62 protein-coding genes (2 of these 62 cut by a window edge) are annotated in these 57,495 nt (G+C 34.7%); 43 read left to right on the plus strand and 19 right to left on the minus strand.

The features are described from left to right. The 5 genes from ABD745_RS11780 to ABD745_RS11800 all read left to right on the plus strand — a co-directional run. Positions 1-162, plus strand: the 3' end of a protein-coding gene (locus tag ABD745_RS11780) for a DUF349 domain-containing protein (RefSeq protein WP_344829871.1). The gene continues 1,647 nt to the left of window position 1, outside the view; 162 of the gene's 1,809 nt are visible here — the last part of the coding sequence; its start codon lies off the left edge, out of view; its stop codon occupies positions 160-162. Between the two features lie 149 nt (positions 163-311). Beyond that, positions 312-692 (plus strand): hypothetical protein, encoded by a 381-nt coding sequence (locus ABD745_RS11785; protein ID WP_344829874.1) that lies wholly within the window; start codon positions 312-314, stop codon positions 690-692. A 126-nt stretch (positions 693-818) separates the two neighbouring features. After that, positions 819-1,838 carry a bifunctional diaminohydroxyphosphoribosylaminopyrimidine deaminase/5-amino-6-(5-phosphoribosylamino)uracil reductase RibD gene (gene ribD / locus ABD745_RS11790; RefSeq protein WP_344829877.1) on the plus strand — a complete coding sequence of 340 codons (1,020 nt, stop codon included), beginning with the start codon at positions 819-821 and terminating at the stop codon, positions 1,836-1,838. An 84-nt stretch (positions 1,839-1,922) separates the two neighbouring features. Beyond that, on the plus strand, positions 1,923-2,144 hold the full coding sequence (locus ABD745_RS11795) for a hypothetical protein (RefSeq protein ID WP_344829879.1): 222 nt from the start codon (positions 1,923-1,925) through the stop codon (positions 2,142-2,144). A 160-nt stretch (positions 2,145-2,304) separates the two neighbouring features. Further along, the gene (locus ABD745_RS11800) at positions 2,305-2,910 is read left to right on the plus strand and encodes an IMPACT family protein (protein ID WP_344829881.1); all 606 of its coding nucleotides are present in this window, start codon (positions 2,305-2,307) and stop codon (positions 2,908-2,910) included. Here the strand turns inward: ABD745_RS11800 and ABD745_RS11805 are convergent. Further along, the gene (locus tag ABD745_RS11805; protein WP_344829883.1) at positions 2,907-3,617 is read right to left on the minus strand and encodes a zinc metallopeptidase; all 711 of its coding nucleotides are present in this window, start codon (positions 3,615-3,617) and stop codon (positions 2,907-2,909) included. The two genes, ABD745_RS11800 and ABD745_RS11805, sit on opposite strands and share 4 nt — an antisense overlap. 95 nt (positions 3,618-3,712) lie before the next feature. Here ABD745_RS11805 and ABD745_RS11810 point away from each other — a divergent pair, with 95 nt between their 5' ends. From ABD745_RS11810 to ABD745_RS11895, 18 genes are all read left to right on the plus strand, one after another. After that, a complete protein-coding gene (locus tag ABD745_RS11810; RefSeq protein WP_344829886.1) occupies positions 3,713-4,840 on the plus strand; it encodes a GNAT family N-acetyltransferase in 1,128 nt (375 codons plus the stop codon). Positions 4,841-4,881: 41 nt separating this feature from the next. After that, a complete protein-coding gene (locus ABD745_RS11815; RefSeq protein WP_344829889.1) occupies positions 4,882-5,058 on the plus strand; it encodes a hypothetical protein in 177 nt (58 codons plus the stop codon). Positions 5,059-5,179: 121 nt separating this feature from the next. Then, a complete protein-coding gene (locus ABD745_RS11820; RefSeq protein ID WP_326319703.1) occupies positions 5,180-5,551 on the plus strand; it encodes an NADH-quinone oxidoreductase subunit A in 372 nt (123 codons plus the stop codon). Between the two features lie 101 nt (positions 5,552-5,652). Next, positions 5,653-6,213, plus strand: coding sequence for an NADH-quinone oxidoreductase subunit B (locus ABD745_RS11825; protein ID WP_047397471.1), 561 nt, complete (start codon positions 5,653-5,655; stop codon positions 6,211-6,213). A gap of 7 nt (positions 6,214-6,220) precedes the next feature. Next, the gene (locus ABD745_RS11830) at positions 6,221-6,715 is read left to right on the plus strand and encodes an NADH-quinone oxidoreductase subunit C (protein WP_344829895.1); all 495 of its coding nucleotides are present in this window, start codon (positions 6,221-6,223) and stop codon (positions 6,713-6,715) included. Positions 6,716-6,790: 75 nt separating this feature from the next. Next, entirely contained in the window at positions 6,791-8,014 is a 1,224-nt protein-coding gene (gene nuoD / locus ABD745_RS11835) for an NADH dehydrogenase (quinone) subunit D (protein ID WP_047397469.1), read from the plus strand. A gap of 103 nt (positions 8,015-8,117) precedes the next feature. Beyond that, complete coding sequence (locus ABD745_RS11840) at positions 8,118-8,627, plus strand: NADH-quinone oxidoreductase subunit NuoE family protein (RefSeq protein ID WP_344829898.1); 510 nt, start codon at positions 8,118-8,120, stop codon at positions 8,625-8,627. A gap of 11 nt (positions 8,628-8,638) precedes the next feature. Continuing rightward, complete coding sequence (nuoF, locus tag ABD745_RS11845; protein WP_344829900.1) at positions 8,639-9,991, plus strand: NADH-quinone oxidoreductase subunit NuoF; 1,353 nt, start codon at positions 8,639-8,641, stop codon at positions 9,989-9,991. Between the two features lie 26 nt (positions 9,992-10,017). Then, the gene (locus ABD745_RS11850) at positions 10,018-10,839 is read left to right on the plus strand and encodes a hypothetical protein (RefSeq protein WP_344829902.1); all 822 of its coding nucleotides are present in this window, start codon (positions 10,018-10,020) and stop codon (positions 10,837-10,839) included. A 33-nt stretch (positions 10,840-10,872) separates the two neighbouring features. Further along, complete coding sequence (locus ABD745_RS11855) at positions 10,873-11,871, plus strand: NADH-quinone oxidoreductase subunit G (protein ID WP_344829905.1); 999 nt, start codon at positions 10,873-10,875, stop codon at positions 11,869-11,871. Positions 11,872-11,963: 92 nt separating this feature from the next. Beyond that, entirely contained in the window at positions 11,964-13,028 is a 1,065-nt protein-coding gene (gene nuoH / locus ABD745_RS11860) for an NADH-quinone oxidoreductase subunit NuoH (protein WP_344829907.1), read from the plus strand. Between the two features lie 151 nt (positions 13,029-13,179). Then, on the plus strand, positions 13,180-13,737 hold the full coding sequence (locus ABD745_RS11865; RefSeq protein WP_047397460.1) for a 4Fe-4S binding protein: 558 nt from the start codon (positions 13,180-13,182) through the stop codon (positions 13,735-13,737). Beyond that, positions 13,737-14,234, plus strand: a complete 498-nt coding sequence (locus ABD745_RS11870) for an NADH-quinone oxidoreductase subunit J family protein (RefSeq protein ID WP_344829909.1) — start codon at positions 13,737-13,739, stop codon at positions 14,232-14,234. The genes ABD745_RS11865 and ABD745_RS11870 overlap by 1 nt, the downstream gene beginning before the upstream one ends. A 4-nt stretch (positions 14,235-14,238) precedes the next feature. After that, on the plus strand, positions 14,239-14,568 hold the full coding sequence (gene nuoK, locus ABD745_RS11875; RefSeq protein ID WP_034703571.1) for an NADH-quinone oxidoreductase subunit NuoK: 330 nt from the start codon (positions 14,239-14,241) through the stop codon (positions 14,566-14,568). A gap of 2 nt (positions 14,569-14,570) precedes the next feature. Continuing rightward, complete coding sequence (gene nuoL, locus ABD745_RS11880; protein WP_344829911.1) at positions 14,571-16,484, plus strand: NADH-quinone oxidoreductase subunit L; 1,914 nt, start codon at positions 14,571-14,573, stop codon at positions 16,482-16,484. Continuing rightward, entirely contained in the window at positions 16,484-17,977 is a 1,494-nt protein-coding gene (locus ABD745_RS11885) for a complex I subunit 4 family protein (RefSeq protein WP_344829913.1), read from the plus strand. Before nuoL ends, ABD745_RS11885 begins: the two co-directional genes overlap by 1 nt. A gap of 16 nt (positions 17,978-17,993) precedes the next feature. Next, on the plus strand, positions 17,994-19,379 hold the full coding sequence (locus tag ABD745_RS11890; RefSeq protein ID WP_344829915.1) for an NADH-quinone oxidoreductase subunit N: 1,386 nt from the start codon (positions 17,994-17,996) through the stop codon (positions 19,377-19,379). A 76-nt stretch (positions 19,380-19,455) separates the two neighbouring features. Continuing rightward, positions 19,456-21,768, plus strand: coding sequence for a GAF domain-containing protein (locus tag ABD745_RS11895; RefSeq protein WP_344829918.1), 2,313 nt, complete (start codon positions 19,456-19,458; stop codon positions 21,766-21,768). Positions 21,769-22,019: 251 nt separating this feature from the next. On the opposite strand, the gene ABD745_RS11900 is transcribed toward ABD745_RS11895, so the two are convergent. Then, complete coding sequence (locus ABD745_RS11900; RefSeq protein ID WP_344829920.1) at positions 22,020-23,204, minus strand: Pycsar system effector family protein; 1,185 nt, start codon at positions 23,202-23,204, stop codon at positions 22,020-22,022. Positions 23,205-23,231: 27 nt separating this feature from the next. On the opposite strand from ABD745_RS11900, the gene ABD745_RS11905 reads away from it, so the two are divergent. Beyond that, the gene (locus tag ABD745_RS11905; protein ID WP_344829922.1) at positions 23,232-26,948 is read left to right on the plus strand and encodes a metallophosphoesterase; all 3,717 of its coding nucleotides are present in this window, start codon (positions 23,232-23,234) and stop codon (positions 26,946-26,948) included. Positions 26,949-27,013: 65 nt separating this feature from the next. Here the strand turns inward: ABD745_RS11905 and ABD745_RS11910 are convergent, their stop codons facing one another. From ABD745_RS11910 to ruvX, 5 genes are all read right to left on the minus strand, one after another. Next, complete coding sequence (locus ABD745_RS11910) at positions 27,014-27,895, minus strand: hypothetical protein (protein WP_344829925.1); 882 nt, start codon at positions 27,893-27,895, stop codon at positions 27,014-27,016. Continuing rightward, on the minus strand, positions 27,895-28,668 hold the full coding sequence (mazG, locus tag ABD745_RS11915) for a nucleoside triphosphate pyrophosphohydrolase (RefSeq protein ID WP_344829928.1): 774 nt from the start codon (positions 28,666-28,668) through the stop codon (positions 27,895-27,897). Before mazG ends, ABD745_RS11910 begins: the two co-directional genes overlap by 1 nt. Before the next feature lie 361 nt (positions 28,669-29,029). Continuing rightward, positions 29,030-29,596 carry a DUF5606 family protein gene (locus tag ABD745_RS11920; RefSeq protein WP_344829931.1) on the minus strand — a complete coding sequence of 189 codons (567 nt, stop codon included), beginning with the start codon at positions 29,594-29,596 and terminating at the stop codon, positions 29,030-29,032. Between the two features lie 78 nt (positions 29,597-29,674). After that, a complete protein-coding gene (def, locus tag ABD745_RS11925) occupies positions 29,675-30,247 on the minus strand; it encodes a peptide deformylase (RefSeq protein WP_344829933.1) in 573 nt (190 codons plus the stop codon). After that, positions 30,244-30,660 carry a Holliday junction resolvase RuvX gene (gene ruvX, locus ABD745_RS11930; RefSeq protein WP_344829935.1) on the minus strand — a complete coding sequence of 139 codons (417 nt, stop codon included), beginning with the start codon at positions 30,658-30,660 and terminating at the stop codon, positions 30,244-30,246. The genes def and ruvX overlap by 4 nt, the downstream gene beginning before the upstream one ends. A 114-nt stretch (positions 30,661-30,774) precedes the next feature. Here ruvX and ABD745_RS11935 point away from each other — a divergent pair, with 114 nt between their 5' ends. Then, positions 30,775-31,251 carry a SixA phosphatase family protein gene (locus ABD745_RS11935; protein ID WP_344829937.1) on the plus strand — a complete coding sequence of 159 codons (477 nt, stop codon included), beginning with the start codon at positions 30,775-30,777 and terminating at the stop codon, positions 31,249-31,251. A gap of 60 nt (positions 31,252-31,311) precedes the next feature. On the opposite strand, the gene ABD745_RS11940 is transcribed toward ABD745_RS11935, so the two are convergent. Then, positions 31,312-32,856 carry a serine hydrolase gene (locus ABD745_RS11940; RefSeq protein WP_344829939.1) on the minus strand — a complete coding sequence of 515 codons (1,545 nt, stop codon included), beginning with the start codon at positions 32,854-32,856 and terminating at the stop codon, positions 31,312-31,314. Between the two features lie 79 nt (positions 32,857-32,935). On the opposite strand from ABD745_RS11940, the gene ABD745_RS11945 reads away from it, so the two are divergent. From ABD745_RS11945 to ABD745_RS11960, 4 genes are all read left to right on the plus strand, one after another. Continuing rightward, positions 32,936-33,433 (plus strand): metallophosphoesterase family protein, encoded by a 498-nt coding sequence (locus ABD745_RS11945; protein ID WP_344829941.1) that lies wholly within the window; start codon positions 32,936-32,938, stop codon positions 33,431-33,433. Between the two features lie 11 nt (positions 33,434-33,444). Beyond that, positions 33,445-33,939, plus strand: coding sequence for a Smr/MutS family protein (locus ABD745_RS11950; RefSeq protein WP_344829943.1), 495 nt, complete (start codon positions 33,445-33,447; stop codon positions 33,937-33,939). 18 nt (positions 33,940-33,957) lie between these two features. Next, on the plus strand, positions 33,958-34,674 hold the full coding sequence (locus tag ABD745_RS11955) for a DUF3822 family protein (RefSeq protein WP_344829945.1): 717 nt from the start codon (positions 33,958-33,960) through the stop codon (positions 34,672-34,674). 68 nt (positions 34,675-34,742) lie between these two features. Next, positions 34,743-35,330, plus strand: a complete 588-nt coding sequence (locus ABD745_RS11960; protein ID WP_344829947.1) for an RsmD family RNA methyltransferase — start codon at positions 34,743-34,745, stop codon at positions 35,328-35,330. Positions 35,331-35,357: 27 nt separating this feature from the next. On the opposite strand, the gene ABD745_RS11965 is transcribed toward ABD745_RS11960, so the two are convergent. Continuing rightward, a complete protein-coding gene (locus tag ABD745_RS11965; RefSeq protein ID WP_344829949.1) occupies positions 35,358-35,705 on the minus strand; it encodes a winged helix-turn-helix transcriptional regulator in 348 nt (115 codons plus the stop codon). Positions 35,706-35,792: 87 nt separating this feature from the next. Here ABD745_RS11965 and ABD745_RS11970 point away from each other — a divergent pair, with 87 nt between their 5' ends. Further along, entirely contained in the window at positions 35,793-36,392 is a 600-nt protein-coding gene (locus tag ABD745_RS11970; protein ID WP_344829952.1) for a nitroreductase family protein, read from the plus strand. Positions 36,393-36,440: 48 nt separating this feature from the next. On the opposite strand, the gene murI is transcribed toward ABD745_RS11970, so the two are convergent. The 5 genes from murI to ABD745_RS11995 form a co-directional block, all read right to left on the minus strand. After that, the gene (gene murI, locus ABD745_RS11975; RefSeq protein WP_344829955.1) at positions 36,441-37,271 is read right to left on the minus strand and encodes a glutamate racemase; all 831 of its coding nucleotides are present in this window, start codon (positions 37,269-37,271) and stop codon (positions 36,441-36,443) included. A 175-nt stretch (positions 37,272-37,446) separates the two neighbouring features. Continuing rightward, a complete protein-coding gene (gene hemW / locus ABD745_RS11980) occupies positions 37,447-38,571 on the minus strand; it encodes a radical SAM family heme chaperone HemW (protein ID WP_344829957.1) in 1,125 nt (374 codons plus the stop codon). Positions 38,572-38,622: 51 nt separating this feature from the next. Continuing rightward, a complete protein-coding gene (locus tag ABD745_RS11985) occupies positions 38,623-39,573 on the minus strand; it encodes a PorP/SprF family type IX secretion system membrane protein (protein ID WP_259128773.1) in 951 nt (316 codons plus the stop codon). Between the two features lie 51 nt (positions 39,574-39,624). Then, positions 39,625-40,698, minus strand: coding sequence for an RluA family pseudouridine synthase (locus tag ABD745_RS11990; protein ID WP_047397433.1), 1,074 nt, complete (start codon positions 40,696-40,698; stop codon positions 39,625-39,627). Positions 40,699-40,771: 73 nt separating this feature from the next. After that, entirely contained in the window at positions 40,772-41,887 is a 1,116-nt protein-coding gene (locus ABD745_RS11995) for a PASTA domain-containing protein (RefSeq protein WP_344829965.1), read from the minus strand. A gap of 155 nt (positions 41,888-42,042) precedes the next feature. Here ABD745_RS11995 and ABD745_RS12000 point away from each other — a divergent pair, with 155 nt between their 5' ends. From ABD745_RS12000 to ABD745_RS12010, 3 genes are all read left to right on the plus strand, one after another. Continuing rightward, positions 42,043-43,035: a D-alanine--D-alanine ligase gene (locus tag ABD745_RS12000; RefSeq protein WP_344829968.1), complete on the plus strand. Its 993-nt coding sequence runs from the start codon at positions 42,043-42,045 to the stop codon at positions 43,033-43,035. A 1-nt stretch (position 43,036) separates the two neighbouring features. Continuing rightward, positions 43,037-43,510 carry a pantetheine-phosphate adenylyltransferase gene (gene coaD / locus ABD745_RS12005; protein ID WP_344829973.1) on the plus strand — a complete coding sequence of 158 codons (474 nt, stop codon included), beginning with the start codon at positions 43,037-43,039 and terminating at the stop codon, positions 43,508-43,510. Positions 43,511-43,583: 73 nt separating this feature from the next. Next, positions 43,584-44,216, plus strand: a complete 633-nt coding sequence (locus ABD745_RS12010) for a trimeric intracellular cation channel family protein (RefSeq protein WP_344829975.1) — start codon at positions 43,584-43,586, stop codon at positions 44,214-44,216. A 62-nt stretch (positions 44,217-44,278) separates the two neighbouring features. On the opposite strand, the gene ABD745_RS12015 is transcribed toward ABD745_RS12010, so the two are convergent. Further along, complete coding sequence (locus ABD745_RS12015) at positions 44,279-44,845, minus strand: DUF2892 domain-containing protein (protein ID WP_344829977.1); 567 nt, start codon at positions 44,843-44,845, stop codon at positions 44,279-44,281. 109 nt (positions 44,846-44,954) lie between these two features. Then, a complete protein-coding gene (locus tag ABD745_RS12020; RefSeq protein WP_344829980.1) occupies positions 44,955-45,449 on the minus strand; it encodes a dihydrofolate reductase in 495 nt (164 codons plus the stop codon). Positions 45,450-45,525: 76 nt separating this feature from the next. Here ABD745_RS12020 and ABD745_RS12025 point away from each other — a divergent pair, with 76 nt between their 5' ends. The 5 genes from ABD745_RS12025 to ABD745_RS12045 all read left to right on the plus strand — a co-directional run bounded on the left by ABD745_RS12025 (position 45,526) and on the right by ABD745_RS12045 (position 49,998). Further along, positions 45,526-46,134, plus strand: coding sequence for a LemA family protein (locus ABD745_RS12025; protein WP_047397426.1), 609 nt, complete (start codon positions 45,526-45,528; stop codon positions 46,132-46,134). Further along, positions 46,134-46,565, plus strand: a complete 432-nt coding sequence (locus tag ABD745_RS12030) for a TPM domain-containing protein (RefSeq protein WP_344829984.1) — start codon at positions 46,134-46,136, stop codon at positions 46,563-46,565. Before ABD745_RS12025 ends, ABD745_RS12030 begins: the two co-directional genes overlap by 1 nt. After that, complete coding sequence (locus tag ABD745_RS12035; protein ID WP_344829987.1) at positions 46,546-47,364, plus strand: TPM domain-containing protein; 819 nt, start codon at positions 46,546-46,548, stop codon at positions 47,362-47,364. The genes ABD745_RS12030 and ABD745_RS12035 overlap by 20 nt, the downstream gene beginning before the upstream one ends. A 228-nt stretch (positions 47,365-47,592) precedes the next feature. Beyond that, positions 47,593-48,114, plus strand: coding sequence for an NAD(P)H-dependent oxidoreductase (locus tag ABD745_RS12040; protein WP_344829990.1), 522 nt, complete (start codon positions 47,593-47,595; stop codon positions 48,112-48,114). A 3-nt stretch (positions 48,115-48,117) separates the two neighbouring features. Further along, positions 48,118-49,998, plus strand: coding sequence for a monovalent cation:proton antiporter-2 (CPA2) family protein (locus ABD745_RS12045; protein WP_344829993.1), 1,881 nt, complete (start codon positions 48,118-48,120; stop codon positions 49,996-49,998). A gap of 4 nt (positions 49,999-50,002) precedes the next feature. On the opposite strand, the gene ABD745_RS12050 is transcribed toward ABD745_RS12045, so the two are convergent. Then, positions 50,003-50,824 (minus strand): head GIN domain-containing protein, encoded by an 822-nt coding sequence (locus tag ABD745_RS12050; protein WP_344829996.1) that lies wholly within the window; start codon positions 50,822-50,824, stop codon positions 50,003-50,005. A 60-nt stretch (positions 50,825-50,884) separates the two neighbouring features. Here ABD745_RS12050 and ABD745_RS12055 point away from each other — a divergent pair, with 60 nt between their 5' ends. Further along, positions 50,885-53,026, plus strand: coding sequence for a M3 family metallopeptidase (locus ABD745_RS12055; RefSeq protein WP_344829999.1), 2,142 nt, complete (start codon positions 50,885-50,887; stop codon positions 53,024-53,026). Positions 53,027-53,127: 101 nt separating this feature from the next. Then, entirely contained in the window at positions 53,128-53,505 is a 378-nt protein-coding gene (locus tag ABD745_RS12060) for a YchJ family protein (RefSeq protein WP_344830002.1), read from the plus strand. Positions 53,506-53,576: 71 nt separating this feature from the next. Here the strand turns inward: ABD745_RS12060 and ABD745_RS12065 are convergent, their stop codons facing one another. Together ABD745_RS12065 and ABD745_RS12070 are read right to left on the minus strand one after the other, a co-directional pair. Further along, complete coding sequence (locus ABD745_RS12065; protein WP_344830005.1) at positions 53,577-54,077, minus strand: FKBP-type peptidyl-prolyl cis-trans isomerase; 501 nt, start codon at positions 54,075-54,077, stop codon at positions 53,577-53,579. Between the two features lie 114 nt (positions 54,078-54,191). After that, on the minus strand, positions 54,192-54,443 hold the full coding sequence (locus ABD745_RS12070) for a VF530 family protein (protein WP_344830007.1): 252 nt from the start codon (positions 54,441-54,443) through the stop codon (positions 54,192-54,194). A 75-nt stretch (positions 54,444-54,518) separates the two neighbouring features. On the opposite strand from ABD745_RS12070, the gene ABD745_RS12075 reads away from it, so the two are divergent. The 3 genes in view from ABD745_RS12075 to ABD745_RS12085 are tightly spaced (at most 3 nt apart) and all read left to right on the plus strand, a layout consistent with a single transcriptional unit that may run on beyond the window. Next, positions 54,519-54,716 carry a hypothetical protein gene (locus tag ABD745_RS12075; RefSeq protein WP_344830010.1) on the plus strand — a complete coding sequence of 66 codons (198 nt, stop codon included), beginning with the start codon at positions 54,519-54,521 and terminating at the stop codon, positions 54,714-54,716. Further along, complete coding sequence (locus tag ABD745_RS12080; RefSeq protein WP_344830013.1) at positions 54,713-55,918, plus strand: metallophosphoesterase family protein; 1,206 nt, start codon at positions 54,713-54,715, stop codon at positions 55,916-55,918. The genes ABD745_RS12075 and ABD745_RS12080 overlap by 4 nt, the downstream gene beginning before the upstream one ends. Positions 55,919-55,921: 3 nt before the next feature. Continuing rightward, on the plus strand, positions 55,922-57,495 hold the 5' portion of the coding sequence (locus ABD745_RS12085; RefSeq protein WP_344830015.1) for an AAA family ATPase. It continues 1,456 nt past the right edge of the window; only the first 1,574 of its 3,030 coding nucleotides appear in the window; its start codon is at positions 55,922-55,924; its stop codon lies off the right edge, out of view.

The following is a 57,495-nucleotide window of genomic DNA, read 5'->3' on the forward strand; positions in this document are numbered from 1 at the left end:
GAAGGTGAAATCGTTAAATTGGAAAATAATTTAGCATTCTTCAAAAACCCTTCAAGAGAAAATCTTCTATTGAAAGACACTTTCAATACGATTGATGAGAAAAAAGCTCATTTGGAAACTTTAAAACAAAATCTTCACACCATTATTGCTGGAGATAATTGATTGTCTAAAATTAAAGTATAATTATTATAAAATTATTTAAAGCTTGTTTAATTTGTAAATTAAACAAGCTTTTGTAAAAACGCTTATAATTTATAACAATTCAATAGTAAATAAAAATGTATATGTAGAGAAATAAAACTAAACCATTTATGAAGCTAAAATATTTTTTCTTTGGATTAATATTGTTTTGCATAAGTTGTTCAGGACAAGACCAAACAAAACAACAGGTACAAACTGAACCACCTAAAACAACCACTACTACTATAATTAATACTGATTATAATGATGGTTCTTATTTATCATTCTCTATTTTAAATGACAATATTGTTCAGGTAAGTTTTTTAAGTGAAAAACACTTATTTAAAACTAGTTCTGAAATAGAAACTTTTATTATTAATAATAAAAAGCTAATTGATCCTGGTAAAATTTTAGTTATAGAACCGTCGAAAGAACGTTATGATAAATTGAAAACAATTTTGAAGATTCTCAGTAAATATAAATATAATAAATTTCTATTATTGCCAAAATAAAGAGCATTAAAATACTGCAAAAATTACCACTAATAGATCTAGTAAATTTTCACATACTTAAATTTTATAATAATTATAAACAATAAATAGCGATCAAAGTAATTTGTCTTCGCTTTTTTCATTAATATGCAAGACGAATTTTACATAAAAAGATGTATCGAACTGGCCCAAAAAGCTATTGGAAAAACGTATCCGAATCCTTTGGTAGGAAGCGTGATCGTTCATAACGGAGAAATTATTGGAGAAGGCTATCATCACAAAGCCGGAGAAAATCATGCAGAAATCAACGCGATTAATTCCGTTAAAGACAAAAGCCTGATTCCTGAATCTACAATCTACGTTTCTTTGGAACCTTGCGCCCATTACGGAAAAACTCCGCCGTGTGCTTTAAAAATTAAAGAATTAGGATTCAAAAAAGTGGTGATCGGTGCGATGGATTCTCACGATAAAGTAAATGGAAGAGGTAAAAAAATCATTCAGGATGCAGGAATTGAAGCTGTTTCAGGAGTTCTGGAAAATGAATGTATTGAATTAAACAAAAGATTCTTTACCTACCACGAAAAGAAAAGACCTTATATCATTTTGAAATGGGCAGAGTCCGAAGATGGTTTTTTGGATAAAAATTTTAAACCCTACTCCATTTCAAATTCTTTGGTTAATCAATTTGTTCATCAATTAAGAGCCGATGAACATGCCATTTTAGTAGGAACACAAACTGCTTTGAATGACAACCCAAGTTTAAATGTCAGAAACGTCGAAGGAGTAAACCCAATAAGAATTTTAATTGATTTTGATCTGAAAGTTCCGAAAGATTTCAAGATTTATAATCAGGAAGCGAAAACAATTGTTTTTAATTCAGTTAAAGAAGAAAGTCAGGATAATATTCACTTTATTAAAATAGAAAAAGAAAATTTCTTACCAAATTTAATGGACGCTTTATATAAGGAACAAATTCAATCCGTAATTATTGAAGGCGGAAGATTTACTTTGCAGGAATTCATTAATGCTAATCTTTGGGATGAAGCAATAATTATTAAAAATGAAAATCTGAAACTTGAAAATGGCACCAAAGCTCCTGAATTTAATTTTGATCCTGAAAAGTCTTTAAACTTCAGAGATAACGTAATTGAGAAATATATTAAATAGCTTATTAAAAAATTAATTTCACAATAATTTAATTTTATCACGCTTTACATGTAAATAATTTGTTATACAAATCAAAAAAATATTATGAAAAATTTAAAAAATGTAAAAGGCGCAAAAATGCTTACAAGAAATGATCAAAAATCAATTATTGGAGGATTTAATCAATGTGGAGCAGCTTGGTTACCCAATCAAGGATGCGGACCAAATCAGTGCTGCATAGGAAGTGCTTGTCATCCTATTTCAGATGCCGGTCAACAATGGGGACTATGCAATCCCCCTGTAGAACCACCATGTTGTCAAGACTAACTATATTTGACAAATTTAATTATACCTGAGCATACGAATCAGATATAAAACTTAATTTCAATAATCCTTCTTTTCAGATGTTTATTAAATAAATGTAGAAAAGAAGGATTTTTTATATTTATTATAAAGCGTAATTTTGCAATTATAACCGGAATATTGAATGACGTTCGAGTACAAAACCATAGAAAAGCCCATAGAAAATACTTTATTAAAAGAAAAAGGAAGCAAGTTTATCGGATTTGCTTTTCCTGTCAATAATGAAGAAGAACTCAAAAATGCTTTGGAAAAAGTGAGAACAGAACATCCGAAAGCAACGCATCATTGCTATGCTTTCAGGATTGGCTTAAATGGCGAAAATTATCGTGCTAATGACGATGGAGAACCTTCCGGAAGTGCCGGTTTACCTATTTACAATCAACTTTTGGCTCACGAAATCACTAATGTTCTGGTTATTTCCGTTCGTTATTACGGCGGAACAAAATTGGGAGTTTCAGGTTTGGTAAAAGCCTATAAAGAATGTGCAAAAATAACCTTGGAAGAAGCCAATATTATTACAAAAGAACTGCAAACCGTTATTGAAATTCAGTTTAATTTTAATCAGCAAAACACTATTTTTACTTTGCTTTCAAAATATGATGCAAAAGTGTTGAATTTTGATGCCAATGAAAACTGTATTTTAACCGCTTCTTTGAAACTGATTCAAAAAGAAAACATCTCAGAAAAACTTTCCGAGATGCAGCATATTTCTTTTGAATTTAAAAATTAATTTCTTCTTCCTCCCATCAACAAAGATGCCCAGTAAAGCAGTTGCGCGAGAGATCCGATTGCAGCGACCACATAAGTTCTGGCTGCCCATTTTAAACTATCCTGAACTCCTACAAATTCTTCAGAAGTTACAGTTCCCGTATCTTTTAACCATTTCATCGCTCTGTTACTGGCATCATATTCAACGGGAAGCGTGATAAATGCGAAAAGAGTTGTAAATGCAAACATTAATACTCCGATTGCTAAGACAATTGTATTTCCATTAGGATCATTTATCGTTCTGGTTGCTGCCATAATCACGATACCTGCAATAAGCACAAATTGCATTAAATTGGAACTGATGTTAACAACAGGAACCAATTTCGAACGAAGCTGAAGCATAGAATATCCTACTGCATGTTGTACAGCATGACCGCATTCATGAGCTGCAACAGCTGCAGCCGCTGCATTTCTCTGCATGTAAACCGCCTCCGAAAGATTTACCGTTTTATTGGAAGGATTATAATGATCACTTAATTGCCCGGGAACAGAAATTACCTGAACATCATTAATCCCGTTATCTCTCAACATTTTTTCTGCTATTTCTTTTCCTGAAAGTCCATTTTTAAGGTGCACTTTGGAATAATATTCAAATTTAGACTTCAATTTCCATGAGACATACCAGCTCACGATCATTGAAATTATAATAATTATATAATAACCACCCATTTTTTCTATTTAAATTTACTCTTCAAGGTGTAAAAACTGTGCCAAAGTATTGCATTTTATTATTTATATTTGCTTTTAAATTACCCTCTAAACCTATGTCTAAAGTTTCAGTTATTGAAGTAAAAAATCAAAGCGAATTAAAACAATTTGTAAGATTTCCGATGGATCTCTATAAAAACAATCCTTATTACGTTCCTTCTTTTATTAAAGATGAATATAAAATTTGGGATTCTAAGGAAAATCCTGCCCTAAATTATTCTGAATCAAAACAATTTCTTGCCCTAAAAGACAATAAAGTAGTAGGAAGAATCGCTGTGATTATCAATCATAAAGAGGAAAAAGAACTGGGCATTAAAAAAGTACGTTTTGGCTGGATCGATTTTATTGATGATAAAGAGGTGTCTAAAGCTTTAATTCAGAAAGCAATTGACTATGCCAAAGAACATAATATAAACAAAATTGAAGGTCCGATGGGGTTCACCAACCTCGATAAAGCCGGAATGTTAACAATGGGATTCGAAAAACTGGCAACAATGATCGGAATTTACAATCATGCCTATTATCCTCAACATCTTGAAGAACTTGGTTTAACAAAGGAAAAAGAATGGGTAGAATTTGAAATGAACTTCCCGAAGGTTTTGCCTGAAAAGGTGGAAAAATTCAGTGGTTTGATTGCTCAGAAATACAAGCTTAAAGTTTTGCACTTTAATTCTAAAGAAGAGATCTTACCTTTTGTAGAACCTATGTTCAAATTATTGGATGAAACCTATAAGCATCTTTCTACATACACGCCGATTTCTGACGAGCAAATACAAACATACAGAGAAAAATATTTCCCTTTCATCGACAAAAATTATGTAATATGCGTCGTTGATGAAAACAATGAGCTGATTTCTTTTGCTATCACAATGCCTTCATATTCAAAAGCTTTACAAAAATCAAAAGGAAAATTATTCCCATTCGGATGGTGGCATTTTTTACAGGCAAGCAAGAAAAATGACCGCGCCAATTTTTACCTGATCGGGATTCATCCTGAATATCAGAGACGCGGCGTAACGGCAATTATTTTTAAAGAAATCTTTGTACGATTTACAAGCATGGGAATTGAATTTGCCGAAACAAACCCTGAACTGGAAGAAAATAAAAGTGTTCAGGTTCTTTGGCAGGATTATAATCCTACAAACCACAAAAGAAGAAGAACTTACTCTTTGGAAATTAAATAATTTTGATAATTAAAAATTAGACTTATCTGTAAGTTTATAATATGAAACCACATCTCGTTGTTTTTGCGATTTTAATCGCCGGATTTATTGTTTACAATTTATTTTTCAAAATTGGAGACGACAGAGCAAATACAATTATTAATATTTTGTATGCAAGCATTCTTTTTGCCTATATTTCTTTCATGGCATTCTCTCTCTTAAAAAAAATGAAGAAATAATCGTTATTTTTATTGATTCTAAATTGTCGTTTTTTCCTATTTTGATCCCACTTTTAGGCTGATTAATTTCATGCTTTCTTGTTTATTCTGTAAATTTGCAAATTGAGATAATAATGCAAAAATGAATTTACCTGAAAGTTATATTCCAATCCTATTACAAGCAGGTGTTGCGATCGGTTTCGTAGCTATTTCTTTGCTTGGAGCGCATTTTTTAGGTCCGAAACAGAAAAAAGGAAATTCTGTGAAAAACCAAAGCTGGGAATGTGGAGTCCCGGTAGAAGGAAATGCAAGAACGCCGTTTTCCATTAAATACTTTTTGACTGCGGTATTATTTGTACTATTCGATATTGAAATCGTATTTTTTTATCCTTATGCTGTTAATTTCAGAGAATTCGGAATGGAAGGATTCCTGGCAGTATTGATGTTCGTGGCGATTTTCTTCATGGCATTTTTCTATGTCTGGAAGCGTGGCGCATTAGATTGGGATAAATAAAAATTTTAAATTAAAAATTATAAATTTTAGATGATGATTTTGAATTAAAGTTAACATTAACAACAATTTAGAATCTAATTTAAAATCTAAAATCTACTAAAATGTCAGATAACAAACCAGTAATAAGAACAGATGCACCTGCTCCGGAAGGATTTGAAGGAGAAGGGTTTTTCGCAACGAAACTGAGCAGTGTAATCGGTATGGCTAGAAAGTTTTCACTTTGGCCGTTACCTTTTGCAACCTCTTGTTGTGGTATCGAGTTTATGGCTACCCTGAACCCGACTTATGATGCTTCGAGATTTGGTATGGAAAGAAACTCTTTCTCACCAAGACAGGCAGATATGTTGATGGTTTGCGGAACTATATCTAAGAAATTAGGACCTGTCCTAAAAGAAGTTTACACTCAGATGGCTGAGCCGAAATGGGTGGTAGCAGTGGGAGCTTGTGCTTCCAGTGGTGGTATTTTTGATACTTATTCAGTATTACAGGGAATCGATAAGATTATCCCGGTTGACGTATACGTTCCAGGATGTCCTCCAAGACCGGAGCAGATTATTGAAGGTGTAATGCAGGTTCAGGCTTTGGCAGAAAGCGAAAGCATCAGAAGAAGAGATATGCCTGAATACCAAAAATTGTTAGATTCTTACAACATTAGCAACTAAAACGGAAATGACAAACGAATTTGTATTAGAAGCAATCACAAGAGAATTTCCGGAATCTGTAATCTCTAGTTCAGAGCCTTATGGAATGTTGACGATCGAAGTGAAGAAAGATGATATCAAAAAGATCATTCATTATTTGAAAGATTCATCGTTGGAATTTAATTTCCTTACAGACATTTGTGGAATCCATTACCCTGAATTTCCAGAAAAAGAAATTGGTGTTGTTTATCATTTGCATAATATGATGGCTAATTTCAGATTGCGTCTGAAAATCTTTATGTCCAGAGAAAATATCGAAGTTGATTCTCTTGTTGATCTTTATGCAGGAGCCAACTGGATGGAAAGAGAAACTTTTGATTTCTACGGAATTAAATTTAAGGGACATCCTGATCTTAGAGCTATTTTAAATATGGAAGATCTCGGATACCACCCAATGTTGAAGGAATATCGTTTGGAAGACGGAACAAGAACCGACAAGAACGATAGTATGTTCGGAAGATAAAAAATAATGCAATAAGCAGTAAGCAGCAAGCAATAAGCTTAAAGCCTAAAGCCTATAGCCTAAAGCATTTAAATTATGAAAGATAACTCATTATCTAATATACTTAACCAATACGAAAGTAAGGAACAGATTGACGGTCAACTTTATACCCTCAATTTAGGACCAACCCACCCTGCTACTCACGGGATTTTCCAGAACATTTTAACGATGGACGGAGAAAGAATCCTTCATGCTGAGCAAACGGTAGGCTACATCCACAGAGCATTTGAAAAGATTTCTGAAAGAAGAAACTATTCTCAGATCACTACCCTTACCGACCGTATGAATTACTGTTCTGCACCGATCAACAACTTAGGTTGGCATATGACAGTTGAGAAGCTAATTGGAGTTGAAGTTCCTAAGCGTGTAGATTATATGCGTGTAATTTTGATGGAATTAGCTAGAATCGGTGACCACCTTATCTGTAATGGTGTAACCGGAATGGACTCCGGAGCGATTACAGGTCTTACCTATATGTTCATCGAAAGAGAACGTATTTATGATATGTATGAGCAGATTTGTGGGGCAAGAATGACTACCAATATGGGAAGAATCGGAGGATTTGAAAGAGATTTCACTCCAAAATTCCATGAGTTATTAAAGGATTTCCTTAAAACTTTCCCACCAAGATTTAAAGAATTCTGTACTTTATTAGAAAGAAACAGAATTTTCATGGACAGAACCATCGGAGCAGGAGCAATTTCTGCTGAAAGAGCGTTAAGCTATGGTTTCACAGGTCCGAATTTACGTGCAGCAGGGGTAGATTATGATGTAAGAGTTGCACAGCCTTATTCATCTTACGAAGATTTCGACTTTATCATTCCTGTGGGAACTGCAGGTGATACGTACGACCGTTTCATGGTTCGTCAGCAGGAAATCTGGGAATCTATTAAAATCATCAAACAAGCATACGAGAATCTTCCTGAAGGTCCATTCCACGCGGATGTTCCTGATTTCTATCTTCCTGAAAAGGCTGATGTTTATCAAAAAATGGAAGCATTAATCTACCATTTCAAAATTGTAATGGGAGAAACAGATGTACCGAAAGGTGAAGTTTACCATGCTGTAGAAGGTGGAAACGGAGAATTAGGTTTCTATTTAGTGAGTGATGGTGGAAGAAGTCCTTATAGACTGCACTTCAGAAGACCATGTTTTATCTACTACCAGGCTTATCCTGAGATGATTACAGGTTCTGTAATCTCTGATGCGATTGTAACGATGTGTAGTATGAATATTATTGCGGGAGAATTAGACGCATAAAAAAAGACGTCAGGCATCAGATTTCAGATGTTAGACTCTTTGCTTTACATATAAATTTAAAATCTGATGTCTGAAATCTGGCATCTGAAATCTTAGATAAAAAATGAGCGAAACAATAGCTTTTAAACCGGAAAGTTTAGCACAGGTACACAAAATTATCGCAAGATATCCTGAAGGAAGACAAAAATCTGCTCTTCTTCCTGTTCTGCATTTGGCACAGAAAGAATTCGGAGGATGGTTAGACGTTCCTGTGATGGATTATGTTGCGGAATTATTAAGTATCAAACCAATTGAAGTATATGAAGTAGCTACTTTTTATACAATGTTCAATATGAAGCCGGTTGGTAAATATGTTTTGGAAGTTTGCAGGACGGGACCTTGTATGGTTTGCGGAAGCGAAAAAATCCTGGATCATATCAGAACTAAACTGAACATTAAGGACGGACAAACTACGGAAGATGGAATGTTCACATTAAAACCTGCTGAATGTCTTGGTGCTTGTGGATACGCTCCAATGATGCAGTTAGGGAAATTCTTTCATGAAAATTTAACGATAGAAAAAGTTGACGAAATCCTGGATCTTTGCAGAGAAGGACAAGTTGCCTTGGATTAATAAAATATACAATGAGTAAAAAACTTTTACTTAAAGATGCACATATAGAAGGTATTCGCTACTTTGAAACATACCGTAAACAGGGAGGTTACACAGCAGCTGAAAAAGCCTTGAAAATGACACCCGACGAAATTTTGGAAGAAGTAAAAGCTTCCGGACTTCGTGGTCGTGGTGGAGCAGGATTCCCGACCGGGATGAAATGGAGCTTTCTGGCAAAACCGGAAGGCGTCCCGAGACACTTGGTAGTAAATGCCGATGAATCGGAACCGGGAACTTTCAAAGACAGATATTTAATGGAATTTCTTCCTCATTTACTGATCGAAGGAATGCTGATTTCGTCTTATTGTTTGGGATCAAATGTTTCTTATATCTACATTCGTGGAGAATATTCTTGGATTCCTGATATTTTGGAAGAAGCTATTGAAGAAGCAAAAGCGGCAGGATTTTTAGGTAAAAATATCATGGGAACCGGTTTCGATTGTGAAATCTACGTTCAAAGAGGTGGTGGAGCTTATATTTGTGGTGAAGAAACTGCATTGCTTGAATCTCTTGAAGGTAAAAGAGGAAATCCAAGATTAAAACCGCCATTCCCGGCTGTAAAAGGACTTTGGGAAAGACCAACGGTTGTAAATAACGTTGAATCTATCGCAGCAATCGTTCCAATTATTGATATTACAGGAGCTGAATATGCTAAAATCGGAGTTGGAAGATCTACAGGTACAAAATTAATTTCTGCTTGTGGAAACATCAACAAACCAGGAGTTTATGAAATCGACATGACCATTACAGTTGAAGAATTTATTTACTCTGATGAATATTGTGGAGGAATCAAAGACGGAAAAAGGCTAAAAGCTTGTATTCCCGGAGGTAGCTCTGTTCCGATTGTTCCGGCAAATTTATTATTAAAAACCGTAAACGGAGAACCTAGATACATGAACTACGAATCATTGGCAGACGGTGGATTTGCTACCGGAACAATGATGGGATCAGGAGGTTTCATTGTTTTAGATGAAGATCAGTGTATCGTAGAACATACCATGACTTTAGCGAGATTCTATAATCACGAAAGTTGCGGGCAATGTACTCCTTGTCGTGAAGGAACGGGATGGATGTACAAAATTTTGAAAAAAATTGAGAAAGGAGAAGGAAAAATGGAAGATATCGATCTGCTTTGGGATATCCAGAGAAAGATTGAAGGAAACACGATTTGCCCGTTAGGTGATGCGGCAGCTTGGCCTGTTGCAGCGGCAATTCGTCATTTTAGGGATGAATTTGAATGGCATATTAAAAATCCGGAATTGTGCTTGACACAAAACTATGGTTTGGCAAACTATGCAGATCCTATTCCGGCGCCTACAGTTTAATTCCTAATTAATAAGAAAAATTTAAGTTGAAAAATAAATTTTTAATACTGTTTTTATTAACAGTAGCCATGAGCGTTAATGCTCAGAGAGAGGCGTTCAAAAAAGGATCAGTAATGGTGTTCTGGGGCTGGAACAGAGGTTGGTTTGGAAATTCTGATATTCATTTTTACGGTCAGAATTACAACTTTACCTTAAACAATGTATCTGCACACGACAGACCGACTCCAATAAGTGAATTCAATCATTATATTGATCCTACAAAAATTTCAATTCCACAGGTTAATTATAATATTACTTACTTTATTAAGGATAATATAGGAATTACGTTTGGAGTAGATCACATGAAGTATGTGATGGATCAGAATCAAACTGTTGATTTCAATGGTTATATCAATGATCCGGCATATTCAGGAATGGTAAATAACGGAAAAATCGATCTTTCTAATGGTGAGTTTTTAAAGTATGAGCATACGAATGGTTTAAATTATTTAAATCTTGGAGTTCAGAAATACAAACAAATCCTTAATAAGAATAAATTTGATATATTCTGGAATTATGGTTTAGGAGCGGGTGTTTTAGTTCCTAAAACTGATGCTACATTAATGGGAAAAGGAGAAAGTGACCACTTTCATTTAGCAGGATTTGGTCTGGATGCAAGAACAGGAGTAAACGTAGTATTCTGGAATCATTTTGTGGCAAAAGCTGAAGTGAAATATGGTTATATTAATTTACCCAGCGTAAGAACAACAGAGGAAAATGTAAAAATTGACAAAGCAACTCAAGATTTTACATTCTGTGAACTGGTATTCGGGATCGGATACACATTTAATACAAAAAAGCAAAAATAAAAAATATAGCTTAACTGCTTTAAAGCATAGAATATGAGCGAAGAGGTTAAAAAATTCACAATAACTATAGACGGACAGACTACCGAAGTTTTGCCAGGTACTTCTATTTTGGAAGCTGCAAGACAGATCGGCGGAAAATCTGTTCCTCCTGCAATGTGCTACTACAGCAAATTGGAAACCAGTGGAGGGAGATGTAGAACTTGCTTAGTAGAAGTTTCTAAAGGATCTGAAGCAGATCCTCGCCCTATGCCAAAATTAGTTGCCAGCTGCAGAACTAATGTGATGGATGGAATGGAAGTAAAAAATCTTACTTCTGATAAAGCTCAGGAAGGTAGAAAAGCTGTCACTGAGTTTTTGTTGGTTAATCACCCGTTAGACTGCCCTGTTTGTGATCAGGCAGGAGAATGTCATCTTCAGGATCTTGGTTATGAGCATGGAAATCTTCAGACAAGAACTGAATTTGAAAGAAATACTTACGAAGCAGACGATCTTGGTCCGAACATTAAATTGAACATGAACCGTTGTATTTTGTGTGCTAGATGCGTTTTAACAGCAAATCAGCTTACAGATACAAGAGAACACGGAATTCTTTTCAGAGGAGATCATGCTGAAATTTCTACTTACTTAAATAAAGCTTTAGATAATGATTTTATCGGAAATATTATCGATGTTTGTCCGGTAGGAGCATTAACAGACAGGACTTCACGTTTTGCAAGCAGAGTCTGGTTCACAAAACCAATGAATGCCACTTGTAAGTGTGATAAATGTTCAGGAAAAGCTACCGTTTGGATGAAAGGTGACGAAGTTTCAAGAGTTACAGCCAGAAAAGATCAGTGGGGAGAAGTTGAAGAGTTTATCTGTGATACTTGCCGTTTCGAAAGAAAATCATTGTCAGACTGGAACATCGAAGGTCCTAGACATATCGACAGACATTCAGTTATTTCATTGAACCACTATGAAAAACCTAAAGATGAACTAAGAGTTTTAGACAATCCGATGGCTAAGGAAATCAGTGAAAAAGACGAAAAATAAATAATCTTTAAGACATGAGATTTCAGACATCAGACAACAGATTTTAAATCTGAAATCTAGCATCTGATATCTATTATCTAAATAAATAAAAAATGGATTTACTTACATTTAAACTTATACTTGTACTAGCGCTTTTCTTGCTTTCATTGACGATTGCAGCCTACTCTACCTGGGCGGAAAGAAAAGTTGCCTCTATCATGCAGGATAGAATTGGTCCCAACAGAGCTGGGCCTTTCGGATTGCTGCAGCCTCTTGCTGACGGTGGAAAGTTTTTCTTTAAAGAAGATTTTACACCTGCCAATGCAGAAAAATTTCTTTTCGTATTGGGACCGGCTTTGGTAATGTTTATTTCATTAATCACCGGAGCAGTTATTCCTTGGGGTAAAAGTTTAAATTTTGGTGGAGTTTCTTACGATCTGCAGGTTGCTAACATTGATGTCGGAGTACTTTTCATCATCGGAATGGCTTCCATCGGTGTATACGGGATCATGATCGGAGGTTGGGCTTCGAACAACAAATATTCATTATTAGGTGCAATCCGTGCTTCTTCTCAGATGATTTCTTACGAATTGGCAATGGGATTAGCTTTGCTTTCTATCATTATGATGACGGGAAGTTTAGACTTAAAAGAAATTACGGAAAGTCAGACAACAGGAAAACTTTGGGGAGTTATTCCTTGGGGTTCCGGTATGAACTGGAATATTTTCTACCAGCCGATTGCCTTCCTTGTATTTTTCGTAGCAGCTTTAGCAGAAACCAACAGACACCCTTTCGATTTACCTGAATGTGAATCTGAATTGGTGACAGGATATTCTACGGAATATTCATCAATGAAGTTGGGATTATACATGTTTGGTGAATACGTGAACATGTTTATTTCAAATGCTTTCATGGTAGTACTTTTCTTCGGTGGTTATAACTATCCTGGAATCGAATGGGTAACTCAGCACTGGGGTGAAAACACTGCCGGGATCTTGAGTATCGTGGCATTCTTAACTAAAACGGTAATCGGAATTTTGATCTTTATGTGGATCAGATGGACGCTTCCAAGATTCAGATATGATCAATTAATGCACTTGGGTTGGAAAACTTTAATTCCGATGGCATTAGTAAACTTATTAATTACAGGTGCTGTAATTTTAGCGTTTGCAAATTAGAAATTGAAATTTGAAGATAAGCTGATTTAATAATTGATGATGAAATCAAAGCTTTATCTTTGACATCTCATATTCAGATATAAATATTAATTAAGATAACAGACAGGATTAGTCTAAAATCTAACGTCTAACATCTAACATCTATAATTAAATGAAACTTACGAACAGATCAAAAGTTGTTTCTAACAAAGAAATGACCCTTGCTGAAAAAATCTACTTACCTGCAATTTTTACAGGAATGGGGATTACATTTAAGCATGCTGTAAGAACGGTATTGAAAGGTGCTCCCGCAGTATATTCGTATCCGGAAGTACAGAAACCAAGAGCAGAAATCTGGAGAGGTCAGCACGTTTTGAAAAGAGACGAAGAAGGCAGAGAAAGATGTACAGCTTGCGGACTTTGTGCGGTTGCATGTCCTGCAGAAGCAATTACGATGACTGCTGCCGAAAGAACTAAGGAAGAAAGAGATCTTTACAGAGAAGAAAAATACGCTTCAGTATATGAAATCAATATGCTAAGATGTATTTTCTGTGGTATGTGTGAAGAAGCTTGTCCGAAATCTGCGATCTATCTTACAGACAGACTGGTAGACGTGGAAACCAACAGAGGTTCTTTTATCTACGGAAAAGATAAATTGGTTGAAAAAATAAATCAAAGGATTGATATCACTGAAAGACAGTCCGAGAAACAAAAAAATGCGGTAAAATAATGGATCAGTTTTTATTTTTCTTGGTGGCGTTTTTAGCAGTGGCAAGTGCAGTATATTTCGTATTTGCAAGAAATCCTCTCTATGCTATTTTGTCATTAATTGTTACAATGTTTTCAATTGCGGGCATGTACATTCTTCTGAATGCACAATTCCTTGCGATTATTCAGATTATAGTTTACGCCGGTGCCATTATGGTATTATTCCTTTACATCCTGATGATGCTTAACCTTAATAAGCAAGACGAAAGTAAGAAGAACAATACTTTAAAAATTACTGGAGTTCTTACAGCTTGTCTTTTATTAGTTGGTGTTTTAGGCGTATTCAGAGGGGTTCAGCAAAACCAGATCGTTGTTGAAAATGTAGACAAGGGAGTTGGTCTTACTAAAAATCTGGGTAGACTTTTGTTTAATGAATATGTTTTACCGTTTGAGCTTGCATCCATCCTTATTTTGGCAGGTATTGTAGGTGCGGTATTAATCGGTAAAAAAGATTTATAAAATTATGGGAGAAGTAAATACATTTATACAAAGCGTCCCTCTAAACTATTTCATCATTCTTTCTTCAGTATTGTTCTGTTTAGGAGTATTGGGAGTATTATTGAGAAAAAACGCTATTGTTATTTTGGGTTGTGTAGAGCTTATGCTGAATTCTGTAAACCTTTTATTGGCTGCTTTTTCAGCGTACAAAGGGAATGGAGATGGACAACTTTTAGTTTTCTTCATTATGGTGGTTGCTGCTGCGGAAGTAGCGGTAGGCTTGGCAATTATTGCTATGCTATATAGAAATACCCGTTCTGTTGATGTAAGTATATTTAATAAATTAAGAGGATAAGAATGGAGAATTTAATATATGCAATAATACTTTTACCACTTTTAGGTTTCCTTATCAACGGTTTATTCGGGAAAAATCTTCCAAAAATAGTTGTTGGTAGTTTGGCTACAGCAATGGTTTTTGCGTCTTTTTGTATTGCAGTAAGCATTTTCATGAATTTCGATTCTGAAAGTCCTGCTGTTGTTGTAAAAGCTTTTGAATGGTTTAGAATAAACGGGGTTCAGATTAATTTCGGATTCCAGATCGATCAGTTGTCATTAATGATGATTATGATTATCACGGGGATTGGTTCTTTAATTCACCTGTACTCTATCGGATATATGAGTCATGATAAAGGTTTCTATAAGTTTTTTACTTATTTAAATCTATTCATCTTCTCTATGTTATTATTGGTAATGGGAAGTAACTACCTTATCTTATTCATCGGATGGGAAGGTGTAGGTCTTTGTTCTTATTTATTGATCGGATTCTGGTATACCAATGAAGAATACGGTAAAGCAGCAAGAAAAGCTTTCATCATGAACAGAATCGGTGACCTTGCGTTATTGATCGGTATCTTCATGATCGCTTCTCAGACCAATGCTTTAGATTATATGACGGTAAAAGAAAATGCCGGAAAATTTGAATTAGACGGAAGCGTAATTATCTTTATTACAGCGAGTTTATTTATCGGTGCAACTGGTAAATCTGCTCAGGTTCCTTTATATACTTGGTTACCGGACGCGATGGCGGGTCCTACTCCTGTTTCTGCGTTAATTCACGCGGCGACGATGGTTACCGCAGGTATTTATTTAGTTGTAAGATCAAACTTCTTATTTACTTTAGCACCGACAGTTCAGGACGGAATTTTATTAATCGGATTCTTAACTGCTGCTTTAGCAGGATTCTATGCACTTCGTCAAAATGACATCAAAAAAGTATTGGCATATTCTACAGTTTCACAACTTGGATTCATGTTCATTGCTTTAGGTCTTGGAGCGTATACAACGGCTATGTTCCACGTTATGACGCATGCTTTCTTTAAAGCTTTATTATTCTTGGGAGCAGGTTCTGTAATCCACGCAATGAGCAACGAACAGGATATGCGTTTCATGGGAGGTCTAAAAAAATACATTCCAGTCACTCACGCTACTTTCCTTATCGGAACATTGGCAATCTCAGGATTCCCTTTATTATCAGGGATGATTTCTAAAGACGAAATTTTAGTGGCAGCTTTTGCTAAGAATCCAATTTATTGGGTATTCTTATTCATTTTGGCAGCTGTTACTGCAACTTATATGTTCAGATTGTATTATTTGACTTTCCACGGAGAGTTCAGAGGTACTGAAGATCAGAAACACCACTTACACGAAAGCCCGACGAATATGACATTACCATTGATCGTATTGGCTATTCTTTCTGTATTAGGTGGTTTAATAAACCTTCCTCACTTCATCGGTCACGGTCATTATGCAAAATTAATGGAGTGGCTGAAACCGGTTCTTACTGAGGAAAGCTTTAAACAAATGGAAGCTACTCTTTCGGGAGTTCCGTTTGGTACTGAAATGATACTTTTAGGAGCAACTGTTCTGATGTTCTTCTGCGTTTGGTTTATTGTTAAAAACACGTATGTGAATAAGAAAAAACAAGCAGTACCGGAAGAGCAGTATACAGGATGGGAAAAACTGTCTGCTAAAAAATTATATGTTGACGAACTTTACAATGCATTAATTGTAAAAACTGTTGAAGGATTAGGACGTGGAGGAAAGATGTTTGATAAAGGTGTTCTTGATCGTGTTGTAGACTTCGTAGGTGAAGGCGCTGAAGACAGCGGGAAAGCTATGAAGCGTATTCAAAACGGAAATGTTGAGAACTATATTCTTATCATGTCTTTAGCTGTGGGAATTATACTGATTGTTAACTTTATATTACAATAATGTCTGGTTTATTATTAACATTATTACTATTACCTCTAGTAGGTTCGGGATTAGTTTTTGCGTGGAAGAGTAATTCCAGCAAATATTTGGCACTGGGAATCGCATTGATTCAAATGCTTGTAACCTTCTATATCGCAGCGGATTTCGATTTTACTCCGACAGTGGATAGCGTGTTGCAGCATGAGATCAATTATCCTTGGTCACAATTTATGAAGAGCTCTCTTCACTTCGGTATCGATGGGATGAGCTTGCTTCTTTTATTGCTGACTAATATTTTAGCGCCAATTATTATTTTATCTTCCTTTAATGAAAATGTAAGCTACAGAAATACATTCTACGGTTTGATTTTGCTGATGCAGTTCGGACTTGTGGGAGTTTTCACTTCGCTGGACGGATTATTATTCTACATTTTCTGGGAAGTTACTTTGATTCCGATCTGGTTTATTGCCGGACTTTGGGGTCAGGAAAATAAAAGATTTGAATTCACTACGAAATTCTTTGTCTATACATTCGTTGGGTCATTATTCATGTTAGCCGGATTGATTTATGTTTACAATCACTCCGCATCATTTGCACTGACAGATTTATACAATGCTCAGCTTAACGAAACACAACAAACTGTGGTATTCTGGTTTATTTTCTTTGCTTTTGCAGTGAAATTACCGGTATTCCCCTTCCATACTTGGCAACCGGACACCTATACATATTCGCCGACTCAGGGCTCGATGCTTTTATCAGGGATCATGCTGAAAATGGCAATTTATGGAGTTATGCGTTACTTATTACCAATTACTCCGCTTCCGATTGCAGGAATTTCAGGACAGATTGTAATTATCCTTGCCATTGTAGGAATTGTTCATGGTGCATTAATCGCGATCATCCAGACAGATATGAAGAGAATCATTGCGTATTCTTCTTTCTCTCACGTTGGATTGATGGTTGCAGGTATCTTCGCTTCTGCAGTGATTACTTTAAGAGGAACTTTCAACATCGAAGGTGCTGAAGGTGCATTGGTACAGACTTTCGCTCACGGTGTCAACGTGGTGGGTCTGTTCTACTGTTGTGATATTTTATACAAGAGATTTAAGTCAAGAGACATCAGACAAATGGGAGGTCTTGCAAAAGTAGCTCCTAAGTTTGCCGTGTTGTTCTTGATCATTATATTAGGGTCAATGGGAGTTCCATTGACCAATGGATTCATCGGAGAATTTATCCTGTTGAAATCTGTATATGATTTTAACGGATTGGCGGCAGTAATTGCTGGTCTTACAGTAATTCTTGCGGCTGTATATTTATTGAGATTCTACGGAAAAGCAATGTTTGGTCAGGGTGATGATGTTGTTTTAAGTACAGCAAAAGATTTATCTGCAGTAGAGTTCTCTGTATTGGCAAGTATAGCGGTTTTTGTGATTGTATTTGGTATTTTCCCACAACCGGTAATCGAAATGGTGAATAGTTCGTTGAAGTTTATCTACCAATCAATGGTAAGCTAATTTGATATTTTAAAAAATGAGTGTTTTAATTATTGTTTTCCTAACGGCAGTTGTTGCGTTATTTTCAGGAGTTTTTGAACAAGGGAAATTCGCAAGGTACATTGGGATTTTGGGATTAATCATCGCATTATATGTAAGTTTCATGCCAGAATGTGCTTTCTTTGAAAAGTACAGACACATGTATGATTATACTGCAAATACTGCTTTATTTACTAAAATATCAATCGTAACGACATTATTACTATTCTTTTTGGGAGGTTTTGCATTTAGCAACCACAGAAGCCACCAGTCAGAATTATACGCATTGATGCTTTTTGCTCTTTGCGGAGGGATTATCCTTTTCGGGTACCAAAATTTGGTTACGTTATTTTTAGGAGTTGAAATTCTTTCTATTCCTTTATATGTAATGGCGGGAGCTAATAAAACTGATTTAAGATCAAATGAAGCTTCAATCAAATATTTCTTAATGGGTGCATTTGCGACAGGTTTCTTGCTTTTCGGTATTGCATTTATTTACGGGAGTGTTGGAAGTTTCGATTTATATAAGATTCAGGATTTCGGAGTTACAAATCCTAAAGACGTAATGTTTATTTTAGGAGTTCTGTTGATTCTTTGTGCATTGGCATTCAAAGTAGCATTAGCACCTTTCCACATGTGGAGTCCTGATGTTTATTACGGATCACCTTCATTAATTACCGCTTTCATGGCAAGTGTTGTAAAAATCTCAGGATTTTTCGCATTATTCAGATTAATGACGATCGGATTTGGAGGAGTTACAGAAGAATGGATCAATGTTTTCGGGGTATTCTTAATCATTACATTACTTTTGGCAAATGTTATGGGACTTGCTCAGACAAATGCAAAAAGAATGTTGGCATACTCTTCAGTTTCTCACGCGGGATACATCGGGTTGGTTTTCTTCGGAATGACAAGCCTTTCTACTTATAATTTAGCGTTTTATTTATTTGCATACGCTTTATCTACAGTAGGAGTTTTCATGTGTCTTATCTATGTTGAGAAACTTAAAAGAGAAACTTCTTTCGGAGCTTTTAAAGGATTGGCAAAGTCTGAACCTTTATTAGCAACAGTTGCGGCAATCTCTATGCTTTCAATGGCGGGAGTTCCGTTAACGGCTGGTTTTATGGGGAAATTTGCTTTATTCTCTCAGGCAATGAATTCTAATCACGGTGTTTTCCTGGTATTAGTTGCTGTTTTAGGTTCTGCAGTTTCAATTGCATATTACTTAAGATTAATTATTTCAATGTTCTTCTTTAAAGAAAGTACATTCAAATCTTCAGAGAAAGTAACGCTTACTTACAATATTGTAGCAGTATTTGTGATTGCTTTAATTATTGTTTTAGGAGTTTTCCCTGATTTATTTGCGAGACTATTCGGACTGTAAAAAGTCACATCAAAAAATATAAAACCACAACATCGATGTTGTGGTTTTTTTATAACTTTACTCTAAATTTCAGCTTTTGTCAAATCTTTACAAAAAAGACGCTCCATTTCAGGTATTTATTTCGTTCAAAAAGTATTTGGATGTATTAGAACATATCCGATATAATGACCGTTTGGAATATCGCGTCAATTATGCTGAATCATTGATCGAAAAGACAAAAAATTTTCAGGAACTCAGAGACGGTTTTCAGGATATTGATTTATTAGAAAAAAATGAAGACCTTATCAGACTTTTATTAGCTGACCTCTTCCCTACCGGGCTGACAAACAATGAAATAAAAGCGGCAAGCATTCCTCTTTCCAATGTTACTTTTAATTATACCGAAAGATTTAAAAACATTCTTAAAGATGCTGGAAAAGACTTCGAGATAGAACTCAGAAATATCGATGACAACGAGTTTTATGTATTTTGCTGCTGTCTTATTTTACAAAGCTACTTCAATCGGGATATAAGAAGCACAATTCCCTTTTATTATGACATTCCCAATAAACAGGGAATTATGAAGCACTATAAAATTTCTGTAAATGCAGATTTTACAGAAGTTTTCCCTAAAGAAGGAACAAGAATTCCATCTGAAGAAGTGATCGATAATTTGCTTGAAAATTTGGACGATTTTAAGCTTTGGAAAAAATATTTTCCTTCAAAATCCTGGATTTTAAAAGGTTTTTCAATTGTTTCACTTGTCGACTGTACTTCTGAGGTTGCATTATCCGATCTGAAATCAAGCATGATCAGCATCGATCCCGAAAATCTTTCCCCAGATGAAAACCTGGTGGAAATTTTTAAATCTTACTTTGATGTTGCCCAGCTTAATTTTGGATTAATGCTTTTCAATAAAAAAGATCAGAGACTGGAGAAACTTCCGATTTACGAAAATCTTTTTACCAATCATATTCTGGATTTTTGGATCAATACTTTTGATGAAGAAACCAGAAAAAATACTTTTGAAAATTTAAACCATAATTCCAAACCTATCGTTATTTCCAACGTTGAGAATTTGGATTATCAGATAAAATCGCTTCCTTCTTTTAGAATTTTAAAGGAAAATAATATCAATAGTTTCATGGTTATTCCGATCATGAGAGACAATGATTTGCTTGCGATAATGGAATTCACTTCGTCCATTGCCAATAGTTTCAACGGATTGAAACTGAAAAAAATGGAGTTTTTCACAGACATGATTTTATTTTCTTTAAATCGTTTCAGTTTTGAAAAAAATTATCAGATTGAAGCCATTATTCAAAGAGAATATACAACCATTCACGATAGTGTTGTCTGGAAATTCAGGAACGAGGCGGAGAAATATTTTAACGCTTCTCTTGGGAAAAAAATATATACTCTAAAGCAGATTACGTTCAAAAATCTTACTCCACTTTTTGGTTTTTCGGATATTCGCGCGTCTTCAGAAAAACGCTATAACTTAATGCTTGAAGATCTCAATCAACAGATTGATTGTCTTCATGACATTTTTTCTTTAATTAATTCGGATTCGGAAAAATATTTATTAGCCTTAGATATTTTTGAAAATGAATTGAATAACGAAATCAAAGCCGACAGCGAACAGCGTTTCCAAAGATTATTGAGAGACGAAATTCATCCTTTTTTACAGGCGAAATTAGAAATAAAATCTTCCAGTGAAGTGAAAGCAAAGATCAAAGATTATTTTGCACAGGTTTTCACTCAGAATGATCTTTTTTATGGCAATAGAAAAAGTTTAGACGATTCTATCACTTTATTAAACAGAAAGTTAGCCGATTTGCTGGATGAAGGTCAGGCAAAAGCTCAGCTTATTTTTCCGCATTATTATGAAAGATTTAAGTCTGACGGCGTTGAGCATAATTTGTATACCGGTCAAAACATTGCACCGGAACTTCCCTATCATTCAAAAGTTGTTCATAAGCTGAGATATTGGCAGTTGAAAACGGTTTGTAATATGGAACAGGAATTCCAGAACTTTAAACAAGACCTTCCTATTTGTTTGGAGATTGCTTCATTGATCTTTGTTTATAATGAAAAAATAGACATCCGTTTCAGAATGGATGAAAAACGTTTTGATGTAGACGGAGCTTACAATTCTTATTACGAAATCATCAAAAAGCGCTTGGATAAAGCTCATGTGAAGGACTCTACCGACAGAATTACCTGTCCCGGTAAAATTACCGTCGTTTATTTCGGAATGGAAAATCAAAAGGAATACCTGGAATATATCAATAAATTACAGAAAAAAGGGATTCTTGAAAACGATATTGAATTTTTAAAAGTTGAAGATCTACAGGGAATTACCGGACTTCTTGCCTTGAGAATTTCAATAAGTAAAATCAGTCTGTAAAATCCAGAACAACGATCAAATAGAAATATTAGAAAACTGATTCAACTGATAATCTAAATAAAGCTAGAATGATTCTATCGGTAACTTTATAACCGAAGATCTTCCTTTAAAAAGTATATTGACAAAGAAAAAAACGTAATGGTAACGAGCTGAACAACAATATTCTTCAATACAGATCCTTTCCATATGAAAAGCATTTTCAGCTAATTTGCAGACTGTCTTACAATCATTTTTTAGTCTCCGTTTAAAATTTAAAGTGAAAGGAAAGCATATCCGAAAGACAGTACCGAAATGATAATTCCGGCCATAAAAATCTGATAAGTTATTGATAAAAGTCTGTATTTTCTATCCAGAACTTTCCCTAAATAATATAAATCCTTCACCATAGAATCGTAAATATAATCCCGGTCTTTGATCAGAATATTCATCGCATCCTGATAATCATTGAAAATCATTCTGTTAAAATTTCCAAAGAATAAAAGATTTACTTTTCTTTCAGCAACATCCTGTAAGGTAAATCTTGCTTTTGTAACATTCGGTTTTGTAGATAAAATAGCAAATATGATCGTTAAAACAGCAGATAATAACAAGATAAAACTCGGAATAATCAAATGTGAATTCTTAGGAGTATCCAGTTTGGGAACCAAAACAGAAAGACAAACCGAAATGATAATGGCGTTTACAGAAAGTAGAATATTCGCTTTACTGTCTGCAATATCGCTTAATCGTGTGTGATTGCTCAATGTCACTCTGAATAAAGTATCAACACTTCTGTCAGATTTAGGTTCTTTTTCTTTCTCTTTTTTATTTTCCGAATTGTCTTTTTTACCGTCTTTTTTATCTTCGTCTTTTTCTAGTTTTTTCTCTATTTTCTTAATATTTTTCTCTTTCAGAGATTGCCAGTTCGCTTTTGCATAATCTGTGTAAAATTTATGCTTATTTTTCAGCATCTCAAGATTTCCCGCATTCCATTCGTCATTAGAAAAGCATCTTACGTTGGTAAGCTCCCATTCTTTTCTCAGAGCATCGGAAATATCATTGTAATCATGACCTGCAAAGTGGCTGCAATCTGCATCTTTTACAATCTCTTCTAAAAGGTTTTGCGGTTCATAAGTAATCTTTGTTGCTAAAATTAATTTAGAAACATCATCGATATAATTTTCAGGATAATCTTCTTTCTGAAGAAAATCCTTCATGATCTTCACCCCTTCTTCTTCATGATTTTGTGCGCACTCTATATATCCCGTATCATGAAACCAAAGGGCCAACAGCACCTTTTCTTCATCCTCTTTAGAAACAGCAGAATTTTTTATTATTTCTTCTGCTTTGTTTACCGTATACGTAGTATGTATAAAATTATGATAAAAATATACCGAAGATAACTTATCTTTGAATAAGATTTCGACATAATCTTTGGCTTTTTGTAAAATATTCATTACCGAAATTTTGTTAAATGTAAATTTATGAATTTATCCTTGAAAACTCATCTAAAAAATACTTCTGTTGTTCTTAGAGTAGCATTATCCGCCGGGGTTCTCTACTCCTGCGCAACATATAACGTTAAAAAGGGTAAAAACTTATCTGAAATTAAAAATTCTGATATATTATCTGAAAATGATTTTAAAATTTTCTTAGTAGGTGATGCGGGAAATGCAAATGAGGCACAATCTCAGCATACTTTGGATCTTTTAAAAAATCAGCTGGAATCTGCAGGCAGCAATTCTATGCTGATATTTTTGGGTGACAATATTTATCCTAACGGACTGCCTAAAGAATCTGATAAAGAGTATGCTTCTGCCAAACAAAAACTGGAAAATCAGTTGGCTATTTCAAAGAATTTTAAGGGTAAAACCTTGGTTATTCCGGGAAATCATGATTGGTATAGCGGTTTAGGCGGATTGAAATCCCAAGAAGAATATGTGAAAAATTATTTAAATGATAAAAAGGCTTTTCTTCCTAAAAATTCATGCCCGATTGATGATATCAGCTTAACAAAAGATATTAAATTAATCGTCATTGATACAGAATGGGCATTGACAAACTGGGATAAAAATCCGGGAATCAATAAAAACTGCGATATCAAAACCCGCGAAGATTTTTTCGATGAATTTAAAGATTTAATTAATAAAAATCAGGACAAAAGAATCATCGTTGCACTTCATCATCCTATTATCAGCAGTGGAATTCATGCTGGTTTTACCTCGGCAAAAGCTCACCTTTATCCTTTCAAAAGTAAAGTTCCCGTTCCTGGCATTGCCAGTTTACTGAATGTAGTGAGAAGCTCTTCCGGAGCAAATCCTGAAGACATTAATAATCAACATTATGCTGATCTTTCAAACAGATTGAAAAGTATTGTTCAGGAAAAAGAAAACATCATTTTTATATCCGGACACGATCATAATCTGCAATATCATGAAGACAGGAATATCAGACAGATCATCAGTGGAGCAGGTTCGAAAGTTGATCCTTCAGCCATTGGCGAAAAAACAGATTTTTCTTACGGCGGAAGCGGTTTTGCCGTTTTAAATATCAGAAAAGACCAAAGTTCCGATGTTGAATATTTTTCTACAAGAGGCAACAACCTGGAAAAACTTTCACAGATTCAGGTGATTGATAAGCCTAAAGAATTTATAAATAATTACCCAAATTCTTTTCCATCAACAGTTTCCTCAACAATTTATCCTAAAAGATTAACAGAAAAAGGAGGAATTTACAGATGGCTTTGGGGAGAACATTACAGAAAATATTACGGGATGCCGATCGAAGCTCCGACAGCTGATATTTCTACACTCGATGGCGGTTACATTCCCTTCAGAGAAGGTGGAGGAAACCAGTCAAACAGTTTACGATTAAAGTCTAATGACGGTCAGGAATTTGTAATGAGAGCCGTGAAAAAAAGCGCCGTTCGTTTTCTAAACAATATGGCTTTCAAGAAAAGCACATTCGGAAATGAATTAAACAATACTTTTCCTGAGAGATTCTTGCTCGATTTTTATACTACGAATCATCCGTTTACTCCATTTTCTATCGGAAATATGGCTGATAAACTAGATATTTTCCACAGCAATCCAAGATTATTTTATATCCCTAAACAACAGGCTTTAGGTGAATACAATATCAATTATGGAGATGAAATGTATATGATCGAGGAGCGTTTTTCTGCCGACCCAAAAACTCTGGCAACGTTCGACAATGCAAAAGACATTGTTTCTACAGATGACGTTCTGAAAAATTTTAATAAAAGTTATAAATATTCAGTAGACAAAGAATCTTACATCAGAGCAAGAATTTTTGACATGTTAATTGGCGATTGGGACAGACATTCCGATCAATGGAAATGGGCAGAATATCGCGATGGAGACAAGGTAATTTACAAACCTATCCCGAGAGACAGAGATCAGGCTTTCAGTAAATATGACGGTGCTGCATTTAAAATTATTATGAATATTCCTGCGATCCGTCACATGAAGACCTTTAAAGAAGACATACAAAGTGTGAAATGGCTTGCCATGGAACCTTATCCCGTAGATTTGATTTTTCTTAAAGACTCAACCCAAGAAGACTGGATCACGCAGGCAAAATATATCCAGGAACACCTGACTGATAAAGATATAGATGAAGCTTTCACGAATTTACCAAAAGAAGTAAAAGATGAAACCATTGCCGATATTCAAAGAAAATTAAAAATAAGAAAGACCAAATTACAGTCTTACGCTTCGCAATATTACGATGTTTTACAGGAAAAAGTTCCGTTAGCAGGAACGGTAAATCCTGATAAATTCGTCATTACAAAAACAGGAAATTCTGTCAACGTAAAACAATATAAATTAGATAAAAACAAAGAAAATCCTGAATTGATTTTTGAAAAGACTTATGAAGATTCAAAAACTAAGGAGCTTTGGGTTTACGGATTGGAAGATGATGACATTTATGAAGTTTCCGGAGACGGAAAGCCTAAAATGAATATCAGATTAATTGGCGGTTATAATAACGATACCTACAACGTTACCAATGGCAGTAAGGTGAGAATTTATGATTTTAAATCACAAAAAAACACTTACAACACTCACGGTACAATAAAAAATATCTCAGATGATTATGACATCAACACCTATAATTACAGGCATCCAAAATATAACTTTTTTGCAGGGTACCCAAACGCAGATTATAATCCTGATGACGGTGTGATTCTTGGCGTTCTGGCAAATTATACCGTAAATAATTTTATCAGGTCTCCTTACACTCAAAAACATAGTTTAAAAGTAAATTTCTATACTGCAACAGGCGGTTTTAACGCTATTTATAAAGGAATTTTCAAGAAAGTGATTTCAAATTGGGATTTCAATATTGATGCCGGATTTACCACCCCTCATTTTGCGGAAAATTTCTTCGGACTATCCAATGAAAGCGATTTTGACAGAGATGCAGTGGAAATGAAATACAACAGAGCCAGAATTTCAAAATTCAATTTTGCTCCTTCTGTTTCTAAAAAAAGCTGGACAAATATATTTCAACAATTTCAGCTAACTTTTGAAAATAATAAAGTTCAGCGAAATAGTGACCGTTTTGTGGATATTTCGCCTGATGTAAGACCGGAAGTTTTCGACAATCAACAATTTGGGGGAGCAAATTATACGTTCAGTTATAAAAATTTAGACAATAATGCCTTTCCTACTTTAGGAATGGAATTTAAATTAAATGCCGACTGGAAAACCAATCTTAATGATTTTAACAGAAATTTCCTGATCTTAAGCGGAACTTTATCCCTAGATCACAGGCTTGACAACAGAGGTAATTTTGTATTTGCCAATTCAAGCAATGGAAGATGGATCAACAATAATAATTTTGAATTCTACCAGGCTGCAGCAATTGGTGGCAATAACGGAATGAGAGCCTTCCGAAACGACAGATTTTCAGGAAAATCTTACTTTACCAATAACTCGGAAATTCGTTGGGATTTCGGAAGAGTAAGAAACAATATTATCCCTGCAAACATGGGAATTTTATTAGGTTACGACGTAGGAAGAGTCTGGAATGACCATGAAGATTCCAGAAAATGGCATCAGTCTGTTGGTGGAGGATTTTGGCTAAGTATTGTCGAAATGTTCTCAGCCAGACTGAATTATTTCTACGGAACAGATGGCGGAAGGATTTCCGGAGGTGTAGGAATGACGTTTTAATTCTTAAAGTAAATCACTTCATATAACTATAAAAAATCCGCAGAGAGTTCTGCGGATTTTATTTTTTATTTTAAATTGAACCGATAAACATTTCCTCCTGCTTTTTTATCCTTTTCATCGGCAATCAGCAGTGTTTTATCATCTAGAAAAACAATCGCCTCTTTTTGTGTATTATGGTTTAATGATATTTTCTGAATTTTTGTTTTACTAAAATCATTTGGTGAAAACCCGGAAAGAATCTGAATGTTTTTATGATTAAGCAAAACAATTTTATCTTTTGTGCTGTTAATTGTTGCGGAAGTAATCGCGGCATCGCTGTAACCTCCCTGAAGCTTTAATTTACCTATCAATTTCGCTTCAAAATCTCCTTCCTTATTTGGAACCTGGAAAACCAGGAAAGTTCCGTCAAAACCTTTGCTTCTGTTTTTTGTAAACAGATAAAAATTTCCATCCATTTCTACGAAAGCTTCACAATCATATAACCAGTTTGATTTTTTCGGAGGAAATTCTGCCTGTCCTTCATAATGAAATTTTGTAGTCTGAACCACTTTCGTCGAGCTCTGAGAAGCATCTTTTAAATCCACCTTTAAAATGGCCAAATCTCTTCTGTCATTCTCATTATTTCCAAAATCTCCTATGTAAATATTTCCTTCCGGATCTGTCGTCATATCTTCCCAGTCTCTGTTTTCAGTATTTTCTACCAAAACATCATGAGTAAGATTTCCTTTTTGATCCAATCCGTAAATAACATTTTTATTTCCCTGATCTTCAATTGCCCAAATCGTATTTTTATCTTTAGACAAGGTAATGCCCGAAACTTCTTTCAGCTTTTTAGGTAAAGAAAATTCTACTTTTAAAGTATCGTCTGTTGGTTGTTCACTTGAGGTTTTCGGATTACATCCGATCAGCAAAAGTGATGCTACTGCGCAAAAAATATTCATTTTCATTAGTTGTTGTTTATTAATTTAGCTTTTTCCCAAAGAACGTCCATTTCTTCCAAAGACATATCGGAAAGGCTTACATTATCATTCAAAGCCAGATCCTCCATCTTCTGAAACCTTGAAATAAACTTTAAATTCGTTCTTTCCAACGCCGAATCGGGATTGATTCCTGAAATTCTGGCATAATTGATCAGTGAGAAAAATACATCGCCCAATTCCTGTTCTTTTTTATCAATATCGGTTTCTGCATGAAATTCCTGAATTTCTTCATCTACTTTTTTCCACGCATCTTCTGCATCGTGAAATTCAAAACCGATTCCTTTTACTTTATCCTGAATTCTGTAAGCCTTCACCAAACTCGGCAGACTTTTCGGAACCCCACCCAAAATAGACTTATTTCCTTCTTTTAATTTTAATTTTTCCCAATTCTGCTTCACTTCTTCTTCATCTTTCACTTCTGTGTCGCCGTAAATATGAGGATGACGGAAAATCAGTTTTTCATTCAGAGAATTAATAACATCTGCAATATCGAAGCTTCCTTTTTCTGCTCCGATTTTAGCATAAAAAACCAGATGAAGCAAAACATCACCAAGCTCTTTTTTTATTTCCTGTAAATCGTTCTGCAAAATAGCATCTGAAAGTTCATAAGTTTCTTCCAAAGTCAAATGGCGAAGCGATTCTAAGGTCTGTTTCTGATCCCACGGACATTTTTCACGCAAATCATCCATAATATCCAATAATCTTCCGAAAGCTTCTAATTTTTCCTGTCTGGTATTCATAATTAAGAATTCAAGTGATACAAATTTAAGGATTAATGTCGTTTTGTCTTGAAACAAAAAAATTTAATCTAAATTAATACTTTATTAAGTTGGTTATTCACAAAGGTGCAAAGCTTTTTTAATGTTAAACTTTTTTAAGACGCACGAAAATCAAAGATTTTCAGTAAGTATGTTTATCAGTAAGTATGTTTATCAGAATGTTTTATTGGGAAATCTTAAATTTTATCGAAGATAAAATCCTTTCACCTTAAAACCTTCAGTTGGAATAATTTTGCGCCTTTGTGTTAATTCAACTTAAAAACAAAAAACCTTGTCAAGAAAGTTCTCGACAAGGTTTATATTTTAAATTCAAATAAATGAATTATCCCATTTTTCTGTGTGTACTTTTTGTAGCTGCTTTTGCACCAGAAGAAGCTTTCGCTTTAGGGGCAACAGGTTTTTCAGCTTTAGGAGCTACTTTCTTTGGAGCTTCCTTGTCTGTTAAAGTTACTTCTTCTCCTTCCTGAGCCGGATCTAAAGTTTCAGATTCTGCTTTTACAAAACTTTCAGGAGTGATGTATCCTGCTTTGTGAAGAATGTTGTACCACTGAGCCAATTTTTTGATATCAGAAGCATACACTCTTTCTGTATCGTAGTTTGGAAGAGAAGCCGTCATGAATTCTTTCAATTCAGCATCGCTAGATTTGTGAGCAATAGCTTCTTTGTAATCGTAGTTTTTAGCAATATTTTCAAAAACTTCGAACAAAGGAACTTCTTTATCAAATGTAAACATCGCAATGTTGTCTAACAAACTTACTTGACTAGAATTTCCGATGCTAATTTTTTTCTTAGACGTAACATCTTCAATAATAAATCCGTTTCTTAATTGAGAAACTAATTTGAAAAGTCCTGGTTTACCAGAAATTGAAATTATTTTTTCTAACAGCATAATTTTATTTTTTGTAAATTCTGCAATCGGCTGTGGACCTTTTGCGCTTTATTGTTTTTTTATTTTAATTAATTCAAACTATTTTGGAAATCTCATTTTGTAACTGATGCTTACCTCACCCTGAGTGATTTTTGCCAATTTTCCCTTTACAAGCTTCTTTTTTAAAGCACTTAAATGGTCTGTAAACAAAATTCCTTCAATATGATCATATTCATGCTGAATTACACGGGCTCTAATATCGGAAAAAGTTTCTGTATGTTTCACAAAATTTTCGTCATAATATTCAATTACGATCGTTCCCTTTCTCTTCACATCTTCTCTCACGTCCGGAATAGAAAGACATCCTTCATTGAATTTCCATTCTTCACCGGATTCTTCAAGAATTTTAGCATTAATGAAAACTTTTTTAAAATCCACCAACTCATCTTTAATATCCTCATAATCTTCATCTTCAGCCAAAGGAGAAACGTCGATTACAAACAGACGAATATCCAGTCCGATCTGAGGTGCTGCCAATCCTATTCCATTTGCACTGTACATCGTGTCGAACATGTTTTCAATCAACTCTTGTAGCTCAGGATAATCTTTATCAATATCCTTGCTTACTTTTCTTAAAACTGGGTCACCAAAAGCTCTTATCGGTAAAATCATCTTGTTCTTTGTTCTAAAAAATTCTGCAATATGATGGTTGCACTTACTTTATCTATTAATCCCTTCTCCTGTCTCTGTTTTTTGCTTTTCCCGCTTTGGGAAATAAAAAACGAAGCCATTTTGGATGTAAATCTTTCGTCGAGGCGGTTAACTTTAACATTTGGAAATTCTTTTTGAAAAATTTCTATAAATTTTAAAATATCCGTTTCTACCTCTGAAAGATTCCCTTTCAAATCTACAGGAAGTCCGACTACTACTTCATCCACTCTGTTTTCACTGAAATATTTTTTTAAAAATTCAATCAAAACAGGAGTCTGAATTGTATCCAGCCCGCTTGCAATAATTTGCATATCATCCGTTGCAGCAATACCACAACGCGCCTTTCCATAGTCTATTGCAAGGATTTGTCCCATAAGTTTGCAAATTTAGTAAATTTTAATGATTTTATCCCATACACAGTTTTTTTTATAAATCATGTTTTATTCCATTATTTTTTTTATAATTTTAATCTTCCAAAAAGCGAAAACATGAAGAAACTCATCCTCGTAAGACATGCAAAAAGCGACTGGCCGGAAGAAACAGAGGACTTCGACAGACCATTGGCAGACAAAGGTTTAGAAGACGCAATGCGCATGTCAAGATTTATGAAAGATAATAGTATTCTGATAGATTATTTTGTATCGAGCCCTGCGGTTCGTGCGCTGAATACGTGTAAAATTTTCAATCAGACGTATAATTTAAATTTCGTGACCAACGAAAAACTTTATAACCCCTCGGAAAGCAATTTTGAATCTGTAATCTATGATCTGGATGACAGTCACGACGCAGTTGCTTTCTTTTCCCATAATAATGGAATTTCCAATTTTGCAAACTCCATTTCTGAAGATATTTTCCATTTTCCTACTTGTGGAGTGGCAGGTTTTGAGATAGACTGTGATTCCTGGTCCGAATTTGATGGTGCCAATAAAAAACTGATGTTCTTTTACGAACCCGGGAAGATTTAGAAAAAATTCTTTACGTCTTTTGTATAAAAAAAGCTCCAACAAAAGTTGAAGCTTTTCATTTTATTTTCTTTTTAAATCTAAATCATCAAAATCAAAACTGAAATCCGTAACATCGGAAATCGGTTTTAATTTTGCTGACTGAGCTTTTCCTGTTTCATCGTAATCAAAAATAATGTACGCATCGGCATCGTAGCTTCTGTCGTCCCATTTAATGATAAAAGAATTATTCGAAAACGGAAGTAATTCACCTTTCAATCTTGGAGAATTTTTACATAAAATTCTATATATGCTTCCTTGTTGAGCTATTTCTACGTCTCCAAACCATTTGTCATTATAAATTCCAACAAATTGTTCTGGTTTAGGCTGAAGGTTTTTATCTTTTTTGAAAGCATCAGATTTTGCAAAAGCTTCTTTTTTCTGCTTTTCATAAAATTCATCATTTTTCTTTATTCTATCGCCGTACGTTTTAAGCCAGTTTCTGTCTGCAACGCCTAGATAAGAATCTTTAACAGTATTTGTAATTGTATTGAAAGCCGCACCCGATTGTTGATTCGTAAGGACCACAATTCCTAATTTCATATCAGGAATTAACGTAAACTGAGTTACCGTTCCGATCAATCCACCAGTGTGCTGAATTTGTTTATGACCTTTCACATCACTTAAAAACCAACCCATTCCATATCCATAGAAACTGGTATCATAAGGATTTTTAGCTGCAACTCCACTTGGAATCTGTAAACTCCAGAGCTGTTGTACATTTTTATCTGAAACTAATTTTTTGCCGTCTTTTGTTGTAAAATTATTCAGTAAGAACTCAGCCCAAGTTGTCATATCTTTGATGTTACTCATAATTCCTCCTGCTGCATTTGCTGTTTCGTTCCAATCGTGAGGAACTGCAACTGCCTTTCCATCTATTGGAGCATGTGCATCAATTTTATTGGCAACAGTTTTTGCTCTGTTGTAGCTTCCGAAACTTGAAGTCATTCCGACTGGTTTCATAATTCTCTGCTCAATAAATTCTGCCCAAGTTAATCCGGAAACTCTGTGGATAACTTCTCCGGCAACGATAAACATGATATTATTGTAATCCAACGTCGTTCTGAAAGGGTTTTCCGGCCTTAAATATCTTACATTACGAACAATATCATTCACCGTTAAATTTCCACCTTCAGGAAAAAACATCAAATCTCCCTGCCCCAAACCTAAACCAGCTCTATGCGTCACTAAATCTTTAATTGTAACATTTTGAGAAACATACGGATCATACATCTGGAATTCAGGAATATATTTTGAAACGTTATCATCCCAATTCAATTTTCCTTCATCAGCCAAAATCGCTAATGCTGTACAGGTAAAACCTTTTGAATTGGATGCAATTCCGACCAAAGTATTATCATCCATCGGTTGTTTCGAAGTTAAGGAACGGACTCCAAAACCTTTTGAATAAATAACTTTTCCGTCCTTGATAATTCCGACAGACATTCCCGGAACATCAAAGGTTTTTAATGTATTTTGGATCAATTCATCCAGTTTTTTTTCTTCAACCTGCGCATTAAAAAGACCTACAGCCAAAAGAAGAAGGAAAAAAGAAAGTTTTTGCTTCATTTTTTTAATTTTTTCAAAGTTAATCAATTCAGTATTTATAAGTAAATTTGAAGTTTTAAAACATAATTTCATTTAAACAATGACCAAAATCCTCCTCCTCTCCGATTCTCATTCTTATATTGATGACCGTATTTTAGAATATGCAGGTCAAGCAGATGAAGTTTGGCATTGTGGGGATTTCGGAAGTATGGAAGTTATTGAACAGCTTGAAAAAATCAAACCATTAAAAGGAGTTTACGGAAATATTGACAATGCAAAAATCCGTTCCGAATTTCCTGAAGTGAATCGTTTTTCCTGTGAAAATGTAGAAGTTTTGATGATTCATATTGGTGGTTATCCCGGAAAATACACTCCGCTGGCAAAAAATGAAATCTCAGAAAAAGCTCCAAAGTTGTTTATTTCAGGACATTCGCATATTTTAAAAGCGATGTTTGATGCTAAAAATAATTTGCTTCACCTGAATCCGGGAGCTTGTGGAAAACAAGGTTGGCATAAAATGAGAACAATGATGCGTTTTGTGATCGATGGTGACGAGATTAAAGATTTGGAAATTATTGAATTGGGATCGAAAGTTTAAGAATTATAGTAATGAAGATAGGTGATAAAGTTTCTGTTGTAGATGAGGATTTGAGCGGAGTTGTGACCTCGGTTAACGGAAATACTGTGGTTTTTAAAGATGAATACGGATTTACTTATCAATATCCGAAGGAAAAACTGGTTCCAAAAATCTCGGAGTTTTATGAAAATATTAAAATTGTAAAAAAAGCCGAACCAAAGAAAATTATTTCTAAAAAACATCATAAAAACTTACTGGTTCTAGATCTGCATTTTGAAAACTTAGTCAAAAATCCTCATGATTATGATAGTTTTGAAAGATTATTCATTCAAAAGGAGAAATTATTGGAAGTCATTTCTTTTTGCAGAAAAAACAATTTAAAAAGACTGGAAATCGTGCACGGAATTGGCGACGGCGTTTTACAGAGAATGGTTTTAGACGTTTTGGAAAGCCAGACGAATCTGGATTTTTATAATAAGGAAATACTTCACCATCAATCGGGTGCGGTAATGGTAGAATTTCACTAAATTTGCAGGAATTGAAATATGAACATACTTAATTTACTTTTTACCAAAGACGGATTAATTTACCAGATTGCGAGAAATAAAAGCATTTTGGAGGAAAAATCTTATTTCGTGGACGAAGAATCTCCGGAAAATCTGATTGCGGATAAGCTGGATGAAGTGTTGATCAAGCAAAGATTTGATGAAATTCATGTGGTTTCCGCACTGAATCATTTTACACTGATGCCTGAAGGATTTTCGGAGCATGAAACAGGATTCGACTTAATTGCCTACAATGCGCCTGTCGATAAGGAAAAAGAAGAATTAATGCTTTCGATCAACGAAAAATTTAAGATTCAGTTTTATTATACTTTTCCGAAAAATTTTTACAAAAAGATTAAAGAATTGGCATTGCCTGTTCAGTTTAATTTTTCTGGTGAGAAGTTTTTAAGCTCCATCAATTATAAAAACAATAAGGAAATTCACATTAATCTTTATCATAATCAGTGTGAGTTTTTCGCTATAGACAACAAAAAAATTATTTTATACAATAATCTTGATGTTAATTCTGAGGTTGATTTTCTTTATTTCGTAATGTTTACATTAAGCAAGATTGGCTTTGGAATCAACGAAACCAACTTTTTTGCTTATGGTGAAACTACTGAAAATGAGACTTTTATTTCAGAATTACAGAAATTCGTAAAGAATTTGAAAATTGTATTTGATAATATTCCTACTAAAAATTTTATTTTAAATTAGGTTGCAGGAATCGGGTGACAATTTTCGTTCATCTGTTGCTTAAACCTACAATCTAACAATTATACAACATGTACAGAATCATCGCAGGCAAATGGAAAGCCAAGAAAATAGCCGCTCCGAAAAATTTTGACGTAAGACCGACAACGGATTTTGCGAAAGAAGCACTCTTCAGTATTTTAGAAAATACTTATGATATGCAGTCGATTTCTGTGCTTGATTTATTTGCAGGAATTGGCTCGATTACTTTTGAATTTGCGTCAAGAGGATGTAAAGATATAACTTCGGTTGAAATGAATCCGAAACATACCAGTTTTCTGAATTCTACCGCTTCTGAACTTGGATTTAGCTTGCAGGTAAGTGTTCAGCGAGGTGATACTTTCGATTGGTTGAAAAAATTCAGGAATAAGAAAAGCTATGAGATTGTATTTTCTGATGCGCCTTTCGAAATGGAAGAGAAAAAATATCACGAATTAATTTCTTTGGTTTTAAACAATAAGTACCTGAAAGAAAACGGAGTTTTGGTGGTAGAACACCAAAGCCGAATGAAATTTGATCATCCGAATTTAATCGACACCAGAAAATACGGAAATGTGAGTTTTAGTTTTTTTGAACCGAATAAACAAGAAAATACAGACATAACAGATAATCAGGAATAAATTTCCTGATTTTTTTTGACTTAAATTTTAGACAACTTCTACTTTTTCTGAACTCACCACCGCACTTTCACCCCACTTTGCAATTTCTTTTAAAACAGGAAGCAGTGTTTTACCAAAATCCGTTAAAGTATATTCTACCATTAAAGGCGGTTTTTCCGTGTATACCTTTCTGTCGATAATCTTATCTTCTTCCAATTGTTTTAATTGAAGGCTTAAAGTTCTTTCTGTAATTGTCGGCATTAATTTTCTTAGTTCATTGTATCGTTTTGCCCCGTCTACAAGGTAATACAGGATTACCGCTTTCCATTTTCCGCCGATAAATCTCATCGTTACCGTTGTACAGCAAGGATATTTTTTGTTGTCGATTGAATACATTTTTTATACTATCATTTTAGACCGTTATTGCAAATGTATTAAACTTAAATTAGTTTTGCAACTATAAAAAATATAGTATAAAAAATTATGAACTTTTTAGAAAAAATGAAATCGAGATATACTGTGAAAAAGTATAATTCTCAAGGAAAAATTGGTGAAGAACAAGTACAGACACTTAAAGAAATTTTACATTTAAGTCCGTCTTCCATCAACAGTCAGCCATGGAATTTTGTTTTTGTGAATAATCCTGAAATTAAAGAACGACTCGCTGAAATCTCTTATTTCAACAAAGAAAAAGTATTGGATAGTAGTTATCTGATCGTTTTTCAGGTGATTAAAAATCCTGAAGATTTTGAAAAACAAATTGAAGAAAATTTGCCGGAAGGATCTGTGAATTATTACAAAACATTCGTAAAACCAAAAGGTGAAACAGAGATTAAATCCTGGCTAAAACATCAGGTTTATCTTTCACTCGGTATTTTGCTTTCCGCTTGTGCAGCTATGGAGATCGATTCTACTCCAATGGAAGGAATTGAAAATGATAAGTATGACGCGATTTTGAATAATGAAAAATATGAAACTCTGTTTGCCGTTGCGATTGGAGAAAAATCTGAAAATGACAGCAACCAACCAAAACACACTCCAAAAAGAAGATTGGAAAGAAAGAATGTGATTTTGGAAATGTAGATTAAGACAAAGAAAAAAGCTGTTTCAAATCGAGACAGCTTTTTATTTTTATAGTACTTTGAATTCTAAGTCGATACTTTTTCCAAAGAATTTTTTTGATATTTTTTCAAAGTTTTTTGTCAAATCCGAAAGATAGAAATGATAACTCGGTTTTGGATTTTGCTCATTTAAAAGATTGTATTTATCTAAAATGATTTTTAAATGATTGGCAACAATATTTGGTGAATCAATTACACGAACGCGATTTCCGTAATATTGTTTAATTTCATCAATTAATAAAGGATAATGCGTACATCCTAAAATCAAAGTTTCAATATTCTTTAATTTACTATTACTCAAATAGTTATAAATAATCGCATGAGTGATCGGATGATTTTTAAAACCTTCTTCAATCGCAGGAACTAACAAGGGGGTTGCCAATTCGTCAACCTTGATCCATTTATTATGCTTACGAATACTTTTCTTATACAATCCTGAATTCACGGTGGCTTTCGTTGCAATCACTCCAACATTATTGTGTATTTCATACGAAACTTTTTCTGCAACAGGATTAATTACGTCAATTACAGGAACTTTTCCCGCAACAGACTGCATTACTTCATTCAAAGCATTGGCTGTTGCCGTATTACAGGCAATTACAATTGCTTTACAATTTTGTTCCAACAAAAAATTGGTAATTTTTGTAGAATATTCAATGATGGCTTCTTTCGATTTTTCACCGTACGGAAGGTGTTTCGTATCCCCAAAATAGATAAGATCTTCGTTGGGAAGAAGTCTTTTGATTTCTTTGGCTACCGTTAATCCTCCAACTCCGCTATCAAAAATCCCGATAGGCTGTTGTGGTGAAAGATGCGAATAATCTTGCTTTTTAGTTTTCAAAATTGAGTTGAAATTTTATACAAAAATAGTAAATTTTGCGTCACATTGCACCATAAAACTGGATGCTTGAAGGAGCTCAGCATGACACTTCCAATACTATCTGTTTTTATCCGGCATATTTTAGTGATGTCATGCTCAGTTTGTCGAAGCATCTCTATATTTAAGAAAGATAAGTTTAAACAATAAACAAATCCGAAGCAATTCCATCTGCCATAAACCAGTGTTTTTCCGGAATTTTAAGATGATTATTTTCAATTATTAGAATTTCTTCTTCCAGTTTTGATTTAATTTCACTTTGAAAATGATCAAGAACTTCGTTATTAAACTTTTCCTTTACACTTTCAAGGTCAACACCCCAGATTGTCCTCAGCCCAATCATAATCATTTCATTAAACTGATCATTTTGAGAGAGGATTTCTTCTTCTTTTGCCAAGAGATTTGAGGTTAATTTTTTAATATACTGTGGATTATTGGCAACATTCCAGCTTCTGACATCAAAACCGTTGTAAGAATGTGCAGACGGACCGATTCCTAAGTACTCTTTATACTTCCAATATGAGGAATTATGCCTGGAATAAAAGCCAGGTTTCGCAAAATTGGAGACTTCATAATGTTCAAACCCATTATCTTTCAAGAAATCTGACAGGTAATAGAACTCTTTATTCTGTTCTTCTTCCTTCGGACTTAAAACTTTCCCTTTAGAAATCCAGTTTTCCAACGCTGTTTTTGGCTCAACTGTCAAGGCATAAGAAGAAATATGTGGAACTTCAAGAGCAATTGTTTTATTTAAATTCTCCTTCCAGATTTCAAGATTGGATGTTGGCGAACCGTAAATTAAATCAATACTCAAGTTTTCAAAACCAAAATCCTGCGCTCTTTTGATAGAACCTTCGGCTTCGGAAGCTGTATGTGCACGATTCATTAGTTTTAAATCTTCCTCAAAGAAACTCTGTGTACCAATTGAAAGACGGTTTACAGGAGAATTTGACAAGCCCTTCAGAAAGTTTTTATCCAAATCATCGGGGTTGGCTTCTAAAGTGATCTCAATATCTTTATCAAAACTGAAATATTGTAAAACTTCATCGATTAAAGAGTGAATTTCGTCTGGGGAAAGGATAGAAGGTGTTCCTCCACCAAAGTAAAGTGATTGTAAATTTTTGTTTTGAAGCTCATCTTTTCGTAAAAGGATTTCTTTTTTCATGGCAGCGATCATTTCATCTTTAAAATTTAAAGACGTTGAAAAGTGGAAATTGCAGTAGCTGCACTTTTGCTTGCAAAACGGAATGTGGATATAAATCATAAAAAAAGCTCTGAAAAAATTCAGAGCTCAAATTTATTTAAATTAAATTGATTAATATCTATAACCTCTATGATTAATGAAGTTATCGAAGTTATATCCTAATCCGATCATGAAGCTGTTTCCTCCATATTCCTGGATATCAGATAGACCTAGGTTATAAGTAGCTCCGATCATGAATTTGTTGAATCTTACTTTTACAACCGGTGCAATCTGTAGTTGCTGACTGTCGAATCTGTTTTGAACAGATCTGTAGCTAACTCCGAAAGAGAACGCATTAATATCATTAAAGAACGTAGCCATTAAGTTGTAATCTACTGTTCTTGTAGAGTTCGTGTTAAGGTTGATTAACGCTGAAGGTGTGAAATAAATATTATCTCCAATATGCCAGTCATATCCTAAGTTTAAGAAGAACTTGATCGGAGAAGGCTCACGTCCGTTTACAATTGCCTCATCGTTTGTAAGAGCGATATCGTTAACAGAGACTCCAGCGAAGATATTTCTATAGGTAGCCTGTGCTCCAAAGTTTGCATAAGCCATGAAGATATTACTCTCGCTACCCTGCAATAATGGATCTGAAGCGTCCTGCGTATTAATTTTTGAATAATCAAAATTCATATTATAGAAGCTTACGCTTGTACCAAAAGAGAATTGATCTTTTCTATCTCCTTCACTACTAAGAGGAATAAAATATGAAGCACCAGCTGTAATACCACCCGCAGAAATAGGACCATTACTGTCTCTAAATACAGATAAACCTGCCCCTACTCTATCAAAGATGTTCGCGTTGATCCCCACAGATTGTACATTTGGAGATTCGCTGAACTTTGAAAATTGCTGCTGATAGTTAAGATTAAGCTGCACGTAGTCTGTTTTTCCGTATTGTGCTGGGTTGAACAAAAACTCACCATCTAAAAGATATTGTTGGTAGTACGGTAAAGTTTCTTGTGCTTTGTATGCATTGGACAAAAGAGCTAAACATACTATAGCATATAGTTTTCTCATAACAAATCTTGATTTCAATTCAACAAATATAAAAAAATTCTCAATATATTTTTAGTTTTCTAAATAATTTCTCCATTTTTTTACAGCATCCGCCATATCTTTCGGCATTGGGCTCTCAAAATATAATTCTTTCTTGGTGGTGGGGTGTATAAATCCTAAAGTATGTGCATGAAGCGCATGTCTAGGCAAAATTTCAAAGACATTTTTTATAAACTGCTTATACTTAGGAAGATTCACTCCTCGGAGAGGTGTATGACCTTCATATCTTTCATCATTAAATAAAGTATGACCGATGTGTTTGAAGTGTGCCCGAATCTGGTGAGTTCTTCCCGTCTCCAATTTACACTCCACCCAAGTCATATATTTAAATCTTTCTAAAACTTTGTAATGTGTTACCGCATGCTTTCCCTGGCTTCCGTCTTCATAAGTATGCATCTGCATCCTGTTTTTAGGATGACGCCCTATGTGACCTCTTATCGTGCCTTCATCGTCCTGTACGTTACCCCAAACAAAAGCCCAGTACAATCTTTTCGTCTTTCTGTCGAAAAACTGTTTTGCCAAAAAACTTAAAGCATATTCAGTTTTTGCAATCACTAAAAGTCCTGATGTATCTTTATCAATTCTGTGAACCAATCCCACTCTGTCAAGATCAGACTTTTCATTGTTCTGCTCAAAATGGTAGGCTAAAGCATTCACCAATGTCCCGTCCCAGTTTCCAAATCCCGGATGTACAACCATTCCCGGCTCTTTGTCTACAACCACCAAATCATCATCTTCATATATAATATTAATAGGAATATTCTGAGGAATAATAACATTCTCTCTTGGTGGATGTGCCAATAACACAGAAATCTGATCTCCGGGTTTTACACGATAATTTTGCTTAACAGAATTTCCGTTAACAACAACATTTCCCGCTCTGCAGGTTTGTGAAATTTTATTTCTTGAAGAATTATTACGGTGAATTAATAAGAACTTATCTATTCTTAAGGGTTCCTGATTCTTATCAACAATGATATTAAGATGTTCGTACAGCCCTTTATTCTCTTCATCAATATCAATATTATCGATACTGTTCTGATCTAATAATTCTTCATCTAAAAAATCTTCGTTATCTTCTGTCATTGTTTTTATCTTTTATACAAAAAGCTTCAACATAATGAAAGTTGAAGCCTTTATTTTTTATAATATTAAATAATTATTCTACGACTACTTTTTTAGCTTTTGGCTTTTCGGCAGGTTTTTGTGCCGTTGTAGTCGAAGGTTTATTATTATTTGAACCTGTATTATTACCAGAATTACTTCCTGAAGAAGAAGTAGGTTTTGGTTTATTTTCACTTATTGAAGTCGTAGGTTTCGCAGTTGTTGTTTTTTGAACATCCGATTTTGTTACATCTGTTGATGGTTTCGGATTATCTTTTCTCGGAGCCGGCGTTACTGGTGGAGGTACATCATAAACAGGTTCCTGATGTGCAGGAACTTCCTCATAACGTACCGGAGGTAAACCTGTATCTACTTTCATTCTGTAGATAGAATTCAGTTGTTCGATCTTAGCACTCAGCTCGGCAGGTGTCTTTTTACTTGCCCAAAGGTCTATCTGCATTCCCTGATCCCGGACATCTCCCGCTGCAGGATCCTGATAATAAATAATGTCAGATTCATCTTTACTTCCATCTTCATGTTCCACAAGACCAACCTCAAACATACTTCTTGCAATTATCCCTCTCGCTTCTTTCACCGTTAATCCTACAACATTAGGAATCGATATATTTCGCATCGGCCCTGAACCAATTACAACATCTACAATCGAAAATCTCGCCAGTTTTGTTTTAGCTTTTACCTCAGTTCCTTTATATAATATTCTTATAACCGCATCTTTTTGAATGCTTGGTTCATAAATCGTATCACCAACTTTTAATCCTACCTGCTCCAATCTCTGGAAAGCAAGACCTGAATATTTATTAATTACATCAGGAACTTCTACTCTTGCCCAAGTTCTCGGATTAACCTTTAATATGATCGATCTTCCGTCTTTCACACGAGAACCCGGTGTAGGATATACCTGCAATACCTGAAAAGGTCTGTATTTAGGGTTATACTGAGGGCTATCCACTTCATATTCCAAACCGGAATCATCCAATATCTTGATTGCTTCCTGTACAGATTTATTGACAATATTTGGAACGGGAATTTCCTGACCATGATTAGTATGATATTCTAACCAACGAAATGTAAGCCAAACCAACCCCACAAAAACACCGATGGCTACGACTAAGTTCAGTAAAACTTTCCAATTGAAAAGTGATTTAAGCATACTTAAAATGACTATAATTAGACAGCAAATATAATTAATAATTTTATAATGTCCTTTTTATTTAACACATTTCATTTTTGAGCTTAAAATTTCCAAATTTGCAGTTATCCATTATATAAAATGTTTAAATTTGCCTTAATTGATACTATATGGTTATGAGCAAAAAACAAGTTGCCGTAGTAATGGGAGGCTATTCGGACGAATACGTTGTATCATTAAAAAGCGGACAATTAATTTATGATTCCTTAGACAGAGAACTTTACGATGTGTATAAAGTAGTTATCCTTAAAGATGAATGGTATTTTTTAGGTGAAAATGATAAAAAATATGACATCAACAAGGGTAATTTTTCAGTTACATTAGACAACAATGAAACACTGAAGTTCGATGTCTGTTTCAATATTATCCACGGAACGCCGGGTGAAAACGGAATTCTTCAGGCATATTGGGATGCAATCGGACAAAAATACACTGGTTGTGATTTTTATCAAAGTGCTTTAACATTCAATAAAAAAGATACATTAGCCGTACTTTCAAAATACGGAATCCCTTCTGCGAAAAGTGTTTATTTAAGAAAAGGAGAAGAAATTAACGTTGATGAAATCATTGAAAATCTTGGTCTCCCTGTTTTCGTGAAACCTAATCAGTCAGGTTCTTCGCTGGGAATTTCTAAGGTTAAAGAAAAATCAGAATTAATTACTGCGACTGAAATTGCTTTTAAAGAAGACAATGAAATTTTAATTGAAAGCTTCCTCGACGGAATGGAAGTTTCTGTCGGAGTTATCGATTATAAGGGAGAAACCATCGTTTTGGGAATTACAGAAATTGTTCCTCAAAATGAATTTTTCGATTATGAAGCCAAATATGAAGGTGCTTCGGAAGAAATTACTCCTGCAAGAATCGACGACGAAACAAGAATCAGGGTTGAAGAAATATCAAAAAGAGCCTATAATTCTCTTGGAATGAGTGGTTTTTCAAGAAGTGAATTTATTTTAATGAACGGAATTCCTTACATGCTGGAAATGAATACCAATCCAGGATTCTCTCCTGCAAGTATTCTTCCTCAACAGGCAAAAATTTACGGAATTTCTATCACAGACCTTTGTGGAAACGAAGTTGAAAAAGCTCTAGCTAAAAAATCAAAATAGTATGAAAATCGCTGTTTTTCCGGGGTCATTTGACCCTATTACTTTAGGACATTATGATATTATAGAAAGAGCGGCACCGCTTTTTGATAAATTAATCATTGCGATCGGACAAAATTCTCAGAAGAAATATATGTTTCCGTTGGAGAAAAGAATGGAATTCATCCAAAATTCTGTTGCCGAATTTCCCAATGTGGAAGTGGATTATTTTGAAGGCTTAACAGTTGATTATTGCTTCGAAAAAAATGCCCAATATATTCTCAGAGGCTTAAGAAATCCTGCCGATTTCGAATTTGAAAAAGCAATTGCCCACACCAACAGAACATTAGCTCATAAAAAACTGGAAACCGTATTTCTATTAACCTCATCAGGAAAATCTTTTATCAGCAGCAGTATTGTGAGGGAAATTATTAACCATAGCGGAGAATATGAGTTACTGGTTCCGGAAGCAGTAAGAGTTGAGAAAAAAGTAAAATAATTGTTGAATGATAATTAAAATTTGCTTGTGAAGAAAACATTATTCACCAATTATCATTTATCATAGATAAAATATGCACGAACAGTTCAATTTTGCCATAGAAGTGCTGGGAACGATATCATTTTCGATGTCGGGAAGTTTTGCGGCGATGCAAAAACGTCTTGACCCTTTTGGAGTGCTCATTATCGCATTTGTAACTTCTGTTGGTGGCGGAACTGTAAGAGATTTATTATTAGATATTCCGGTTTTCTGGATGCATGACCTGTTGACTTGTGGCGTGATTATCATTACAAGTATTTTTTCAATGATATTTAAATCTTTGGAGAAAAATTTTAAGGTTACCTTATTTATTTTCGATAGTTTCGGATTAGGATTATTTACAATTATTGGTGTTCAAAAAGGGTTGAATGCAGATATTCATCCATTAATATGTATTGGTTTGGGAACGATTACGGGCTGTTTCGGAGGTATTATCCGGGATATTTTACTGAATAGAATTCCTTTGATTTTCAGAAAAGAAATTTATGCTACAGCCTGTATTGTCGGAGGTGCTACATTTTTGTTGCTTACCAATTTCACTACGCTTTCTTATACAATCATTCAGGTTTTTACCATTTTATTAATTGTAGGGATAAGAACACTTGCCGTAAAATATCATTGGCGAATTCCAAAGTTTTATGGGTATGATCATTCTTCTGAAATGTAATTTGACATAAAAAAATGCACCCGGATTTTCAGGTGCATTTATATTTTGATAAACTTTTCTTTCTAGAATTTCCCTCTATTTCTCATATTGGGATTATGCATATGCTTTTGCATCGTAGGCATTTTCATTTGATCCTTCATCATTTTGATCTGATCGGTCATCATTCCTGCACTGTCTAATCTTTTTGCTTCCTCCAATAATCTCTGACCTTCCTGTTTTCTCCCTTTAGAAATAGCCGCAGCAGCCAGGTTCAATGTCGCCATTGCTCTGTCATGCTTCATATTTAAGCCATATTCCAACGCTTTTTTCATGAAAGGTTCAACTTTTGTCGGATGATCCTGAGCTTGTGTCAATCCCATCAAATAATGGAAATATCCATATTGAGATTGATGAAGCTGTGCTTGATAATTTGTGATATTCTGTAACCAAACTGCTGCTTTTTCCATATTTTGTTTTCTCAATTGCCAGAAAGCCAAAAGAATATATTCGTTTTTAAAGAAAAGTAAAATAGGCGCTGCCGCTAAAAGGAAAATCACAATTCCCCAACCTAAACTTCTCGTAAAGATCATCATGTAAAGTCCTAAAAGGATAAGAACTGCTGCAACGGCAATTTTTATATATTTATTCATTATTAAATTTTAGAAGTGCAAAGATAAGAAATTCGGTTGTTAGTTAATCATTGTTTGTTGATGGTTTCTACTTAAAAATTTTACGCATTTCAAAACAATCAACCGGCAACTATTTACCTTCAACTCTCTCAAATGTTTGAAAACAGAAATCATATTGGTTTTTATCATCTTTTTCATGACAAACTTCCTGAGTTTTCTTCCAAACCTTTCCGTCAATTTTAGGAAAATAGGTATCAGCCTGAAGATCTGCTTTCACTAAAGTAACTTCAAGTTTATCAACAAGATCTATTGTCTGCCCGTAAATATTTCCGCCGCCAATAATGAAAACTTCTTCATCAATTTTCTTAGCAAATTTCATAGCCTCCTTTACGCTTCCGACAATCAGAATTCCTTCTTCAAACCAATCTTTCTTTCTCGACACAACAATATTGGTACGGTTGGGAAGAGGCTTCCCGATGCTTTCATACGTTTTTCTTCCCATAATAATCGGATGTCCCGAAGTCATATCCTTAAAGTGTTTCAAATCTTTTGGAAGATGCCAAAGTAACTGATTTTCAAAACCAATTTCATTTTTCTCTCCCATTGCCACCACAATTGTTGTCATTAAAATAAATTTTTACAAAATTAGCACATAATTTGTATATTTGGTAAGCACAAAAAATTTTAAAAAAAATTAAACTATGAAAAATAAAGGATGTCTGAGCGCAGGAACTATCGGTATCGCTCTCCTTATTATTGTTGCTGTGATTTTCTTCTGGGGCAAAAGTGGTTACAACAATTTCGTCACCAAAGAGCAAACTGCTAATACAAAGTGGTCTAATATAGAAACTGTGTATCAGAAAAGAGCCAATCTGATCCCGAATTTGGAAAGAACCGTAAAATCTTATTCTAAATTTGAACAGGAAACTTTGACTAAAGTGGTTGAAGCTCGTTCCAAAGCAACATCAATTAATATTGATCCTACGAATATGACTGAGCAGGATATGGCAAAATTCCAGGCTGCACAAGGTGAATTATCAGGAGCTTTAAGCAGATTGATGGCTGTTGTGGAGTCTTATCCAAACTTAAAGGCAGATCAACAATATATCAATTTCCAGAGAGAATATACTGCAATCGAAAACAGCATCAGAACAGAAACTGTTTATTACAACGAAGCAGCCCAGGATTACAATACATCGATAAAAACTTTCCCGAATAATATTTTGGCGAATTTTACAAACTTCAAAGAAAAACCTTATTTCAAAGCGGAAGCAGGAGCTCAAAAAGCACCTGATGTATTCTCAGAATAATGGATAATAATTTCTTAACAAAACAGCAGATAGCTTCCCTCGTGGAAGCTATTCAATCGGCAGAGGAACATTCTACCGGCGAGATAAGAGTGCATATCGACTCGAATACTGAAGATGACAATGCAAAAATTGCATTCAAAGTTTTCGAAGAGTTATGTTTAAATAAAACAGCCGAAAAAAATGCCGTGCTTTTTCATGTTAATTTCGAACAAAAATATCTTACAATTATTGGAGATACGGGAATTCATGAAAAAGTAAATCAGTCGTATTGGGATCATCTTCATGATTACATCACCTCTGAATTTGCCAAAGGAAATTATTACAAAGCCCTGAAAAGCGGGATTCTGGAAACCGGTCTTGAACTAAAAAAATATTTTCCTGTAACAGGAGAAAATCCCAATGAATTACCTAATGAGATTACGTTCTCTTAAAATAGTATTTTCATTTTTATTGATCTGCTTTTACACTTTTGTATCAGCACAATACACTGTTCCTGAAAAACCGGCAGTTTTATATCCTGTTTTTGATGAAGCTAATTTACTAAGCCAACAGGAAAAAAATGAACTGAATAATAAGCTCATAAAATTTGCAGATTCTACCTCAACGGAAATTGAAGTAGTTATTATTCCGTCTACAAAAGGGGAAGATGTGAATTTTCTGGCGACCATGTTTGGACAGAAATGGGGAATCGGAAAAAAAGGAGTTGACAACGGAATTGTTTTTCTAATTGCAACCGAGGATCACACCATGTCGATCCAGCAAGGAAGAGCGGTTGAACAATACTTAACAGCTTCCGTTGCGGGACAGATTTTAGATTATATCGTTACTCCACATTTCAAGCAGGGAGAATGGTACGAAGGCATCAACCGTGGAACTTCTGCTTTGATGGAAGCGGTTCAGGGAAAATTCAAACCTTTGAACAATCAGGAAACTGGTGGTGGTGACGGAAGTATTTTTAAAATTCTTCTGATCGCTTTTGTAATTATCATTATTCTGGCCATTCTTTTTGGAAATAAAGGTGGCGGAAAAGGCGGTGGAAATTATGATGATGATGACGTTATTCTATCAAGAAGAGGCCGCAGAAATTATCCCGGAGGATTTTTCCCTTTCCCGGGCAGCTTCGGAGGAGGCGGTTTTGGCGGCGGAAGTTCCGGTGGCGGTGGCGGCGGATTTGGAGGCTTCGGCGGTGGCGGAAGTTTTGGAGGAGGTGGTGCTTCCGGTGGATGGTAAAAATTAAATCAGTTAAAAAATATAAATCGGTCATTATTGATCGATTTTTTATTTTCATCAAGCTTAAATGTATTGCCTTGTCATTTTTAGGAAAAAAAAGTTTTAATATTAATTCTTTAATTTATTTAAATATAAAATTCAAATTTTAATATTAAAAAATTACTAAACCTGTTCAAAACCCATTTTTTATTCAATAAAATTTCATTATATTTACTGAAAACAGGCTTTATGAAGAAGACGTTGGTAGTTTTTGCGCATCCTTATTTAGAGCACTCAAACTCGAATGCAGAGCTCATCAATTTCTATGTTCGTCACCAGCATTTTACACTTCGGGATCTTTACGAAGAATATCCGGATTTTCATATTGCCGCTTTTAGGGAAAGAAAAAGGATAAAAAATTATGACCGTTTCATTTTCCAGCTTCCTTTAATCTGGTTCGGAATGCCTCCTCTTTTAAAACTTTGGATCGATGAAGTTTTCGACCGCGACTGGCTGAAAGAAGATCACTATAATCCATTAGAAGGCAAAGAAGTTCATATATTGGTAACAACAGGCGGAAAAGAAAGATCCTTCACCAAAGAAGGTACCTATAAATATACCGTGGAAGAACTGATCAGCGGTCTCATCGTTTCTTTGAATGTTTTTAAAGCAAACGTTAAAAATGTCAAGGTTGTTTATGAGGCTAATAAGCTTTCAAAAAAAGAAATTATTTTGCATAAACAGAAATTCGTAGAACTTCTCAATAAATAGAATATGGAGTCCAGCTTAGCAATGAACACACTTATTTTCTTAGGCGTTGCCATTATTATGGTTCCGCTGGCGAGAAAATTCGGGCTAAGTTCTGTGATCGGATATATTGCAGGAGGAATTATCATTGGTCCGTATGTTTTAAGATTAACAGGAAAAGATGTTGACGGAATCATGCACGCCAGTGAATTTGGTGTGATTATGCTTTTATTTTTAGTCGGATTAGAACTAGAGCCAAGAAAATTCTGGGAAATGCGGAAAAAAATTGTCGGACTCGGCTTAACTCAAATGCTTCTGACAATTTCTTTACTTTTCTTAGTTTTCATTTGGGCTGGTTGGCGAATTGACAAAGCGATTGCCATTGCGATGTGTTTTGCATTGTCCTCTACAGCAATCGTTCTGCAGACTTTACAGGAAAAAAATAATTTAAAAACATTAGCTGGAGAAGCCTCATTTTCTACTCTTTTGTTTCAGGATATTGCAGTGATTCCTATTCTGGCAATTCTGCCACTTATTGCCAATTATAAAGCTAAACATCATGACAATGAGATTCAGGTTCTTATACAGACTCTTCCGGAGTGGATGCAGTTTGCAACTGTAATTTTGGGAGTTGTCGTTCTAATTTTATTAGGCAGATATGTTTTTGTTCCGTTTTTAAGATATGTTTCAAAATCAGGAATGACCGAACTTTTGACCGCCTCTTCTCTATTCTTGGTTATCGGAGTTTCGGAATTAATGGTTGCCATCGGATTGTCGCCCGCTTTAGGAGCCTTCCTTGCAGGTGTGATGTTGGCAAACAGTGAATTCCGTCACGAACTGGAGGCACAAATAGATCCTTTTAAAGGACTTTTGCTTGCCGTATTTTTCGTGAGTGTTGGTTCTACAATGAATTTTAATATCATTCGGGAAGATCCTATTTTTATTTTCAGTACTGTTTTTACTGTTTTAGCAATAAAATTTATCGTTTTATTCGCCGTCGGAAAGTTTTTCAAAATTGACTCTCCACAAAGTTTATTTTATGCTTTTGCACTTTCGCAGGTTGGAGAATTTGCATTTGTTTTGATTAATTATGCTTCAAGTCTTTATCTCTTAAATCCTGAACTGAATGCCCAAATGATGGCTGTTACCGCCATTACGATGTGTATAACTCCTTTCCTTTTAATTATTAATGATAAACTTATTACTCCGAAATTTATCAAAAAAGTTCCGGCAGAACAAAGTGATTTTAATATTCTCGACAAAGATGTTTCACAAAAAAAAATTATCATTGTCGGTTTCGGACATTTCGGAAGTACGGTTGGGCGGCTTTTGAAAGCTAATAAAGTTTCCGCTACGGTTTTAGACAGAGATTCTGATCGTGTGAAATTATTGAGAAGTCATGGTTTTAAAGTTTATTATGGTGACGCCACGAAAATCCCAACTCTAAGAGCTGCAGGAATCGATGATGCCGAAATTCTGGTTCTTTGTCTCGATGATCCTGATGACAATAAATTCATTGCCGATCTTGTACGTGAACATTATCCGAACGTGAAAATTTTTGTAAGAGCCAAAAACAGACTCGATGCCTATGATTATTTAAATAACGGAATTAATAATATTTATCGTGAAACACTGGGAACAGCTGTTGATATGGCGATCGATGTGCTTCATGAAACCGGCATGAGAAAATACGCAGCAAGACGTCTCGGACAAAGATTTATGGCAATTGATAAAGCTTCTGTAAGAAAATTAGCCAAAATGAAGGAGGAAGATGAACTTGTTCTATTTAACACAAAAGAAATCCTCCAACGAGAGGAGGAATTATTAGCTTATGATAATCTTAATTTTGATAATCAACAATGGCAGGATTCCTCAACTGATGATGAAGATGAGGAATCTGAAAAATAATTTCTTATTGAATATTCACGCTTCCGCCGCTGCTTTCTTCTTTTGTAACTGAAGTTACGTTTCCTTTTTTATAAACACTCACGCTTCCGCCTGAAGATGCTTCTGCTTTAATTGATGCACTTGCACTGATGTCCACGCTCGAACCGCTCGATGCTTCTGCACTTACATTATCCGCTACAAGATCTTTCGCAGAAAGGCTACTTCCCGAAGAAGCACTCACATCAGCAGTTTTTGCTTTTCCGGAAATATCAATGCTTGCCGCTGAAGAAGCATCAACATTCAGATCAACAGCCCAGATTTTCCCGCTGAAGCTACTGCTGCTGTCCGCTGAAATATCAAAATCGTTAGCTTCAAGATTTCCGGAAACTGATGCTGCACTTGAAATTTCGATGTGCGTTTTTTCCTGAACAAATTTATCTTTAACACTAATACTTGCCGCAGAATTAGCAATTAATTTTGAGAAATCTTTGGCGTAAATTTTAGCAATAACTTTATTATTATTCATCACTCGGATTCCTTTTTTATAATGAATATGAAGATTTCCGCCATCATTATCCACTAAAATCTCATCAATAATATTTTCCGGAGCAGAGATTACCACCTTTTCAATATCCGATTTTATAATTTGAGCCTCGATTGCCTGAGAAACCTCAATTTCATCAAAATCGCCCGTTACTTCTTTCTGTCTCGCAGGTCCTCCATCGTCATTGGTGACAACCTTTTCTACCCAGTTGCTTTTTCCGTTTTCACCATTTCTTCGATCGTGCTTTTCGCACGAAGCTAATAATACAAAAGCTGAGAAAATAAAAAGAGTTTGTGATTTCATGTTTATCATTTTTATGAATTAAGTTTTAATTATCTTTATACTTTTAATAACAACTAATTTATGAAAAATATTACATCGGTATTATTAATTTCTGCATTAGCATTTAATCAATCATGTACTACAATGAAAAGCACCGATACCAATCAGGAAGTTCCGGCTCCGGATGCTTCCCTTTCATCAAACCCTTTTATGAAGAAAAGCAAGCTTCAATATGAAGCGCCTGAGTTTGATAAAATTAAAAATGAGCATTTTAAACCTGCATTCGATTTCGGATTAAAACAGCACGACTCCGAAATTCTGAAAATCGCCAACAATCCTGAAGCTCCAACTTTGGAAAACACCATTGTAGCTTTGGAAAAAAGTGGTGAAGTTTTAAAAAGAGCCATGATTGTATTTTCAAACTTAACAAGTGCGAATACAAACCCAACTTTACAGGCTTTAGACGAAGAATATGCTCCGATTTTTGCAGCTCATTCTGATAAAATGTACCTTAATGAAAATCTTTATAAAAGAATTAAAGCTATTTCCGAAAATGGTTTAGATTCTGAAAGCAAAAGATTAGTCCAATATTATAAACAAAATTTCGAAATTGCAGGGGCAAATCTTTCTGCTGCTGACAAAGAAAAATTAAAGCAAATAAATCAGGAACTGGCTTCACTTTCTACGCAATATTCCAATAAATTACTGGAAGCCAGAAAACAGGGCGGAGTCTACTTCACCGATGTAAAAGAATTAGACGGCCTTTCTGCTGATGAAATTGAAGCGGCCGCATCTGACGCTAAAAACGCAGGAAAACCCGGTCAGTATTTGTTGGCTTTACAAAATACGACGCAACAACCTCTTTTACAAAACCTTAAAAACAGAGCAACAAGAGAAAAATTATTCAAAGCATCTTGGTTGAGAGCTGAAAAAGGTGATGGAAACGATACAAGAGAGACAATTGAAAAATTAGCTAAACTTAGACTTAAAAAAGCACAAATTTTAGGTAAAAAAAGTTACGCAGACTGGAAATTGCAGGATCAGATGGCAAAAACTCCGGAAGCTGCCACAAAATTAATGAATCAGATTGCGACTCCGGCTGTAGAAACCGCAAGACGTGAAGCAAAAGACATTCAGGATTTGATCGATCAGCAAAACGGAGGTTTCAAAGTTGAACCCTGGGATTGGAATTTTTATGCTGAACAGGTGAGAAAAGCGAAATTTGATCTTGATGAAAGTGAAATAAAACCTTATTTTGAAATCACAACCGTTTTAGAAAAAGGGGTTTTCTTCGCTGCTGAAAAATTCTACGGCTTGACTTTCAAAAAAAGAACAGACCTTCCTGTTTATCATCCTGATGTTGTTACTTATGAAGTTTTCGATCATGATGGAAAATCTATTGCAATTTATTACTTAGATTTCTACACAAGAGATTCTAAAAATGGTGGTGCATGGATGAGTAATTTCGTTGAACAGTCTTATTTATTAGGCACAAAACCTGTGATCGTCAACTGTTATAATTATCAGAAACCTGCTCCGGGAAAACCTTCATTAATCAGTTATGATGATGTTTCTACTATTTTCCATGAATTTGGTCACTCGATCCACGGGATGTTTGCCAGTCAGAAATACCCATCACTTTCAGGGACAAATGTACCAAGGGATTTTGTGGAGTTTCCTTCACAAATCAACGAACACTGGGCTTTAGATCCTGTGGTTTTAAAAAACTATGCTCTTCATTATGAAACAAAACAGCCGATTCCACAAGCTTTGGTTGATAAAATAAAAAAAGCGGCAACCTTCAATCAAGGTTATATGACAACGGAATTGGTTTCTGCTGCCGAACTTGATATGGATTGGCATACGGTGACAAATGAAAGTCAGTTGATTCCTGTTTTAGATTTTGAAAAAGAATCTTTAGCGAAACACGGATTTACTTTAGCAACAGTTCCTCCAAGATATCACACTCCTTATTTTGCACACATCTGGGGAGGTGGTTATTCTGCAGGATATTACGCTTATTTATGGTCTGAAACTTTGGATAATGATGCTTGGGAATGGATTTCAAAGAACGGTGGCTTGACAAGAGAAAACGGTGACCGTTTCAGAAAATATATTCTTTCCGTAGGAAATTCTGTTGATTTGAATCAGGCATTCAGAGATTTTACGGGACATGATCCTGATATTAAGCCTTTATTGAGAAGCAGAGGTTTTATTAAATAAATTTAAAAGCATTCATTTTTGGATGCTTTTTTATTTAAACACGTTTATGTAATTTGTGAAAAATATTCCTGTAAATTCGTATTTCAAAAAATTAGAACGAAATGAACTGTCCCTGCTGCTCAGGAAAATCCTACGAAGAATGTTGTAAACCTTATCATACAGGAGAAAAACACGCTCCAACTGCTGAAGCTTTGATGCGTTCCAGATTTTCTGCCTTTGCGATTCCAAATGGTGAATATTTAATGGAAACAACTCTTCCCGGAAAAAGAAAACTTCACAACAAAAAAGATCTGCAGGAATGGGGAGAAATTAATCAATGGACAAAACTGGAAATTGTGCAGACTCCCGCCTTAAATCATGTAGAGTTTAAAGCTTATTACACCGATCAGGACGGAACTCCGCAACTTCATCATGAATTTTCAATCTTTCAGAAAATGTACGACAGATGGTATTATGTTTCCGGAGAATTTTTAGATTAAAATAAACATCAACGATATTGCAAAAAAAATGTCCGACAAAAAATCGGACATTTATCTTATTTTAAAATTATTTAGTGGGCCTCGTTTCCGTCAACTCCATGAGCGTGACCATGAGACAATTCTTCTTCTGTCGCAGGACGTGTGTTCAAGATTTCTACCTGGAAATCTAAAACTTTCCCAGCCATTGGATGGTTAAGATCAGCTACCACAACTTCCGGAGTAACTTCTACTACAAATGCCTGAAAATTATTTCCCTGATTATCAGACAACGGTAAAATAGCTCCAACAGGAGGAATCCCTGATTCGTTGAACATATCAATCGGCAATTGCGCAATAGCATCCGGTTGTTTTTCACCGTAAGCTTCTTCCGGCTGAATCACAAAAGCAGCTTTATCACCAGCTTGTAAACCAAGGATATTTTGCTCAAACTTTGGAATCATCATTCCCATTCCGTATAAAAACGTAAGTGGATTTTCTTCTGTTGTTTCTTCTACAAGAATTTTACTTCCATCCTCTTCGATTGTATGAAGTATATACTTTACAGCTACAACATGGTTGTTTTCAATTGTCATATTTTTCTTTTTTTTCGTGAGTTTTTTCACGATTAACGGCACAAATATACTATTTTTGAAATAATTACTAGAAGGAGGTATTAAAAAACGAATCTTAAAGCAATACTCTGTTTTTTACTTTCTGCTGTTTGTTTCGTTTCGTTTTTTCTGTCTTAAAACATACAGATATAAACTTTCCACTTTCGTTCTTGCCCAATCGGTTTTCCTCAAAAATTTCAAAGAAGAATTAATACTGGGATTATCCGTGAAACATTTGATATTGATCTGTTCACCAAGTTTTTCGAATCCCTGATAATATTCTACAAGTTCTTCAAGAATGGCATCGAGTCTTTTTCCGTGAAGAGGATCTTTTGATTTTTCTTCCATAACGCAGTAAAATTAAAATATTTTATCAAACTTAACTACTAAAATTGTTTAAACTCTTAATCTTTAGTATTTTTGATGAAGGTATTTTTCAGCCATAAAATCACTCGTTACGAAAAAAATATGAGCAAAAATAACGAAGCAAACAGGAAAAAAAACAAAGATAAAATCAATCAAAAAAAACGTAAAATACAAAATGCAGAAGCAGAAAGAAAAGCACGTTTAAAACAGATTCGAGAAGATTTTAAAGCAAGAGAAGCCAATAATAAACAATGAAAATCCTTCACACCGCCGATTGGCATTTGGGAAAAAGATTAGATCGTTTTTCGCGTCTGGAAGAACAGGTTTTAGTTTTAAACGAGATCGTTGAAATAGCCGATGAACAAAATGTGGATCTTGTTATTATTGCGGGAGATCTTTTTGATAATTTTAATCCAAGTGTTGAAGCCGTAGAATTATTTTATAAAATATTAAAAAGGCTTTCTTTAAACGGAAAACGTCCGGTAATTGCCATTGCAGGAAATCACGATTCCCCGAATCTTATCAACGCTCCCGATCCTCTAGCCCGTGAGTGTGGAATTATTCTTATCGGTCATCCCAAAACGAAAATCAGTCCTTTTGAAACTGAATATTTCGGTATCTTAAATGCTGAAGAAGGATTTATTGAACTGAAATTTAAAAATTCTGATATTCCGATTCGTATTTTACATACGCCTTATGCGAATGAAATTCGTTTAAAAGAATATTTTGGAGAAAATAAAGAAGAACAAATCAATAAAATTTTAGCCGAAAACTGGAAGCATCTTGCAGATCAATTTTGCGATGAAAACGGCATCAATATCTTGACTGCACATTTATATATGAATAAAAAAGGAGCAGAAATTCTGGAAGAACCGGAAGGAGAAAAGCCCATTAAAATTGGTAATGCAGACCTTATTTTTTCAGATATTATTCCGCAGCAGATTCAATATACAGCTTTAGGACATCTGCATGGATTTCAAAATATAGGAAGTGCAGAAAAACCTGTTGTTTATTCATCTTCCCCTATTTCGTATAGTTTCAGCGAAGCAGGACACAAAAAATATATTTCCATCATTGATGCAGAACCCGGAAAAAATGTTTCTTTTGAGAAGATCCAATTGAAAGGTGGAAAAAATTTAGCCAGAAAAATATTCGATTCTGTAGAAAAAGCAATTGAATGGTTGCTGGAAAATCCAAACACATTTGTGGAACTGACTTTAGAAAGCGATACATTCCTGACTGCCGATGAAAGGAAGCGTCTTTATCAATCTCATAATGGTATTGTGTATTTAATTCCGAAAATTAAAAATCAGGATTTTAATGAAAATTCTGTTCATGAGATCAATTTAAATCAAAATATAGAATCATTATTTCAGGATTATTTTAAATCTAAAAATGGCGGACAGGAAGCTAATGAAGACCTGATGAATTTGTTTAACGAAATTTTAAATGCCTAAATTATGATCCCGATTCAGCTGACCATTGCAGGACTTTATTCTTATCAGGAACGCCAGACCATCGATTTTAAAAATCTTACGGAAGCAGGTTTATTTGGAATTTTTGGTTCTGTAGGTTCGGGAAAATCATCTATTCTTGAAGCAATCTCTTTCGCGCTTTATGGCGAAACAGAACGTCTCAACATGCGTGATAAAAGAGCGTACAATATGATGAATTTAAAATCGAACAGTTCGTATATCGAATTTGATTTTTTAAATTTTGAAAACAAGCTTTTCCGTGCTACAAGGGATTTTAAGCGTAATTCTAAGAAATTTGATGATGTAAAACCGAGTTCTGTTACCTTTTATCAGAATATTGACAATAAATGGATTCCTTTGGATCATTCAAACGCAGAACAGATTGTTAATCTCAGTTATGCGAATTTTAAACGTACGATTATCATTCCTCAAGGTCAGTTCAAAGAATTTCTGGAGCTGGGAGCTACGGAAAGAACCAATATGATGAAGGAAATTTTCGGACTTCAGCGTTATGATCTTCAAAATAATGTTTCTTTCTTAAATATAAAAAACAGATCTGAACTCGATAAACTGGACGGGCAGCTGAAAGGTTTTGAAGAGATTAACGAGGAACAGATTTCCATTCAAAAGGAAAATTTAAAAACAGAACAAAGTAAATTTCAGGAAGCAAAAGAAAATTTCCGGAAAATCTCCGATGCATTTCAGCAACTTAAAAATCTTAAACTTGATTTTGAAAGTTTACAACAGAAAAAAGACAGTTTTGATACACTATTGACACAGAAAACTGAAATAGATATTTTAGAAACGCAAACTGATTTATATGATAGGATTTCCAGAATTTTTATTCCTTTAATTTCAGAAAAAGATAAGCTTTCTAAAGAGATTTCAGGAAAACAAACAGAAGCAGAAAAGCAGATTACAGTTGTCCGGAAAACTGAGTTACAATTTACTACTATAAAAGAACAGCTTTCTCTTCTTCAGCCTCAATTTGAAGTCTTGGAACAGTCGAAAATTCAGGAGAATGATTTAAGCCTGATTTTGCAAATACTGATCTATTCAAATGAAATTAAAAATCTTCAGGAAAGAACTCAAAAAGGTTTTAAAGAAGTGACCGAGGTTGAAGAAAAAAGGAAAAATATTCAGCAGAATATCGATCAGCTTTCTAAAGACATCGAAACATTAAAGACACAAAAGCTTGATTCTACTCTACTTTTGAATGTCGGAAATTGGTTTATTCAACAAAAAAACTTCAAAAAATCACAGGACGAGCAAACTGAAAAAATAAGAAAACAACAACTTCAGATTGAGCAAATTTTAGAGGAATTAAAAGCTTTTCCAAAGAATTTGAAAGAGAATTTTGAAAGTAAAAAAGCAAATCTCGAAGCTCAGAAGAAAGCATTTTCGCAAAAACTTGATTATTTAAAAATTCAGCAGGAGCTTGCAAAATTTTCCAGTGAACTTCATAACGGTGAAGCCTGTCCGCTTTGCGGTTCATCCGAACATCCGAATATTGTGGAATTTCACGATGTAAACACAGAATTAAACGAAATACAGGAGAA

The sequence above is a fragment of the Chryseobacterium ginsenosidimutans genome, assembly GCF_039536845.1.
In the GTDB taxonomy this organism is placed as follows: Bacteria; Bacteroidota; Bacteroidia; order Flavobacteriales; family Weeksellaceae; genus Chryseobacterium; species Chryseobacterium ginsenosidimutans_B.

Bases quoted from the DNA above. Each gene is read 5' to 3' on its own strand.
- ABD745_RS12020 (WP_344829980.1), bottom strand. From the start codon at position 45,449: ATGACAACAATTGTGGTGGCAATGGGAGAGAAAAATGAAATTGGTTTT.
- ABD745_RS12075 (WP_344830010.1), top strand. From the start codon at position 54,519: ATGAAGGTATTTTTCAGCCATAAAATCACTCGTTACGAAAAAAATATG.
- ABD745_RS11905 (WP_344829922.1), top strand. From the start codon at position 23,232: ATGAATTTATCCTTGAAAACTCATCTAAAAAATACTTCTGTTGTTCTT.
- coaD (WP_344829973.1), top strand. From the start codon at position 43,037: ATGAAAATCGCTGTTTTTCCGGGGTCATTTGACCCTATTACTTTAGGA.
- ABD745_RS11910 (WP_344829925.1), bottom strand. From the start codon at position 27,895: ATGAAAATGAATATTTTTTGCGCAGTAGCATCACTTTTGCTGATCGGA.
- ABD745_RS11885 (WP_344829913.1), top strand. From the start codon at position 16,484: ATGTCTGGTTTATTATTAACATTATTACTATTACCTCTAGTAGGTTCG.
- ABD745_RS11955 (WP_344829945.1), top strand. From the start codon at position 33,958: ATGAACATACTTAATTTACTTTTTACCAAAGACGGATTAATTTACCAG.
- ABD745_RS12070 (WP_344830007.1), bottom strand. From the start codon at position 54,443: ATGGAAGAAAAATCAAAAGATCCTCTTCACGGAAAAAGACTCGATGCC.
- ABD745_RS11870 (WP_344829909.1), top strand. From the start codon at position 13,737: ATGGATCAGTTTTTATTTTTCTTGGTGGCGTTTTTAGCAGTGGCAAGT.
- ABD745_RS11970 (WP_344829952.1), top strand. From the start codon at position 35,793: ATGAACTTTTTAGAAAAAATGAAATCGAGATATACTGTGAAAAAGTAT.
- ABD745_RS11825 (WP_047397471.1), top strand. From the start codon at position 5,653: ATGTCAGATAACAAACCAGTAATAAGAACAGATGCACCTGCTCCGGAA.
- ABD745_RS11990 (WP_047397433.1), bottom strand. From the start codon at position 40,698: ATGACAGAAGATAACGAAGATTTTTTAGATGAAGAATTATTAGATCAG.
- nuoF (WP_344829900.1), top strand. From the start codon at position 8,639: ATGAGTAAAAAACTTTTACTTAAAGATGCACATATAGAAGGTATTCGC.
- def (WP_344829933.1), bottom strand. From the start codon at position 30,247: ATGATTTTACCGATAAGAGCTTTTGGTGACCCAGTTTTAAGAAAAGTA.
- nuoK (WP_034703571.1), top strand. From the start codon at position 14,239: ATGGGAGAAGTAAATACATTTATACAAAGCGTCCCTCTAAACTATTTC.
- ABD745_RS11945 (WP_344829941.1), top strand. From the start codon at position 32,936: ATGACCAAAATCCTCCTCCTCTCCGATTCTCATTCTTATATTGATGAC.
- nuoH (WP_344829907.1), top strand. From the start codon at position 11,964: ATGGATTTACTTACATTTAAACTTATACTTGTACTAGCGCTTTTCTTG.
- ABD745_RS12080 (WP_344830013.1), top strand. From the start codon at position 54,713: ATGAAAATCCTTCACACCGCCGATTGGCATTTGGGAAAAAGATTAGAT.
- ABD745_RS12015 (WP_344829977.1), bottom strand. From the start codon at position 44,845: ATGAATAAATATATAAAAATTGCCGTTGCAGCAGTTCTTATCCTTTTA.
- ABD745_RS12010 (WP_344829975.1), top strand. From the start codon at position 43,584: ATGCACGAACAGTTCAATTTTGCCATAGAAGTGCTGGGAACGATATCA.
- ABD745_RS12025 (WP_047397426.1), top strand. From the start codon at position 45,526: ATGAAAAATAAAGGATGTCTGAGCGCAGGAACTATCGGTATCGCTCTC.
- ABD745_RS11800 (WP_344829881.1), top strand. From the start codon at position 2,305: ATGACGTTCGAGTACAAAACCATAGAAAAGCCCATAGAAAATACTTTA.
- ABD745_RS12050 (WP_344829996.1), bottom strand. From the start codon at position 50,824: ATGAAATCACAAACTCTTTTTATTTTCTCAGCTTTTGTATTATTAGCT.
- ABD745_RS12055 (WP_344829999.1), top strand. From the start codon at position 50,885: ATGAAAAATATTACATCGGTATTATTAATTTCTGCATTAGCATTTAAT.
- ribD (WP_344829877.1), top strand. From the start codon at position 819: ATGCAAGACGAATTTTACATAAAAAGATGTATCGAACTGGCCCAAAAA.
- ABD745_RS11920 (WP_344829931.1), bottom strand. From the start codon at position 29,596: ATGCTGTTAGAAAAAATAATTTCAATTTCTGGTAAACCAGGACTTTTC.
- ABD745_RS12045 (WP_344829993.1), top strand. From the start codon at position 48,118: ATGGAGTCCAGCTTAGCAATGAACACACTTATTTTCTTAGGCGTTGCC.
- ABD745_RS11820 (WP_326319703.1), top strand. From the start codon at position 5,180: ATGAATTTACCTGAAAGTTATATTCCAATCCTATTACAAGCAGGTGTT.
- ABD745_RS11965 (WP_344829949.1), bottom strand. From the start codon at position 35,705: ATGTATTCAATCGACAACAAAAAATATCCTTGCTGTACAACGGTAACG.
- ABD745_RS11995 (WP_344829965.1), bottom strand. From the start codon at position 41,887: ATGCTTAAATCACTTTTCAATTGGAAAGTTTTACTGAACTTAGTCGTA.
- ABD745_RS11940 (WP_344829939.1), bottom strand. From the start codon at position 32,856: ATGAAGCAAAAACTTTCTTTTTTCCTTCTTCTTTTGGCTGTAGGTCTT.
- ABD745_RS11865 (WP_047397460.1), top strand. From the start codon at position 13,180: ATGAAACTTACGAACAGATCAAAAGTTGTTTCTAACAAAGAAATGACC.
- ABD745_RS12035 (WP_344829987.1), top strand. From the start codon at position 46,546: ATGAGATTACGTTCTCTTAAAATAGTATTTTCATTTTTATTGATCTGC.
- ABD745_RS11795 (WP_344829879.1), top strand. From the start codon at position 1,923: ATGAAAAATTTAAAAAATGTAAAAGGCGCAAAAATGCTTACAAGAAAT.
- hemW (WP_344829957.1), bottom strand. From the start codon at position 38,571: ATGATTTATATCCACATTCCGTTTTGCAAGCAAAAGTGCAGCTACTGC.
- nuoD (WP_047397469.1), top strand. From the start codon at position 6,791: ATGAAAGATAACTCATTATCTAATATACTTAACCAATACGAAAGTAAG.
- ABD745_RS12060 (WP_344830002.1), top strand. From the start codon at position 53,128: ATGAACTGTCCCTGCTGCTCAGGAAAATCCTACGAAGAATGTTGTAAA.
- ruvX (WP_344829935.1), bottom strand. From the start codon at position 30,660: ATGGGACAAATCCTTGCAATAGACTATGGAAAGGCGCGTTGTGGTATT.
- ABD745_RS11810 (WP_344829886.1), top strand. From the start codon at position 3,713: ATGTCTAAAGTTTCAGTTATTGAAGTAAAAAATCAAAGCGAATTAAAA.
- nuoL (WP_344829911.1), top strand. From the start codon at position 14,571: ATGGAGAATTTAATATATGCAATAATACTTTTACCACTTTTAGGTTTC.
- ABD745_RS12065 (WP_344830005.1), bottom strand. From the start codon at position 54,077: ATGACAATTGAAAACAACCATGTTGTAGCTGTAAAGTATATACTTCAT.
- ABD745_RS11840 (WP_344829898.1), top strand. From the start codon at position 8,118: ATGAGCGAAACAATAGCTTTTAAACCGGAAAGTTTAGCACAGGTACAC.
- ABD745_RS11855 (WP_344829905.1), top strand. From the start codon at position 10,873: ATGAGCGAAGAGGTTAAAAAATTCACAATAACTATAGACGGACAGACT.
- ABD745_RS11935 (WP_344829937.1), top strand. From the start codon at position 30,775: ATGAAGAAACTCATCCTCGTAAGACATGCAAAAAGCGACTGGCCGGAA.
- ABD745_RS11815 (WP_344829889.1), top strand. From the start codon at position 4,882: ATGAAACCACATCTCGTTGTTTTTGCGATTTTAATCGCCGGATTTATT.
- ABD745_RS11785 (WP_344829874.1), top strand. From the start codon at position 312: ATGAAGCTAAAATATTTTTTCTTTGGATTAATATTGTTTTGCATAAGT.
- ABD745_RS11960 (WP_344829947.1), top strand. From the start codon at position 34,743: ATGTACAGAATCATCGCAGGCAAATGGAAAGCCAAGAAAATAGCCGCT.
- ABD745_RS11830 (WP_344829895.1), top strand. From the start codon at position 6,221: ATGACAAACGAATTTGTATTAGAAGCAATCACAAGAGAATTTCCGGAA.
- ABD745_RS11805 (WP_344829883.1), bottom strand. From the start codon at position 3,617: ATGGGTGGTTATTATATAATTATTATAATTTCAATGATCGTGAGCTGG.
- ABD745_RS12000 (WP_344829968.1), top strand. From the start codon at position 42,043: ATGAGCAAAAAACAAGTTGCCGTAGTAATGGGAGGCTATTCGGACGAA.
- ABD745_RS12040 (WP_344829990.1), top strand. From the start codon at position 47,593: ATGAAGAAGACGTTGGTAGTTTTTGCGCATCCTTATTTAGAGCACTCA.
- ABD745_RS11985 (WP_259128773.1), bottom strand. From the start codon at position 39,573: ATGAGAAAACTATATGCTATAGTATGTTTAGCTCTTTTGTCCAATGCA.
- ABD745_RS11900 (WP_344829920.1), bottom strand. From the start codon at position 23,204: ATGAATATTTTACAAAAAGCCAAAGATTATGTCGAAATCTTATTCAAA.
- ABD745_RS11950 (WP_344829943.1), top strand. From the start codon at position 33,445: ATGAAGATAGGTGATAAAGTTTCTGTTGTAGATGAGGATTTGAGCGGA.
- mazG (WP_344829928.1), bottom strand. From the start codon at position 28,668: ATGAATACCAGACAGGAAAAATTAGAAGCTTTCGGAAGATTATTGGAT.
- ABD745_RS12030 (WP_344829984.1), top strand. From the start codon at position 46,134: ATGGATAATAATTTCTTAACAAAACAGCAGATAGCTTCCCTCGTGGAA.
- ABD745_RS11890 (WP_344829915.1), top strand. From the start codon at position 17,994: ATGAGTGTTTTAATTATTGTTTTCCTAACGGCAGTTGTTGCGTTATTT.